General features: G+C 63.5%; 54 protein-coding genes and 1 pseudogene (2 of these 55 only partly in view). 37 read left to right on the plus strand and 18 right to left on the minus strand.

Features of this window, described 5'->3' with window-relative positions; translation table 11 throughout:
• On the plus strand, positions 1-45 hold the 3' end of the coding sequence (etfB, locus tag CK498_RS19000; protein WP_095622428.1) for an electron transfer flavoprotein subunit beta. 798 nt of this gene lie to the left of the window's left edge; 45 of the gene's 843 nt are visible here — the last part of the coding sequence; the start codon falls outside the window, past its left edge; the stop codon is at positions 43-45.
• Between the two features lie 77 nt (positions 46-122).
• Here etfB and CK498_RS19005 read toward each other — a convergent pair whose 3' ends face one another.
• From CK498_RS19005 to CK498_RS19015, 3 genes are all read right to left on the minus strand, one after another.
• Positions 123-1,697: a BCCT family transporter gene (locus tag CK498_RS19005; RefSeq protein WP_095622429.1), complete on the minus strand. Its 1,575-nt coding sequence runs from the start codon at positions 1,695-1,697 to the stop codon at positions 123-125.
• Positions 1,698-1,983: 286 nt separating this feature from the next.
• Positions 1,984-2,790, minus strand: coding sequence for an EAL domain-containing protein (locus CK498_RS19010; protein WP_095622430.1), 807 nt, complete (start codon positions 2,788-2,790; stop codon positions 1,984-1,986).
• A 64-nt stretch (positions 2,791-2,854) separates the two neighbouring features.
• Positions 2,855-3,778, minus strand: coding sequence for a DMT family transporter (locus CK498_RS19015; RefSeq protein WP_095622431.1), 924 nt, complete (start codon positions 3,776-3,778; stop codon positions 2,855-2,857).
• A gap of 330 nt (positions 3,779-4,108) precedes the next feature.
• On the opposite strand from CK498_RS19015, the gene CK498_RS19020 reads away from it, so the two are divergent.
• The 3 genes from CK498_RS19020 (at position 4,109) to CK498_RS19030 (ending at position 7,312) form a co-directional block, all read left to right on the plus strand.
• Complete coding sequence (locus CK498_RS19020) at positions 4,109-4,501, plus strand: DUF4168 domain-containing protein (RefSeq protein WP_095622432.1); 393 nt, start codon at positions 4,109-4,111, stop codon at positions 4,499-4,501.
• Positions 4,502-4,679: 178 nt separating this feature from the next.
• Positions 4,680-6,581 (plus strand): DUF294 nucleotidyltransferase-like domain-containing protein, encoded by a 1,902-nt coding sequence (locus tag CK498_RS19025; RefSeq protein ID WP_095622433.1) that lies wholly within the window; start codon positions 4,680-4,682, stop codon positions 6,579-6,581.
• 5 nt (positions 6,582-6,586) lie between these two features.
• Positions 6,587-7,312, plus strand: a complete 726-nt coding sequence (locus tag CK498_RS19030; RefSeq protein ID WP_095622434.1) for a 3'-5' exonuclease — start codon at positions 6,587-6,589, stop codon at positions 7,310-7,312.
• 60 nt (positions 7,313-7,372) lie between these two features.
• On the opposite strand, the gene CK498_RS19035 is transcribed toward CK498_RS19030, so the two are convergent.
• From CK498_RS19035 to CK498_RS19045, 3 genes are all read right to left on the minus strand, one after another.
• Positions 7,373-9,025, minus strand: coding sequence for a BCCT family transporter (locus CK498_RS19035; RefSeq protein WP_229359143.1), 1,653 nt, complete (start codon positions 9,023-9,025; stop codon positions 7,373-7,375).
• 248 nt (positions 9,026-9,273) lie between these two features.
• Positions 9,274-9,780 (minus strand): PRC-barrel domain-containing protein, encoded by a 507-nt coding sequence (locus CK498_RS19040; RefSeq protein WP_095622436.1) that lies wholly within the window; start codon positions 9,778-9,780, stop codon positions 9,274-9,276.
• A gap of 50 nt (positions 9,781-9,830) precedes the next feature.
• Positions 9,831-10,028 carry a CsbD family protein gene (locus tag CK498_RS19045; RefSeq protein ID WP_095622437.1) on the minus strand — a complete coding sequence of 66 codons (198 nt, stop codon included), beginning with the start codon at positions 10,026-10,028 and terminating at the stop codon, positions 9,831-9,833.
• A gap of 273 nt (positions 10,029-10,301) precedes the next feature.
• Here CK498_RS19045 and CK498_RS19050 point away from each other — a divergent pair, with 273 nt between their 5' ends.
• The 5 genes from CK498_RS19050 to CK498_RS19070 all read left to right on the plus strand — a co-directional run bounded on the left by CK498_RS19050 (position 10,302) and on the right by CK498_RS19070 (position 16,093).
• Positions 10,302-12,020 (plus strand): NADH-ubiquinone oxidoreductase-F iron-sulfur binding region domain-containing protein, encoded by a 1,719-nt coding sequence (locus CK498_RS19050; protein WP_176475841.1) that lies wholly within the window; start codon positions 10,302-10,304, stop codon positions 12,018-12,020.
• An 11-nt stretch (positions 12,021-12,031) separates the two neighbouring features.
• Positions 12,032-14,872 carry a formate dehydrogenase subunit alpha gene (gene fdhF, locus CK498_RS19055; RefSeq protein ID WP_176475842.1) on the plus strand — a complete coding sequence of 947 codons (2,841 nt, stop codon included), beginning with the start codon at positions 12,032-12,034 and terminating at the stop codon, positions 14,870-14,872.
• A 53-nt stretch (positions 14,873-14,925) separates the two neighbouring features.
• The gene (locus CK498_RS19060; RefSeq protein ID WP_095622439.1) at positions 14,926-15,159 is read left to right on the plus strand and encodes a hypothetical protein; all 234 of its coding nucleotides are present in this window, start codon (positions 14,926-14,928) and stop codon (positions 15,157-15,159) included.
• Positions 15,160-15,351: 192 nt separating this feature from the next.
• On the plus strand, positions 15,352-15,600 hold the full coding sequence (locus CK498_RS19065; protein WP_095622440.1) for a hypothetical protein: 249 nt from the start codon (positions 15,352-15,354) through the stop codon (positions 15,598-15,600).
• 127 nt (positions 15,601-15,727) lie between these two features.
• Positions 15,728-16,093, plus strand: coding sequence for a hypothetical protein (locus CK498_RS19070; RefSeq protein ID WP_095622441.1), 366 nt, complete (start codon positions 15,728-15,730; stop codon positions 16,091-16,093).
• A gap of 111 nt (positions 16,094-16,204) precedes the next feature.
• Here the strand turns inward: CK498_RS19070 and CK498_RS19075 are convergent, their stop codons facing one another.
• From CK498_RS19075 to CK498_RS19085, 3 genes are all read right to left on the minus strand, one after another.
• On the minus strand, positions 16,205-17,575 hold the full coding sequence (locus tag CK498_RS19075; protein ID WP_229359144.1) for a sigma-54-dependent transcriptional regulator: 1,371 nt from the start codon (positions 17,573-17,575) through the stop codon (positions 16,205-16,207).
• 13 nt (positions 17,576-17,588) lie between these two features.
• The gene (locus CK498_RS19080) at positions 17,589-19,052 is read right to left on the minus strand and encodes a sensor histidine kinase (protein ID WP_095622443.1); all 1,464 of its coding nucleotides are present in this window, start codon (positions 19,050-19,052) and stop codon (positions 17,589-17,591) included.
• 99 nt (positions 19,053-19,151) lie between these two features.
• Positions 19,152-20,438, minus strand: a complete 1,287-nt coding sequence (locus CK498_RS19085) for an aromatic ring-hydroxylating oxygenase subunit alpha (RefSeq protein ID WP_095622444.1) — start codon at positions 20,436-20,438, stop codon at positions 19,152-19,154.
• A 315-nt stretch (positions 20,439-20,753) separates the two neighbouring features.
• On the opposite strand from CK498_RS19085, the gene CK498_RS19090 reads away from it, so the two are divergent.
• Positions 20,754-21,860, plus strand: a complete 1,107-nt coding sequence (locus CK498_RS19090; RefSeq protein WP_095622445.1) for a hybrid-cluster NAD(P)-dependent oxidoreductase — start codon at positions 20,754-20,756, stop codon at positions 21,858-21,860.
• A 51-nt stretch (positions 21,861-21,911) separates the two neighbouring features.
• Here CK498_RS19090 and CK498_RS19095 read toward each other — a convergent pair whose 3' ends face one another.
• Positions 21,912-23,963, minus strand: a complete 2,052-nt coding sequence (locus CK498_RS19095; protein ID WP_095622446.1) for an NADH:flavin oxidoreductase — start codon at positions 23,961-23,963, stop codon at positions 21,912-21,914.
• A gap of 172 nt (positions 23,964-24,135) precedes the next feature.
• Between CK498_RS19095 and CK498_RS19100 the strand changes: the two genes are divergently transcribed.
• Together CK498_RS19100 and CK498_RS19105 are read left to right on the plus strand one after the other, a co-directional pair.
• Positions 24,136-24,966 (plus strand): pyrroline-5-carboxylate reductase family protein, encoded by an 831-nt coding sequence (locus CK498_RS19100; RefSeq protein ID WP_176475843.1) that lies wholly within the window; start codon positions 24,136-24,138, stop codon positions 24,964-24,966.
• Positions 24,963-25,067: pseudogene (locus CK498_RS19105) on the plus strand (electron transfer flavoprotein subunit beta/FixA family protein); the annotation flags it as partial. The gene CK498_RS19100 and the pseudogene CK498_RS19105, both read left to right, overlap by 4 nt.
• A gap of 66 nt (positions 25,068-25,133) precedes the next feature.
• Here the strand turns inward: CK498_RS19105 and CK498_RS19110 are convergent.
• The 3 genes from CK498_RS19110 to CK498_RS19120 are packed head-to-tail and all read right to left on the minus strand — an operon-like array spanning position 25,134 to position 27,433.
• Positions 25,134-26,003, minus strand: a complete 870-nt coding sequence (locus tag CK498_RS19110) for an amidohydrolase family protein (RefSeq protein ID WP_095622448.1) — start codon at positions 26,001-26,003, stop codon at positions 25,134-25,136.
• Between the two features lie 53 nt (positions 26,004-26,056).
• Positions 26,057-26,455, minus strand: a complete 399-nt coding sequence (locus CK498_RS19115; protein WP_095622449.1) for a RidA family protein — start codon at positions 26,453-26,455, stop codon at positions 26,057-26,059.
• Between the two features lie 15 nt (positions 26,456-26,470).
• Entirely contained in the window at positions 26,471-27,433 is a 963-nt protein-coding gene (locus CK498_RS19120) for a Bug family tripartite tricarboxylate transporter substrate binding protein (protein ID WP_095622450.1), read from the minus strand.
• A 371-nt stretch (positions 27,434-27,804) separates the two neighbouring features.
• Here CK498_RS19120 and CK498_RS19125 point away from each other — a divergent pair, with 371 nt between their 5' ends.
• Genes CK498_RS19125 through CK498_RS19160 form a run of 8 tightly spaced genes read left to right on the plus strand, consistent with a single transcriptional unit; the run spans position 27,805 to position 34,327 of the window.
• A complete protein-coding gene (locus tag CK498_RS19125) occupies positions 27,805-28,389 on the plus strand; it encodes a flavin reductase family protein (RefSeq protein ID WP_229359145.1) in 585 nt (194 codons plus the stop codon).
• Positions 28,386-29,225 carry an IclR family transcriptional regulator gene (locus CK498_RS19130; protein ID WP_095622452.1) on the plus strand — a complete coding sequence of 280 codons (840 nt, stop codon included), beginning with the start codon at positions 28,386-28,388 and terminating at the stop codon, positions 29,223-29,225. Before CK498_RS19125 ends, CK498_RS19130 begins: the two co-directional genes overlap by 4 nt.
• A gap of 26 nt (positions 29,226-29,251) precedes the next feature.
• Positions 29,252-29,938 (plus strand): fumarylacetoacetate hydrolase family protein, encoded by a 687-nt coding sequence (locus CK498_RS19135; protein WP_095622453.1) that lies wholly within the window; start codon positions 29,252-29,254, stop codon positions 29,936-29,938.
• Entirely contained in the window at positions 29,935-30,681 is a 747-nt protein-coding gene (locus tag CK498_RS19140) for a fumarylacetoacetate hydrolase family protein (protein WP_095622454.1), read from the plus strand. Before CK498_RS19135 ends, CK498_RS19140 begins: the two co-directional genes overlap by 4 nt.
• On the plus strand, positions 30,681-31,499 hold the full coding sequence (gene hpaH, locus CK498_RS19145) for a 2-oxo-hept-4-ene-1,7-dioate hydratase (protein WP_324615566.1): 819 nt from the start codon (positions 30,681-30,683) through the stop codon (positions 31,497-31,499). The genes CK498_RS19140 and hpaH overlap by 1 nt, the downstream gene beginning before the upstream one ends.
• 12 nt (positions 31,500-31,511) lie before the next feature.
• Positions 31,512-32,315 (plus strand): 4-hydroxy-2-oxoheptanedioate aldolase, encoded by an 804-nt coding sequence (hpaI, locus tag CK498_RS19150; RefSeq protein WP_095622456.1) that lies wholly within the window; start codon positions 31,512-31,514, stop codon positions 32,313-32,315.
• Positions 32,316-32,358: 43 nt separating this feature from the next.
• A complete protein-coding gene (locus CK498_RS19155; RefSeq protein WP_095622457.1) occupies positions 32,359-32,802 on the plus strand; it encodes a tripartite tricarboxylate transporter TctB family protein in 444 nt (147 codons plus the stop codon).
• A gap of 4 nt (positions 32,803-32,806) precedes the next feature.
• On the plus strand, positions 32,807-34,327 hold the full coding sequence (locus CK498_RS19160) for a tripartite tricarboxylate transporter permease (RefSeq protein WP_095622458.1): 1,521 nt from the start codon (positions 32,807-32,809) through the stop codon (positions 34,325-34,327).
• On the opposite strand, the gene CK498_RS19165 is transcribed toward CK498_RS19160, so the two are convergent.
• The 3 genes from CK498_RS19165 to CK498_RS19175 form a co-directional block, all read right to left on the minus strand.
• Positions 34,324-34,956 (minus strand): TetR/AcrR family transcriptional regulator, encoded by a 633-nt coding sequence (locus tag CK498_RS19165; protein ID WP_095622459.1) that lies wholly within the window; start codon positions 34,954-34,956, stop codon positions 34,324-34,326. The two genes, CK498_RS19160 and CK498_RS19165, sit on opposite strands and share 4 nt — an antisense overlap.
• An 89-nt stretch (positions 34,957-35,045) precedes the next feature.
• On the minus strand, positions 35,046-36,200 hold the full coding sequence (locus CK498_RS19170) for a PQQ-dependent sugar dehydrogenase (protein ID WP_217987808.1): 1,155 nt from the start codon (positions 36,198-36,200) through the stop codon (positions 35,046-35,048).
• A gap of 84 nt (positions 36,201-36,284) precedes the next feature.
• On the minus strand, positions 36,285-37,163 hold the full coding sequence (locus CK498_RS19175; protein WP_095622460.1) for an AEC family transporter: 879 nt from the start codon (positions 37,161-37,163) through the stop codon (positions 36,285-36,287).
• A 244-nt stretch (positions 37,164-37,407) separates the two neighbouring features.
• Here CK498_RS19175 and glyA point away from each other — a divergent pair, with 244 nt between their 5' ends.
• A complete protein-coding gene (gene glyA, locus CK498_RS19180) occupies positions 37,408-38,733 on the plus strand; it encodes a serine hydroxymethyltransferase (protein ID WP_095622461.1) in 1,326 nt (441 codons plus the stop codon).
• A gap of 65 nt (positions 38,734-38,798) precedes the next feature.
• Here glyA and CK498_RS19185 read toward each other — a convergent pair whose 3' ends face one another.
• The gene (locus tag CK498_RS19185; RefSeq protein ID WP_095622462.1) at positions 38,799-39,851 is read right to left on the minus strand and encodes a GlxA family transcriptional regulator; all 1,053 of its coding nucleotides are present in this window, start codon (positions 39,849-39,851) and stop codon (positions 38,799-38,801) included.
• Positions 39,852-40,041: 190 nt separating this feature from the next.
• Between CK498_RS19185 and dctP the strand changes: the two genes are divergently transcribed.
• From dctP to CK498_RS19230, 9 genes are all read left to right on the plus strand, one after another.
• Positions 40,042-41,064: a TRAP transporter substrate-binding protein DctP gene (dctP, locus tag CK498_RS19190; protein WP_095622463.1), complete on the plus strand. Its 1,023-nt coding sequence runs from the start codon at positions 40,042-40,044 to the stop codon at positions 41,062-41,064.
• 64 nt (positions 41,065-41,128) lie between these two features.
• Positions 41,129-41,638 (plus strand): TRAP transporter small permease, encoded by a 510-nt coding sequence (locus CK498_RS19195; RefSeq protein WP_095622464.1) that lies wholly within the window; start codon positions 41,129-41,131, stop codon positions 41,636-41,638.
• On the plus strand, positions 41,635-42,918 hold the full coding sequence (locus tag CK498_RS19200) for a TRAP transporter large permease (RefSeq protein ID WP_095622465.1): 1,284 nt from the start codon (positions 41,635-41,637) through the stop codon (positions 42,916-42,918). The genes CK498_RS19195 and CK498_RS19200 overlap by 4 nt, the downstream gene beginning before the upstream one ends.
• A gap of 209 nt (positions 42,919-43,127) precedes the next feature.
• Positions 43,128-44,378, plus strand: a complete 1,251-nt coding sequence (locus tag CK498_RS19205; RefSeq protein WP_095622466.1) for a sarcosine oxidase subunit beta family protein — start codon at positions 43,128-43,130, stop codon at positions 44,376-44,378.
• Positions 44,379-44,677: 299 nt separating this feature from the next.
• A complete protein-coding gene (locus CK498_RS19210) occupies positions 44,678-45,019 on the plus strand; it encodes a sarcosine oxidase subunit delta (protein WP_095622467.1) in 342 nt (113 codons plus the stop codon).
• Complete coding sequence (locus CK498_RS19215; protein WP_095622468.1) at positions 45,016-48,063, plus strand: sarcosine oxidase subunit alpha family protein; 3,048 nt, start codon at positions 45,016-45,018, stop codon at positions 48,061-48,063. The genes CK498_RS19210 and CK498_RS19215 overlap by 4 nt, the downstream gene beginning before the upstream one ends.
• Complete coding sequence (locus tag CK498_RS19220) at positions 48,056-48,709, plus strand: sarcosine oxidase subunit gamma (protein WP_095622469.1); 654 nt, start codon at positions 48,056-48,058, stop codon at positions 48,707-48,709. Before CK498_RS19215 ends, CK498_RS19220 begins: the two co-directional genes overlap by 8 nt.
• 321 nt (positions 48,710-49,030) lie before the next feature.
• Complete coding sequence (gene purU, locus CK498_RS19225; RefSeq protein ID WP_095622470.1) at positions 49,031-49,897, plus strand: formyltetrahydrofolate deformylase; 867 nt, start codon at positions 49,031-49,033, stop codon at positions 49,895-49,897.
• Positions 49,898-50,035: 138 nt separating this feature from the next.
• Positions 50,036-52,102, plus strand: coding sequence for a TonB-dependent siderophore receptor (locus tag CK498_RS19230; RefSeq protein WP_095622471.1), 2,067 nt, complete (start codon positions 50,036-50,038; stop codon positions 52,100-52,102).
• A 90-nt stretch (positions 52,103-52,192) separates the two neighbouring features.
• Here CK498_RS19230 and CK498_RS19235 read toward each other — a convergent pair whose 3' ends face one another.
• Positions 52,193-52,591 (minus strand): DUF6746 family protein, encoded by a 399-nt coding sequence (locus tag CK498_RS19235; RefSeq protein ID WP_229359146.1) that lies wholly within the window; start codon positions 52,589-52,591, stop codon positions 52,193-52,195.
• Between the two features lie 215 nt (positions 52,592-52,806).
• Here CK498_RS19235 and CK498_RS19240 point away from each other — a divergent pair, with 215 nt between their 5' ends.
• From CK498_RS19240 to CK498_RS19270, 7 genes are all read left to right on the plus strand, one after another.
• Positions 52,807-53,316: a sigma-70 family RNA polymerase sigma factor gene (locus CK498_RS19240; protein WP_095622472.1), complete on the plus strand. Its 510-nt coding sequence runs from the start codon at positions 52,807-52,809 to the stop codon at positions 53,314-53,316.
• A gap of 93 nt (positions 53,317-53,409) precedes the next feature.
• Positions 53,410-53,610 carry a FecR/PupR family sigma factor regulator gene (locus CK498_RS19245; RefSeq protein ID WP_095622473.1) on the plus strand — a complete coding sequence of 67 codons (201 nt, stop codon included), beginning with the start codon at positions 53,410-53,412 and terminating at the stop codon, positions 53,608-53,610.
• Positions 53,611-53,756: 146 nt separating this feature from the next.
• Entirely contained in the window at positions 53,757-53,987 is a 231-nt protein-coding gene (locus CK498_RS19250; protein WP_095622541.1) for an MbtH family protein, read from the plus strand.
• A 4-nt stretch (positions 53,988-53,991) separates the two neighbouring features.
• Positions 53,992-54,732: a thioesterase II family protein gene (locus CK498_RS19255; RefSeq protein WP_095622474.1), complete on the plus strand. Its 741-nt coding sequence runs from the start codon at positions 53,992-53,994 to the stop codon at positions 54,730-54,732.
• On the plus strand, positions 54,710-55,447 hold the full coding sequence (locus CK498_RS19260) for a 4'-phosphopantetheinyl transferase family protein (RefSeq protein WP_095622475.1): 738 nt from the start codon (positions 54,710-54,712) through the stop codon (positions 55,445-55,447). Before CK498_RS19255 ends, CK498_RS19260 begins: the two co-directional genes overlap by 23 nt.
• On the plus strand, positions 55,420-56,427 hold the full coding sequence (locus CK498_RS19265) for a TauD/TfdA family dioxygenase (protein ID WP_095622476.1): 1,008 nt from the start codon (positions 55,420-55,422) through the stop codon (positions 56,425-56,427). Before CK498_RS19260 ends, CK498_RS19265 begins: the two co-directional genes overlap by 28 nt.
• 39 nt (positions 56,428-56,466) lie before the next feature.
• A protein-coding gene (locus CK498_RS19270) for a non-ribosomal peptide synthetase (protein WP_095622477.1) crosses the window boundary here: on the plus strand, positions 56,467-56,570 show its start. The gene runs 9,787 nt beyond the window's last position; 104 of the gene's 9,891 nt are visible here — the first part of the coding sequence; it begins with the start codon at positions 56,467-56,469; its stop codon lies beyond the right edge, outside the window.

The following is a 56,570-nucleotide window of genomic DNA, read 5'->3' on the forward strand; positions in this document are numbered from 1 at the left end:
GAGGCGATCCTCAAGCTGCTGAATGAGGAGGGGGTGCTGCGCTGACGATATGAGCGCCCCCTCATAACGCATGAACCCCGGTCTAGGCCGGGGTTCATGCGTTACGGCATTTGGCGTTGCGGTCAGGCCAGCCGAGCACCCGCAGGCTCGCGCAGCTCCTCGCGAAGCCCCTTCACCAGGCAGAAGGCCATGCCCAGCAACACCAGAGTGAAGGGTAGTCCGGTGGCCACGGCGCCCGCCTGCAACGCGCCCAGTGCCGCGCTACCGCCGCCGTAGAGCAGGATGCCTGCAATCACGCCTTCCAGCACCGCCCAGAACACGCGCTGGCCGCGAGGGGCGTCGGTCTTGCCGCCGGCGGTGATGTTATCGATCACCAGCGAGCCGGAGTCCGACGAGGTGACGAAGAATATCAGCACCAGCAGGATCGCCAGGCTGGAGGTCACGGTGGTCAGCGGCAGGTGCTCGAGCATCTGGAACATCGCCAGCGAGACGTCGCTGATACCGTCGGCCAGGGCGCCGACGCCGGCGACCGACTGGCTCAGGGCGGTGCCGCCGAAGGCGCTCATCCACACCAGGGTGACCAGGGTCGGCACCAGCAGTACGGCAATCAGGAACTCGCGCACCGTACGCCCGCGGGAGACCCGGGCGATGAACATGCCGACGAAGGGCGACCAGGAGATCCACCAGGCCCAGTAGAAGACCGTCCAGCCGTGGTACCAGGTGGTGTCGTCGCGACCGATCCAGTTGGAAAGCGGTGCGATATGGCCGACGTAGGCGAGGGCGGTGCTCCACAGGTTGTTGACGAACAGCAGCACGCCGCCGGTGACGATCACGAAGACCAGCAGGGCCAGGGCGATCACCATGTTGATGTTGGAGAACAGCTTGACGCCGCCGTCGATGCCGCGCCACACCGAGAATAGCGCCACGGCGGTGACCACCACGATGATGGCAAGTTGGGTGCCGATGGTATTGGGTATATCGAACAGGTAGTTGAGACCGCCCGCCGCCTGGGAGGCACCGAAGCCCAGTGACGTGGCCAGGCCGAAGATGGTGGCCAGCACCGCGACGATGTCGATGATGTGGCCGAACCAGCCGCGCACCCGCTCGCCAAGGATCGGTGTGAAGGCCGAGCGCAGGGTAAGCGGCAGGCCGCGGTTGTAGGCGAAGAAGGCCAGCGACAGCCCCACCACGCCGTAGATCGCCCAGGGGTGCAGGCCCCAGTGGAACATGGTGGCGCCGATCGCCGCGCTGGCCCCGGCCGGGGTGTGTGCTTCGGCATTGAGCGGGGTGCCGTACCAGTCGGTGTAGTAGGCCACCGGCTCGGCCACGCTCCAGAACATCAGACCGATGCCCATGCCGGCGGCAAACAGCATGGCGAACCAGGAGGTGGTCGAGTACTCCGGCCGGGCCTGGCTGCCGCCCAGGCGAATGCGCCCCACTGGCATGGCAATCAGCGCCAGGCACAGCAGCACGAAGAGGTTGCCGGCGATCATGAACAGCCAATCGAAGTACTCGATCGACCAGCCGCGGGCGGCGGTGAGGTGGCTGTTGGCGGCGTCGGGATAGATCAGGGCGTAGAGGATGAAGGCCAGGATGGCGAGAGCCGAGAGGGGGAAGACGGGATTATGGAAATCCATCCCCAGCACCTGGGCATTGTCTTGCCCCGGTTTGAGGATCGGTGCATCGTCATGGTTCATGGGATTACCTCGGTGGTTATTATTGGTGTCTCTTGCTTGGTGCCGGTTGTGACGAAAGACCGGGTTAGCCATTGTTGTGCCCACGCGGCGGCGGCAGTGTCGTGAAAGCGACCTGCGGTTGTCTTGTTGGGTCTTGAGGTAGGAGGGATTGAGCATCTCGAAGCGCCCCTCGGGGCTGGTGATGCAGATGCTCACCAGGGCGGCCTCGAGGACCCGCTGGGTGTTGCGCTGGCGGTGGGGCAGCCATTACCGCCCGACTTGCTCGGGCTGGCGCTCCAGCGGCGGGTCAGCCTTGCGGCATGCCTGGTTGCTGCTGAGCCTCGCTGCGCAGGTCGAGAAGCATCTCACTCAAGGAGTGCTGACAGAGCGACTCCAGGGCTGGGCGCGCAAAGTAGAAGCCCTGCTGGCGATGAATGCCCTGACGGGCAAGCCATAGGGCCTCTTCGCGAGTCTCGACGCCCTCGGCGATCAGGCCGATGTCGAGCTCTTTGGCGAGGCCATGCACGGCGCGCAGGATCGCCTGTCGGCGACAGTCCTGGTCGCAGCCCATGACTAGCTCGCGGTCGATCTTGAGATTGTCGGGTCGCAGGTCGGTGAGCAGATCGAGGTTGGCGAAGCCGTTGCCGAAGTCGTCGATGGCGGTGGTGAAGCCCATGTCGCGATAGGCGTCGATGATGCCGCGCAGGTGCTGGCGGTCCTTGACCAGCTCGGTCTCGGTGATCTCGAAGACGATCCGATCCGTTGGCCAGCCGACCCGCTCCGAGACTTCCAGCGTGGCCTGGATGCAGGCGCTCGGTTCGTAGACCGCGTTGGGCAGGAAGTTGATCGACAGGCGTTCCTGCATGCCCAGGCGGCTGGCCAGTTCGATGGCCTTGACCCGGCACGCTTGATCAAAGCGGTACATCAGGTCGTCGGTGACCTTGGAAATGATGCTGTAGGCCGATTCTCCGCCGGGGCCGCGCACCAGCGCTTCGTAGGTGACGATGCGGGTGGACTCGATATCGACGATGGGCTGGAAGGCCATCGTGAAATCGAAGGGCAGAGGGATGTCGCAGCGACCGCACTGGCTGTCGACCCTGGCACAATGACCCATAAGCGTTTCCTGTTTTCTTGCCGATCTGACAATACGGTTAGACGACTATTATCTTATTATCGGCTCATCTGCCCGGGGCTTTAACCGCGCGGCGCTTTGCCTTGACCGCCATCACCACGCCGCCAAGCGCGATGGCCATGCCCAGCAGGGCAATCGGAGGCAGATGCTCGCCGAACAGCCACCAGGCCTGCAGCGCGGTGACCGGCGGTACCAGGTAGAACAGGCTTGCTACCCGCGATGCCTCGCCGCGCTCGATCAGCGCCATGAGCAGCAGGATGGCGGCAATCGACAGGATGCAGACCAGCCAGGCCAGGGTTAGCGCGAAGGTCGGCGACCAGTCGATCTGACGCGATTCGAATAGCAGCGCGCCTACGCCAAGCAGGACCCCGGCGGCCAGGTACTGCACCACGGTGCCCGAGAGTAGCGGCATTGTGGTGCAGAAGCGCTTTTGATAGAGGGTGCCGCAGGCAATTCCCAGCAGTGCCACCAGCACGGCGAGCAGTGCGGGCAGGCCGAAGCCCTGAAACAGCGCCGCTCCGGGGTCGAGCTTGCTGCCCAGCACCATGGCAATACCGACCAGGCCGAGGCTCAGACCCAGCCACTGCCAGCGCGACAATCGCTCATCGAGGAGTGGCCCGGCAAGCGCGGCAGTAAGCAACGGTTGCAAGCCCACCAGCAGTGAGGCAAGCCCTGCCGGCATGCCCAGGTAGATACCGTAGAAGACACCGCCCAGGTAGGCGCCGTGCACCAGCAAGCCGCTGACGGCGATATGCCCCCACAGGGCGATATCTCGCGGCCAGCTCCCTTTGAAGAAAAATACCAGTGGAACCAGCAGCGCCAGCGTCAGGGCGAAGCGCACGAACAGGAAGGTAAAGGGCTCGGCATAGGGTAGCCCGTACTTGGCCCCGATGAAGCCGGTGCTCCACAGCAGCACGAAGAGCACCGGCATCGCGGTGAGGGCCAAGTGGCGAGGACGTTGGGTGGGCATCGATGGGTTCCTTGTTCCCCAGGCGGACGACGAAGCGAGCGAAGAGATTACGCCTTGGCTGCGGTGGCGAAAAGCCGCGGCGGTGGCGGAGTGGCCTGAGTCCTTGCAGATAGGTGATAAGTTGTCGCATCACGTTGCCCGCTTATTGCCGAGACTCCCATGGGAGCGGGACTGGCAGGTTGGCAGTCTCTTGCTCGTCTTTGTATTGCGACTATTGTAACTTCTGTGGATATTTTCTGTTTCTTTCTGTTACTCGAAAAATATGAACCCTCTTGGTGCGGTGCCGTCACAGTGGGGCACATACTCAAGCAACACTCTGGAGGTATTGATATGCAACGGATGACTGCCCTGTTCTCTGCAGCACTGCTGACTGCTGGTTTGTTCTCTGCCCAAGCGGCCTTCGCCCAGGATCCCGCCCAAGATCCCGCAGCGGCGCCGGAGCAGCAGGCGGCACCCGCTCAGGATTTCTCCGACCAAGAGCTTCAGCAATTTGCTGATGCTTCTCAGGAAATCGCTATGATTTCTCAGGAGTACACCGAGCGTCTGCAGGGCGCCGAAGACGAGGCGACCCAGCAGGAAGTCCGCATGGAAGCCAATGACCGCATGGTCGAAGTCGTCGAAGACAGCGGTCTGGACGTCGATACCTTCAATGCGATCGGCCACACCATCCAGCAAGACCCGGAAATGATGCAGCGCGTTCAGGAAATGGCTGAACAGTCGTAAGCTGCACTCAGCGTCGACTCCCATCGACAGCATGAGCACCAAGGGCCGCTTCGAGCGGCCCTTGGCGTGTCTGGGCGACGTCTGGATGGCTCATGGCGACGCGAACTCCCACTGGCGGCTTTACAGCAAGGGCTGGGAACATCAGACTTCAGACAATCACGTCGGGCCAGGAGTAGACATGGACATCGAACTGCTGGAGATTCGCGAGCAGCTGGCCCGCTTTGCCCCCTTCGACGGCCTGAGTGATACGCATCTCGATCGCGTGGCCGGAGGTATCGAAGTCGCCTATTTCAAGGCCGGCAGCGATATCTTGCAGCTCGGCGATGCCATCGAGGACCTGTACTACATCCGCAGCGGCGCGGTGGAGATATTCTGGCGCAACGGCGAGCTCTATAACCGGCTCAGCGAAGGCGATATTTTTGGCCACTACAGCCTGCTGCGTAGCCGCAAGGTGCATTTTCCCGCCAAGGCCCTCGAAGACACCCTGATCTACTTCATCCCCGGTGAGGTTTTCCGCGAGCTGTGCGACCAAGATGAACACTTTGCCGATTTCGTCGAGTTTGGCCGTACGCGGCTCAAAGCGGCGGTAGAGGAGCAGCACAAGAGCAACGACATGATGATCACCCGGGTGCGCAAGCTGGTATCGCGCCGCCCGCTGATGATCGAGGAGAGCGCCAGCGTGCAGGAGCTGGCCCAGCGCATGAACGAGGAGAATGTCTCCTCGGCGCTGGTGTTGTCGACGGCGGAGGGCGACCCGCGTTACCAGTTCAACGACCCTGAAGGGCAAAGCTGGACCCTGAAGGGTATCGTCACCGATCAGGATCTGCGCAACCGCGTGCTGGCTGAAGGGCTGAGCGTGTCGACCCGGGTCGGCGAGATCGTCAGTTCACGGTTGATCAGCGTGCAGTCCGACAAATCGGTGCACGAAGCGATGCTGTCGATGCTGCGCAACAACGTGCATCACCTGCCGGTGCTCCACCGGCGCCGGCCGATGGGCGTGTTGCACCTCTCCGACATCATTCGCTACGAGACCCACAGCAGCCTCTATCTGGTCAGCAACATCTTCCATCAACCGGATGCCAAGGGCTTGGCGCGCCTCAAGCCCGATGTGCGCGAGGCTTTCGTGAGGATGGTCGAGGAGGGTGCCAACTCGCACATGGTTGGCTCGGCGCTGTCGACCATCGGGCGCAGTTTTACCCGCCGCCTGCTCGAACTCGCCGAAGAGGAGCTGGGGCCGCCGCCGGTGCCGTACTGCTTCATGGCGCTGGGCTCGATGGCGCGCAACGAGCAGAGTATCGTCACCGATCAGGACAACGCCCTGATTCTCGATGATCGCTTTGACCCGGCCCAGCATGACGACTACTTCGCGACCCTCGCCAAGCGCGTCAGCGATGGTCTCGACGCCTGCGGCTACACCTACTGCAAGGGTGATGTCATGGCCACCAACCGCCAGTGGCGTCAGCCGCTGGCGGTATGGAAGGGCTACTTCAGCGACTGGATCGACAACCCCAACCCGGAGCACCTGCTGCACAGCTCGATCTTCTTCGATCTCGATAGCGTGCATGGCGAAGAGGCCTTCGTCGAGCAGCTCCAGGACCTGGTGGCCCGCAAGGCGTCCGAGAGCCCGCTGTTTCTCGCTGCCATGGCGCGCAATGCCTTGGGCCGTACGCCGCCGCTGGGCTTCTTCCGCACCTTCGTGATGGAGAAGGACGGCAAGCAGAACAACACCATCAACATCAAGCGCCGCGGCACGGCGCCGATGGTCGACCTGATTCGGACGCACGCCTTGGCCTGCGGCTCGCGGGCACAGAACAGTTTCGAGCGTCTCGACGATATCGCCAAGACCCAACTGCTGCCGGCCGGCACCGGCGACAAGATCCGCTACGCCTTCGAGTTCCTGTCGATGGTGCGCATTCGCCACCAGGCCATCGATCTGCGCGAGGACCAGGAACCCGACAACAACATCGCCCCAAGCAACGTCTCTGACAGCGAGCGTCACCACCTCAAGGACGCCTTCCAGCTGCTCAGCAACGCGCAGAAGTTTCTCAAATTCCGCTACCCCATGCCGTCGCGGCGCTGATCGGCATGTTCTCGTTGCGTTCGCTGCTAAAGCCCTCGGCTACCAACTGGCCCGACTACCTGGCGCGGCGTGCCGGTGAGGCCCGCGACCCCTGCGTGGCCGACTTTTTCGCCTCCAGCCAGCTGGCGCCGGAAACGCCGATCGGTGAAGCGCCACTGGTGGCCATGGACATGGAGACCACCGGCCTCGATGAGCGGCGCCATGCCATTGTCAGTATCGGCCTGGTGCCCTTTAGCCTGGGCCGCATCCGCCTGGCCGAGCGCCGCTATTGGGTGGTGCGCCCGCCGCGGCCACTGTTGCGTCAATCGGTGACCTTTCACCACATCACTGATTCCGAGATCGTCGATGCGCCGGACCTCGACGAGATCATCGATGAGCTACTGGCGGCCCTGGCGGGGCGTCTGGTGGTAGTCCACTACCGGCATATCGAGCGGCCGTTCCTGGATGCGGCGATGCAGTCGCGGCGCGGCGAAAGTCTGCGCTTCCCGGTGATCGATACCATGTCGCTGGAAGCACGTATCTATCGTCAGTCGCTGTGGGCGCGTTTTCGCCGCTGGATGGGGCGCCCGCCGGTGTCGATTCGCCTACACAACAGCCGCGAGCGCTACGGTCTGCCGCCGTATCAGGGGCATCATGCGCTGATCGATGCGCTGGCCACCGCCGAGCTGCTGCAGGCACAGATTGCTGCCCGGCATCAGCCGGGCACGCCAATCGGCCAGCTCTGGAGCTGAATGTCAGGCATCAAAAAAGGCGGCCCGCGGGCCGCCTTTTTTCGCTGTGGCTGGATATGCTCAGCCGCGGGGTTCGCTCATCAGTCCCTTGACGATGGCGTAGCAAGCGACCAGCAGTACCAGGGTGAAGGGCAGGCCGGTGGAGATCACCGCTGCCTGCAGCGCCGCCAGGCCGCCGCCGAGCAGCAGCGCGATGGCGATAGCGCCCTCGATGATCGCCCAGAAGATACGCTGTGGCTTGGGCGCGTCCACCTTGCCCCCGGCGGTGATAGAGTCGATCACCAGCGAGCCGGAGTCCGACGAGGTGATGAAGAACACGATCACCAGCACGATAGCGATGAAGGAGGTGATCTCGGTCAGCGGCAGGCCTGCCAGCATCACGAACAGCGCATCCGCCTCGCCCTCGAAGGTCCCGGCGAGTAGCTGTTCGATGCCGGCGCTACCGAAGGAGGTCATCCACAGCACCGAGACCAGCGACGGCACCAGTAGCACGGCGATCAGGAATTCGCGCACGGTACGCCCGCGCGAGACCCGGGCAATGAACATGCCGACGAACGGTGACCAGGAGATCCACCAGGCCCAGTAGAAGGCGGTCCAGCCCTGGCTGAAGTTGGCATCTTCGCGGCCGAAGGGATTGGAGAGCGCCGGCAGGTTGGTCAGGTAACCCAGCAGGTTCTGGAAGAAGCCGGTAGCAATCATCAGCGTCGGGCCGACGATGATGACGAAGGCCAGCAGCAGGAAGGCCAGGCCCATGTTGAGCTGGGAGAGGCGCTGCACACCCTTGTCAACGCCGAGCAGGATGGAGCCCATGGCGATAACGGTAATGCCCATGATCAACAGCACCATGGTGGTGTTGGTGTTAGGAATACCGAACAGGTCGTTGAGGCCGTTGGTGGCCTGCTCGGCGCCCAGCCCCAGGGAAGTGGCCAGACCGAACAGGGTAGCGAACACCGCCAGAATATCGATCAAATGGCCCGGCCAGCCCCATACGCGCTCTCCCAGGATCGGGTAGAAGATCGAGCGCATGGTTAGCGGCAGGCCCTTGTTGAAGGAGAACAGCGCCAGCGCCAGCGCCACTACGGCGTAGATGCCCCAGGGGTGGAGGCCCCAGTGGAAGATGGTGGCGGCCATGCCCAGCGCCACGGCGCCGGCCTCGTCGCCTTCGGCGCCGCCCAGCGGAGCCCAGTCGGTGCGCGCGCCGTTCTCGGTAGCGACGCCCCCCAGTGCGGACTGGAAGTGGTCCATGGGTTCAGAGACGCCGAAGTACATCAGGCCGATGCCCATGCCGGCGGCAAATAGCATGGCAAACCAGCCCGCATAGCTGAAGTCCGGCGTTGCATCTTGCCCGCCGATACGCACCTTGCCGAGTGGCGTGAAAATCAACGTGATCGAGAGGAGAACGAAGATGTTGGCGGCCAGAAGGAAGAACCAGGCCATGTTGCTGGTTAGGAAGCCGAAGGTGGCGTTGAAGAGCGGCGCCACTTGCTCCTGCAGGGCCATGGTGATGATCACGAAGAACACCACCACGAGGGAGGAGATCCCGAACACCTTGCCGTGGAGGTCGACGTTGAAACCCATCGGCGACGCCTGGGTATTATCCTGACCGATCACATAGTCGGTATCGATCAGGTTGGCGGGGCCTTCTGGGGCGGGAATGCCTTCGGAGCCTTCTTGCCGCTCCTGGGAAGAGGGACCTTGAGAATTCTTTTCCACTGCGAAATCTCCCTTGTGCGTATGTTGTGATGGCTCACAGTTATTGTGACGCTTTACCAGTGAATTGCCAGGCAAGTGGCCCATAAGGTGCAGATGAATTCGACGCCAGGGCCATTATTGGGCGAGTCGCACAGCATCGCTATCACCGCAGCGACCTCGCCATGTCTGACCTCTATCACACAAAGTCAGGCCCGCCAAATGGCGGGCCTGTTGAACGGCGCCGAACAGCGGCGTCGATCAGGACGACATCAGTTATTGACGGTTTCGTCGACCGTGTCGCCGATGCTTTCGGCACCTTCGCGGGTGCGTTGCCAGGCGCTCTGGGCGCCCTCGCGAGTGGCTTCCCAGGCCTCGGCTGCGTTCTCGCGGGCCTGATCCCACCAGTCGCGATCGTATTCGGGCAGGTCGGCGAATTCGTCTGCGGTGGCATCGACATAGACGCGGTGCACGGTATCGCCGTCTTCGTCGGTCTCGGTTTCCAGGCGGTAGTGGTCGTTGTCGAGCACCACGTCGCGGCCGCCAAGACCCAGGGTGGCGCCGGTCTCGATGACGATGGCCTGAACGCTCATATCGTCGTCGAGCAGGATGTCCTCGACGTCACCGACGTTCTCGTCCGGATCGCTGTCCAGGTAGACATCGGCATCCATGATCGCATCGGCCGAGTAGAGGCCTTCGACCTCGGCCTGAGCGGTACCCGCCAGCGCCATACCGCCAGCGGCGAGAGAAATGCTGAGTGCGAGAGTGGTCTTGCGCATGCTGTGATCTCCTCGATAGTCCTTTCGTGGTGTCACTGTTTGGGTGCCGTTTACAGCTTGGCGGCCCAGTCGTTGGCGCGTTTTTCCGCTTCTTCCTTGGTGATGCCGTACTTGGTTTGCAGCTTGCCGATCATGCGATCCTTCTTGCCGGCGATCTGGTCGAGCTCGTCGTTGGTCAGCTCGCCCCAGCTCTCGCGGGCCTTGCCTTGAAATTCCTTCCAGCGTCCTTCTATCTGGTCCCAATTCATGGCGGCTCCTCCTTGTGGTTGCCATGATCCGTATCCACAGCGTGGTCTGTCCGCGGCCCTGACGTCGTTTTCAGGGAGGCGTTCGCCGTGTGTGGCGAACATAGCGTCTATGCTATGTGACAGACTGGCTGTGACAGCGCATCCTTTCTGTGACGTGCACCCTTAAAGATAATGTCGATTTATAGAACTTCAATGCAATGATAACAAATTGTTTCATTTCTGGCCGGTGCCATTGCCACGACGATGAGTGATTCAACGACAACGAGCACGCCCATGACCGAGACCCCCGTGACCCCCGTGCGCCGCTTCCGCGGCACGCCCCGCGGCCGCGAGCTGGCCCCCGAGGCGCTGACGGCGCTGCGCGAGCTGCTCGGCGACGAGCGCGAGGCCCCGTCGCTGCAGCGCCGCGACCTGCTGATCGAGCACCTGCACCTGATCCAGGATCACCACGGCCACTTGTCGATGGCCAACCTGCGCGCCCTGGCCGCCTATATGAACCTGCCGATGGCGGCGGTGTATGAGACCGCCACCTTCTATGCGCATTTCGATGTGGTCCACGACGACCAGACGCCGCCGCCAGCGGTGACCATCCGCGTCTGCGACTCGCTGTCCTGTCAGCTGGCCGGCGCTGCGGCGCTGCAGGGCGAGCTCGAGGCCGGCGTCGACCCGGCCCAGGTGCGGGTGCTGCGCGCGCCCTGCATGGGCCGCTGCGAGAGCGCGCCGGTAGTCGAGGTCGGCCACCGTCATGTACTGCACGCCAGCCGCGAGGCGGTGGAGGCGGTGGTCGATACCGGCCATTTGCATCCCGAGGCCATCGACTGGCAGCGGCTCGACGCCTACCGCGACGAGGGCGGCTACGCGCTACTCGATGCCTGTCGGCGCGGTGAAGTAAGCGTCGACAGCCTGATGCAGACCCTCGAGGCGGCCAACCTGCGCGGCCTGGGCGGGGCCGGCTTCCCGACCTTCAAGAAGTGGTACTTCGTGCGCCAGGAGCCGGGGCCGCGCTACTGCGCGATCAACGCCGACGAAGGCGAGCCCGGCACCTTCAAGGATCGCTATTACCTGGAGCGTGCCCCGCACCGCTTCCTCGAGGGCGCGCTGGTCAGCGCCTGGGCGGTGGAGGCCGAGGCGCTCTACATCTACCTGCGCGACGAATACCCCGGCCTGCACCGCGTGCTCCACGAGGCAATTGCCGAGCTCGAGGCCGCCGGCCTGGTCAGCCCCGGCTACGTGGTCATGCGGCGCGGCGCCGGCGCCTATATCTGCGGCGAGGAGTCGGCGATGATCGAGTCGCTGGAGGGCAAGCCCGGCAAGCCGCGCCACCGGCCGCCGTTCGTCGCCCAGCGTGGCCTGTTCGACCGCCCGACCCTGGTCAACAACGTCGAGACCGTCTACTGGATCCCACTGATCTGGCAGCGCGGTGCCGAGTGGTTCGCCGGCCATGGCCGCCACGGGCGCAGCGGCTTGCGGAGCTTCTCGCTGTCCGGGCGGGTCAAACGCCCAGGCGTGCACCTGGCTCCGGCGGGCATCACCCTGAATGAGCTGGTCGAGGAGTACGGCGGTGGCATGGCCGACGGCCATCGCCTCGCCGCCTACCTGCCGGGTGGCGCCTCCGGCGGCATCCTGCCGGCCAGCAAGGCGGACATCCCGCTGGACTTCGATACCCTGCAGGAGGCCGGCTGCTTTATCGGCTCGGCGGCGGTGATCGTGCTCTCGGACCGGGATGACCTGCGCGGCGCGGCCGCCAACCTGTTGGCGTTCTTCGCCGACGAGTCGTGCGGGCAGTGCACGCCGTGCCGGGTCGGCACCGAGAAGATGTTGACCCTGCTCGAGCGCGACGAGTGGCACACCGCCGACCTCGAGCGGCTGTCCCAGGTGATGATGGACGCCTCGATCTGCGGCCTTGGCCAGGCGGCGCCCAATCCGGTGCTGGGGCTGCTCAGAGACTTTCGCAGCGAGCTGGCTGCCCAGCACGTGATCGTCAAGGGCTAAGGGAGATGAGCATGAGCGAACAGAATTTCAGCCTGACGCTCGACGGCGTCGAGGTCATCGCCCATCCCGGCGAGACGCTGTGGCAGGTGGCCAAGCGCGCCGGGGAGACCATTCCCCACCTGTGCTACAAGGATGCCCACGGCTACCGTGCCGACGGCAACTGCCGTGCCTGCATGGTCGAGATTGACGGCGAGCGGGCGCTGGCGGCGAGCTGCCTGCGCCAGGCTGCCCCGGGCATGGTGGTCAACAGCGCCACCTCCGAGCGCGCGCGGATCTCCCGCGAAGCGGTCATGGAGCTGCTGATCGCCGACCAGCCCGAGCGTGAGCAGAGCCCCGACCGCGCCAGCCACTTCTGGGCCATGGCCGACCAGCTGGCCATCGATGCCACGGCGGTGCGCGAGTGGCTGCCGCCGCGCAGCGAGCGCGATGCGCCCACGGTGCATCACGTCGCCGCGCGGGACGCCGCCTTGCTGCATACCGCGGGCCATGACGCCAGCCACTCGGCGATGCACGTCAATCTCGACGCCTGCATCGAGTGCAACCTGTGCGTGCGTGCCTGTCGCGAGGTGCAGGTCAATGATGTGATCGGCCTGGCCCATCGCGGCGCGGCCTCGAAGATCGTCTTCGACTTCGACGACCCCATGGGCGAGAGCACCTGCGTGGCCTGCGGCGAATGCGTCCAGGCCTGCCCCACCGGTGCGCTGATGCCGGCCACGCTGATCGACGCCGAGGGCCGCGGCGACTCCCGGGTGGCCGACCGTCAGGTCGACTCGGTGTGCCCCTACTGCGGGGTGGGCTGCCAGCTCACCTACCACATCAAGGATGACGAGATCCTGTTCGTCGAGGGGCGCGACGGGCCCTCCAACCACAACCGGCTATGCGTCAAGGGGCGCTTCGGCTTCGACTACCCACGCCATGCGGCGCGGCTGACCACGCCGCTGATCCGCCGGTCCGGGGTGGCCAAGGGGCTCGACCCGGACTTTGACCCGGCCCAGCCACTGAGCCACTTCCGCGAGGCGAGCTGGGAGGAGGCGCTGGACGCTGCCGCCGGCGGCCTCACCGCGCTCAAGGCCGAGCGCGGGCCGGCGGCGCTGGCCGGGTTCGGCAGCGCCAAGTGCTCCAACGAGGAGGCCTGGCTGTTCCAGAAGCTGGTGCGTACCGGCTTCGGCTCCAACAACGTCGACCACTGCACCCGGCTGTGTCACGCCAGCTCGGTGGCGGCGCTGATGGAGTGCATCGGCTCCGGGGCGGTCACTGCCTCCTTCATGCAGGCTGAGCAGGCCGATGTGGTGATCCTCACTGGCTGCAACCCCACCGTGAACCACCCGGTGGCGGCGACCTTTTTCAAGCAGGCCGCCAAGCGCGGCACCAAGCTGATCGTCATCGACCCCCGCGGCCAGGCGCTGGGCGCCTACGCCCACCAGACCCTGCGCTTTACGCCGGGCAGTGACGTCTCGCTGTTCAATGCCATGCTCAACGTCATCGTCAGCGAGGGGCTCTACGACCAGGCCTATATCGACGCCCACACCGAGGGCTTCGAGGCGCTCAAGGCCCACGTCGCCGGGATGACCCCCGAGGCGATGGCGCCGGCCTGTGGCGTCAGCGCCGAGGAGATTCGCCAGGTGGCGCGGGAATACGCCACTGCCGAGCGGGCGATGATCTTCTGGGGCATGGGCATCTCCCAGCACACCCACGGCACCGACAACGCGCGCTGCCTGATCTCGCTGGCGCTGGCCTGCGGCCATACCGGTCGCCCAGGCACCGGCCTACACCCGCTGCGCGGCCAGAACAATGTCCAGGGCGCCTCCGACGCGGGCCTGATCCCGATGGTGATGCCCGACTACCAGCCGGTCTCCGACGCCCAGGTGCGCAGCGCCTTCGAGGAGCTGTGGAACACCGAGCTCGATCCCGAGCCCGGCCTCACCGTGGTCGAGATCATGGACGCCGTGCATGCCGGCACCATTCGTGGCATGTATATCCAGGGCGAGAATCCGGCCATGTCCGACCCCGACCTCGACCACGCGCGGGCGGCCCTGGCCAAGCTCGAGCACCTGGTGGTGCAGGACCTGTTCGTCACCGAGACCGCCCAGTTCGCCGACGTCATCCTGCCCGCTTCGGCGTGGCCGGAGAAGGACGGCAGCGTCACCAACACCAATCGCCAGGTGCAGATGGGCCGCGCCGCCATGCCGCTGCCCGGTGACGCCAAGCCCGACTGGTGGATCATCCAGGAGATCGCCCGGCGCTTCGGCCTGGCCTGGGACTACGCCCACCCCCGCGAGGTGTTCGCCGAGATGCAGCGCGGCATGCCGTCGCTGGACCACATCAGTTGGGAGCGCCTCGAGCGCGAGGACTCGGTGACCTACCCGTGCCCGGCGGACGATGCTCCGGGGGCCGACGTGGTGTTCAGTGACGCCTTCCCCACCGCCAGTGGCCGCGCTCGCTTCAGCGCTACCGTGCCGCTGCCGCCGGACGAACCCATCGACGGCGATTACCCCACGGTGCTGACCACCGGGCGCCAGCTGGAGCACTGGCACACCGGCTCGATGACGCGGCGTGCCAAGGTGCTCGACGATCTCGAGCCCGAGGCGGTGGCCAGCCTTTCGCCGGGTGAACTGCGCCGCCTGGGTCTGCAGCCCGGCGACGCCTTGACCATTACCACCCGGCGCGGCTCGATCACCCTAGGTGCCCGGGCCGATATGCTGATGCCGGACGGCATGGTGTTCGTGCCGTTCTGCTTCGCCGAGGCGGCGGCCAACGTGCTGACCAACCCGGCGCTGGACCCCTACGGCAAGATCCCTGAGTTCAAGTATGCCGCCTGCCGGCTGTCGGCCGCCGCGACGGCTCCGGCCTAGCGGCGGATGAATGTGGGGGATGGAGGCAAGATGGAGGAGAGGAGGGCCGTGTCATGATGATTGCCGAACTAATCGACGGAGATGACTTTCGCCAGCGGCTGGTGGCGCTGGGCGTGCAGCTCCCTGAGGGCGCTTGCCCCGAAACCTGCGCCCGGCTTGCCAGACGCATGCAGCGCGAGGTCGGGGTGCCGGGGTTGGAGGCGGAGATCGCCGCATTGATGCAGCAGCGTGAGATCATGCTGCCATCGGTGCGTCGAGCCATCGAAGATATCCTCCAGGCGCGCTAGCCTAGCCATTGCGACCCATGTGTCATTTTTCGCCACTCCTGGCCCGCCATACGGGTCAGGTGGTGGTGGTCTTGGTGTGTCCGTAATAATTATATCTATCTGTTTTTATGGTTTTTCTTGCTTTTTGTTGGCTAGGTGGTGCGGTTCCTGCTTGGTCTGTGGTGACACTCAAGCAATCGTCAGGAGGCAAGGATGAACAGAAGCACCAAGGCAAGCCGCAAATTCATGGCCGCCACCTCGATTGCCGCCATGTTACTGGGCAGCCTGGCACTGGCAGGCTGCGGAAATGACGACGATATGCCGCCGATGGAAGAGGATCCGGCAATGGACCAGCCCATGGATGAACAGCCTGGCATGGATGAGGGGATGGACGACCCCGCCATGGAGGACGACGGCATGACGGAAGAAGATCCAATGATGGAACAGGACGACGAGTTCTGATCGTTCACCCCATCCGTAGTTCGATTGCATGATGGCGGGGCACGGAGGCCTCGCTTGTCGACCGGCGACACGTTTGCCGGCAGGCCACACAGGGATGTGGCCACACTGGATCAGGAGGTTGTTTGCGATGATGTCCAAGGCTTTCTTGAAGAAGATCGGTGTTGTTGGCGTATCGTTGGGGCTTACCGCCAGTTCGCTGGCGATCGCCGATATGCATGATGACGGCGCGCCCGCCGATCCCGCAGGGACCTCGGATCCTGCCTCACCGGGCACCCAGGACCCGGCTACCCCGGGGACCGACCCCGCCGATAGCGAGCAGGGCAGCGCCGATCCGACCACCGGCGAACCGGGGACCGGCGACGAGCCTCGGGCTGGCATGCCGGAAGAAGAGGAAGCTGGCTTCGGTGATGGCGGCGAGGCCATGCCCGGCGAAGCGGACCCGCCCGCCGAGCACTCCGGCGAGCCGCTGCCAGAGGAAGAAGAGGTTAACTGATCGCAGCGACAATCGTCAGCCGTGCTGGCTGACGAGCCTCGATCTCACGCATCAACGGCGCCTCAGTAGGCGCCGTTGGTGTGTCTGCCCAGCAGGGTGGAATACAGGGGCTTAGCTGGCGTCGTCGTGGTCTTCCAGGCGCCGATAGAGGGTCTTGCGGGCGATGCCCAGGATGTCGGCAGTGCGCCGCTTGTTGCCGCCGGTTGCCTCCAGCACCTTCTGGATATAGCGCTTCTCGACGTCCTCGAGACTCGGCCAGCTGGCGCCCTGGGCGGCAGGCGTCACCTCGTTGCCGAGGGCGGTGCGCTGTTCATCGGCGTGGCCGCGTAGGCGTTCTGGCAGGTCGTCGTGGCACAGGATGCCGTCCTCGGCCAGGGTGACCGCGCGCATGATGGCGTTTTCCAGCTCGCGGACGTTGCCCGGGTAGGGGTAGTTGAGCAGGGCCTGGAGGGCCAACGGCTCGACCTGTTCGATGTGCTTGCCCTGCTGCTCGGCGTGCTTGTCGATTAATGCGGCGGTCAGCCGCTCGATATCGCCCTCGCGCTCGCGCAGTGGCGGAATGCGCAGCGAAAAGGTCTCGAGGCGATAGAACAGGTCGCTCCTGAAGTTGTCATCCTCGATCTCCTTTTCCAGATCGCGGTGGGTGGCCGCGATGATGCGCACATCGACCCGCTCCTCCTTCTCGGCACCTACCGCACGCACGGACCTCTCCTGCAGGGCGCGCAGCAGCTTGGCCTGCAGCGAGGGCGGCATCTCGCCGATCTCGTCGAGGAACAGGCTGCCGCCGTTGGCAGCGTGGAACAGCCCCTGGCGCGCCTCGTTGGCGCCGGTGAAGGCGCCTTTCACATGGCCGAAAAACTCGCTCTCCATCAGCTCCATGGGGATGCTGGCACAGTTGACGGCGATAAAAGGGGCGTCGTGGCGCGGGCTCTCGGCGTGGATGGCGCGGGCCAGCAGCTCCTTGCCGGTGCCGCTCTCGCCGAGGATCAGAATCGGCGCACTGCTCCTGGCCAGCCGCGCCGCGTCGTGAAACAGCGACTGCATCGCCTCGCTCTCGCCGACGATACCGTGGAAGTGCGGGCGTGCACCGCCGGCGCTCTCCAGGCGTGCCGCCAGGCGATGATTCTCGAGCACCCGGTAGACCGCATCGCGCACGCCTTCGAGATCCAGCGGCTTGGTCAGGAAGTCGTCGGCGCCGATCTTCAGCGCTTCCACCGCTTGCTCGATGGTGCCGAAGGCGGTGATCACGATGAAGCCAACCGTGCTGCCGTCGTGGCGCAGCCGCTCGAGCAGCTGCATGCCGCTGATGCCGGGCAGGCGCACGTCGCTGATGATCAGCTCGACGCTCTCGTGGCTGAGGGTGGCGATGGCATCCTCGGCGCTGGCGACCCCGAGGGTGGTATAGCCGGCATCCTGGAGCTCTTCCTCGAGCAGCTCGAGAATCGCCGGGTCGTCTTCGACGATGAGAATCGGCAGCGTCACGAAAGCCTCCATGTCATGCGGGTTGCGCTCCTTGCGTGGGTGTCGGGTCTTCGGCGAGGAAGGTCAGTTCGAACCCGGCGCCCCCCAGGGCGCTGTCGAAGACCCCCACGGTGCCGCCGTGGTCGTTGATGATACGGTGAACCATCGACAGGCCCAAGCCGCTGCCCTGGCCGACGGGTTTGGTGGTGAAGAACGGATCGAAGACGCGGTTCTTGTCGGCTTCGCCGATGCCCGGTCCGTCGTCCTCGACCTTGATATGCAGCTCGCCGTTGAGCGTTTCGGCGCTGACCCGGATATGTCCACCGGGATTGGCCTGCAGGGCGTTGTGCATCAGGTTGGTGAACACCTGCGTGAGCTGCTGGCCGTTGACAGTCAACTGAGGCGCCGGAGTGGGCAGGGCGACTTCTACATGGCTGCCGATGCGCTCGAGTTCATCCTCGAGCAGCTCGATCGCTGCGGCGATCAGCTCGTCGAGTTGGCAGCTCTCCTTCTCGACATTGTGCTGGCGGCCCAGCTCCATCAGTTGGCGCACGATCACCACGATGCGCTCGACCTCGCTGCGGATGCGGCCCAGCTTGGCGCGCTCGTCGTCGCCGATCACCTCGCGGCGCGCCAGTCGCTGGGCCTGGCCGTTGATCACCGTCAGCGGTGCGCCGATCTCGTGGGCGACGCCAGCGGCCAGCACGCCGAGTTCGGCGAGCTTCTTCGATTTGCGCAGGCGCTTCTCGAGCTCGATCTCCTTGCGCTGGCGGGCCTCGATATCGGCGTCCTTCTCGGCCATGGCGTCGAGCATGCCGTTGAGGGCCAGCGACAGCTTGCGATATTCGGCGGGGCCGTCGATCGCCGCGCGCTGGCTGCGGTCGCCTTTCTCGACCCGCTCCATGACCCCCAGCAGGCGATTGAGCGGTCTTTCGATATAGTGGCGAAAGCCCCACCAGATCATCAGCACGATACCCGCTGCGCCTACCGCGAAGACGACGACGGCAACGATGCTGATAAAGCCAGTATAGTTCTCGATGCCGGTATTGAGCCGGTTGACCTGCAGCACCCCACGGATCTCGCCGCCTGGCGTGGTCAGCGGCACCAGCGCCGAGTAGTAGTTCCAGCGCTCGTGTTGACGGTAGTCGCCGGTCGGTTCGCCGGCCTCGACCACGGCGCGGATGTCGTCGGCATCGAACAGCTCTTCGCCGAGCCCCAGGCCATAGATCTTCTCGCCCTGGGGGTCGAAGACGTAGGCGCCGTAGATGCGGTGGAAGGAGAACGCCGAGTGCAGCGACTCCTGCAGGGCGTCGGGGGTATCGCGCTCCAGGGCGTAGCCCAGCGAGGTGCCGATGGCGTGGCTGATGATCTGCACCTCGCTTTGCAGCTTGGTGCGCACGTTGTCTTCCAGTGACTTGATCGCCACCAGGCTGAATACCAGCAGGATCAGAAACAGCGGCACCAGAACCGTGACGATAATGATGTTGCGTAGGCGCATGCAGGCTTACCGCGACGTTCGGATCAGCGACTATCCCAACACGCCGCGGCGCGGAAATCCAGCCACCGACCGTTCAGCCGGTGGCCAAGGCAGCGAAGGTCAGCCCTTAACCACGTGCAGGTGGGGCGCAGTGTGGCCGAGGTTCTCCTGCAGGCGCTCGCTGTACCAGTCGATGAAGTCGATCACCCCGAACTCGTAGGTCGTCGAGTAGGGACCCGGCTGATAGGCCCGGGAGTTGATGCCACGCTGGTTCTCTTCGGCGAGGCGGCGATCCTGATCGTTGGTGGCGTCCCACACCTTGCGCAGCTGCTCGGGGTCGTAGTCGACGCCGGCCACGGCATCGGCATGCACCAGCCACTTGGTGGTCACCAGCGTCTGCTGCGGGCCGAGTGGCAGTACCCGGAATACCACGGCGTGGTCGCCCATGAAGTGGTTCCAGGAGTTGGGCAGGTGAAGGATGCGCAGCGAGCCCATATCGGGGCTCTGCAGGCGGCCCATCAGCTTGCGACAGCCCGGCTTGCCGTCCATGGTCATCGACACGGTGCCTTCTAGCAGCGGGGTGCGGGTCAGGCGGTTGCGCTTGCCGAAGCGCTTGAGCTGCCAGGGGACCCGGTCGGCGTCCCAGTCGGCCTGCTTGCGCGCCACCTGGGCCTTGTAGGCCGGGGTGGCCCGTGGGTCCTCGGTGTCATCGAACTCGAGCAGGGTGTTGAGCAGCTCGGGATGCGCGCCGTTGCAGTGGTAGCACTCGCGGTTGTTCTCGACCACCAGTTTCCAGTTGGCCTGCTCGACGATCGACGACTCCACCGCGACCTTGGTGTTGGCCATATCGTAGGGCTCGAGGTAGTGCTCGAGGGTGGCCAGGAAGTCGTCGATGGCCGGCGGCTGCTCGGCGAGGCTGACGAAGATGAAGCCTCCAGCGGTGCGGACCTGGATCGGCTTGAGGCCGTACTGGCCCAAGTCGAAGTGCTCGCCCATGTCGCTACCGGCGAACAGCAGTCGGCCATCGAGTTCGTAGGTCCACTGATGGTAGGGGCAGACCAGCTTGGCGACCTTGCCCTTGTCCTTGACGCATAGCCGCGAGCCGCGGTGGCGGCAGACGTTGTGGAAGCCGTGGATGGCGCCCTCGGCGCCGCGCACCAGGATCAGTGGATTGTCGCCGACCTCGAGGGTCATGAAATTGCCCTTGGCGGGTATTTCGCAGGACATGCCGGCAAACAGCCACTCCTTCTCGAAGATCTCCTGCATGTCCAGGGCGAACAGCCGGGCATCGTTGTAGAACGGCTGGGGCAGCGAGAACTGCGGGGTGCGCTGGGCGAGCATGGCGCTGGTGGCCTCGCGGGCGCCGGCCAACGGATCGTCGAGACGCTCGGGTGACATCGAGTCCATGAAAACGCTTCCTCTGTAACGGGGCCGCGGCAGCGGCGCGGGACGAATATGGTTGGGGTGTGACCGGCGCGATCGGGGATACTTGTTCGGCGAGTGTGGACCAGCCGCTCGACGGGCAGTTGTCTGGCGACGACAAGGCGTGATGCAGCGGCGACGCGTGGGGTAAGAATCCTGCCTGGGGCTGGGACAGGTGGGCATGTCGAAGTCGCAGACAGGCATGTGGCATGTCCGCACTGTGCGCAGAATTCGCAGCAACGGGTACCGCCATGTGAGAGTGGTGTCCATCCCATGACCGCAGCCCAGGCGAGTGTTTCCATGTCCATGAACTTCCTCAACCCGGTCACCACCCAGACCTGGACCAATGGCCGCCACCTGGTGCGCTGTGTCAAGGTGATCCAGGAGACCTGGGACGTACGCACTTTCTGCTTCATGGCCGAGCAGCCGGTGCTGTTCTTCTTCAAGCCTGGGCAGTTCGTGACCCTGGAGTTGGAGATCGACGGCGAGTCGGTGATGCGCTCCTATACCATCTCCAGTTCGCCCTCGATTCCCTACAGTTTCTCGATCAGCGTCAAGCGCCTCCCCGGCGGCAGGGTCTCCAACTGGCTCCACGACCACTTGCGTATCGGCGACGAGCTGGCGGTACATGGCCCGGTGGGCAACTTCAATGCCATCGACTACCCCGCTGACAAGATCCTGATGCTCTCTGGCGGGGTTGGCATCACGCCGCTGATGTCGATGGCGCGCTGGTTCTTCGACACCAACGCGGCGGTGGACCTGGAGTTCGTGCACTGCGCACGCACGCCGCGCGACATTCTCTTCCAGCGCGAGCTGGAGCATATCTTCACGCGAATTCCCGAGTTCAGGCTGCATATCGTCTGCGAGCGCAGTGACGATCTGGGCGAGACCTGGGCGGGTTTCCGCGGCTATCTCAGCCAGGCGATGCTCGAGCTGATGGCGCCGGACTTCATGGAGCGCGAAATCTTCTGCTGTGGCCCGCCCCCCTACATGAACGCGGTCAAGCGCATCCTGCGCGACAACGGCTTCGATATGGCCCACTACCATGAGGAGTCGTTCGGCGCCACGCCGCTGGCGGTGCAGGAGGACGTGCTGGAGCTGGTCGAGCAGGCCGAAGCCGAAGCCGAGGAGCTCGATACGGCGGACATGCTCAGCGTCGAGTTCTCCGCCACCGGCAAGAGCGTGCGCATCCAGCCCGGCGAGACGGTGCATGCCGCCGCGGCCAAACTTGGCCTGCACATTCCCAAGGCGTGCGGGATGGGCATCTGCGGTACCTGCCGCGTACCGCTGACCTCGGGGCAGGTCAACATGGAGCACAACGGCGGTATCACCGACGAGGACATCGCCGAGGGCTATATCCTCTCCTGCTGCAGCATGCCCACCGGGGATGTGGTGGTGGAGTACTGAGCTGAGGACCGTATTGTGAGCCCGTGCCGCAACGCGGCACGGGCTCTTGCGTTACAGGTCCTTGACCAGCCGCAGGGCATCGTAGATCGCCGCGTGGGTATTGCGTGACTCGACGGCGTCGCCGATGCGGAACAGCAGGAAGCTGCCATCCGGGTTTCGGTTGACGGCCTGGGGCCGGCCGGCGATCAGGTCGTCGTAATCTACCTCGCCGCCGTTGCGGGAGTGTGGCTTGAGCTCGAAGTAGATGTCGGCCATCGGCGTGATGCCGTAGTTGACCACCACCTGGTCGATGCGCCGCGCCTGGTTCAGGTCCAGCTGCCCTGGTGACGCATAGTCGCTGGTGATAGTGGCCAGCAGTTCGCCGCCATCGCGCTGCACGGACTTCAGCCGATAGGTGGGCGTGAAGGTGACGTTGGGGCGCTGCAGAGAGCGCATGTAGGGCACCAGGTTCATGGCCATGATCTCCGCCGAGAAGGTGCGGTCCGGCGTCATGATCTCGAGTTCGGCTCCAGTGGCGGCGATGATCTCCGCCGCCTGCATGGCGGCATGATCGCCGGCGTCATCGAACAGCAGCACGCGTTTGCCCGGTGCCACGTGGCCGGAGAGTATGTCCCAGGTGTTGACCACCAGCTCGCTGCCGACCGCTGGCTGGTCTTCCATGGGATAGCCGCCGGTGGCCACGATCACCACATCCGGCTTCTCGGCGAGCACCTCCTCGACCTCGGCCCAGACGTTGTAGCGGATCTCGACGCCGAGTGCCTCGCAGCGCTCCAGGCGCCAGTCGATGATGCCCAGCATCTCGCGGCGGCGCTCGCTCTGCGCCGTGAGGCGCACCTGGCCGCCAGCATCGCTGGCGGCTTCCAGCACCACCACCTGATGGCCCCGTTCGCCGGCGACACGGGCGGCCTCCAGGCCTGCGGGGCCGGAGCCGATGATCACCACCCGCCGCTGCTGCGCTGCTGTGGGGATGGTGTGGGGCATGGTGGTTTCGCGCCCGGTGGCGGCGTTGTGGATGCAGTAGGCGGCGCCGCCCTGGTAGATACGGTCGAGGCAGTAGTTGGCACCCACGCAGGGGCGGATCTCCTCCTCGCGCCCCTCCATGATCTTGCGCACGATGTGCGGGTCGGCCATATGGGCGCGGGTCATGCCGATCATGTCGACCTTGCCCGAGGCGATGGCATGGCGGGCGGTGGCCACGTCCTGGATCTTGGCACCATGAAAGGTGGGGAAGTCCACCTCGCGGCGGATTTCACCGGCGAAGTCGAGGTGCGGGGCGCTGGGCATGCCCTGGATGGGGATCACGTCGGTGAGCCCGGGGTCGGTGTCGATATGCCCGCGGACCACGTTGAGGAAGTCGACCAGGCCGCTCTCCTTCAGGCGCCGCGAAATCTGCATCCCGTCGCTGGCGGTCAGCCCCCCTTCCAGCATCTCGTCGCCGGTGTAGCGCACCCCGACGATGAATGCTTCGCCGACCCGCTGGCGAATGGCGCGCAGCACCTCGAAGGTAAAGCGCAGTCGGTTGTTGAGATCGCCACCGTAGGGGGCGTCCAGCGTATTGGTCAACGGCGACCAGAACTGATCCATCAGGTGGCCATAGGCCTGCAGTTCGATGCCATCCAGGCCCGCCGCGTGCATGCGCTCGGCGGCGTCGGCGTAGTCGCGGATCAGGCGCTCGATGTCCCACTCCTCGACCTGCTTGGGGAAGGCGCGGTGGGAGGCTTCGCGACGGTGCGAGGCGGATACCGCCGGTAGCCAGTCGCCCTTGTCCCAGCGGGTACGCCGTCCCAGATGCGTCAGCTGGATCATCACCGCGGTGCCGTGCTCGTGGCAGGCGTCGGTGAGCTCTTTCATCCACGGCACCACTTCGTCCTTGTAGGCCAGGATGTTGTTGAACACCGGCGGGCTATCCTTGGCCACTGCCGCCGACCCGGCGGTCATGGTCAGGCCGAGGCCGGCACGCGCCCGCTCGGCGTGATATTCACGATAAAGCGCCTTGGGCATGCCGTCTTCGGGGTAGGCAGGCTCGTGGGACGTCATCATCAGCCGGTTTTTCAAGGTCAAATGCTTGAGCTGAAAGGGCTGCAGCAGCGGATCGTTAGCCATGTTGGGGACTCCATCTTGTTGTGATCTTGACAAATCTAGCTGCGGGTGTACATCTTTGTCAATTTAATGTACATACATGTACATTTGCGGAGCATTTACCACATACAGCCCCTCATCACATGGCGGGGGCGCTGCGGGCAGCTGCCGGTGCGTGGCTAAAGGAGGTGGAGACATGTCGCAAGGTACGGTGATCGGCATCATCGGCGGGCAGGGGTGGATGGGGCGAGCGCTCGGGCTCGCCCTGCTGGAGCAGGGTGTCGTGTCTGCTGGTCAGTTAGTGATCTCGTCGCGCACCGGAAGCAGCAACGCCTACCGCGACTGGCCCGGCGTGCGCTGCACCGAGGACAACCGTGAGCTGGCCGAGCTGGCGGACGTCATCGTGCTTTCGGTGCGCCCGCAAGATCTCGCCGGTGTCGATATCGAGGTCGGCGACAAGTTGGTCGTTTCGCTGCTGGCAATGGCGTCCTTGCAGGAGGTCGCCGGCCAAGTGGGCAGCCGCCGGGTGGTGCGTGCGATGCCGAACGCGGCGGCGGAGATTCGTCGAGCCTATTTTCCGTGGTTTGCCTCGCCGCAGGTCAGCGCCGCCGACAAGCGGCTGGTGCAAGCGCTGCTGGAGAGCTGTGGCAGAGCCCGCGAGCTTCCCAGCGAGCGTGACCTCGATTACCTGACAGCCCTGAGTGGCGCGGGCCCTGCCTATCCGGCACTGCTGGCCCAGTCGATGCTGGAGCACGCCAGGCAGATGGGGATCGCCGACGATATTGCCCTCGAGGCCGTCATGCAGACCCTGGTGGGTGGCAGCCTGCTGCTGGAAAAGCTGGGAGCCGATCCCGGCGACATGGTGGAGCGGCTGATTGCCTATGACGGCACCACGGCCAAGGGGCTGACAGCGATGATGGAGGAGGGCATCGGCCAGGCGATTTCTCGTGGTCTCGAGGCGGCGCACTGGGTGGCAATGGGGCCTAGTAGGAGCGGTCAATCAAGCAACCGGGAGAGTCTGGAATGAAGATCCTCGTCGCGGTCAAACGCGTTATCGACTACAACGTCAAGATGGCCATGAACCCTTTCTGCGAGATCGCCGTGGAAGAAGCCGTACGGCTCAAGGAACTGTAAGGAAGATCGGGATCTTCCAGGTATGCTACGGCAGCATACCTGGGGGCATGATACGGTCTGCTATAGGCCAAAAAGCTCGGCCGGATTGTCGACTAGGATCTTTTGTCGCTCGGCAGTATCCGGTGCATAGCGGTAGAGTAACTCAAGCAGCTCGGCATCGTTGGGAGGCGGTGACATGGAAAGCGGGTGCGGCCAGTCGCTGGCCCATATTACTCGATCCGGGGCGGCATCAATGTAGGCACGAGCAATGGGCAGCACGTCATCCCAGGGATAGCCTTTGACGGAGATTTTCTCGCCTAATGACAGCATCACCCAGAAGTTGCCTCTCTTGAGTAGCTCAATGGTCTTTTTGACGCTGGGATCTTCCACGCCTAGGCTGGCATTGGCCCGACCGAAATGGTCAATGAGTACTGGAATGTCCAGGTCCTCGTAGAGATGTACGCTATTCTTTATCCCATCCTTCTCTGGTTGAATCTTCGCATACCAACCCAATTCTCGCAGGCGTTCTACCGCCAGCCGAAACTCATCGGATGACAAGCCTACCCCCAGCTCCTTGCGAAAGGTGAAGCGTGCCCCGCGTACGCCGGCGTTATGTAGATCTCCGAGATAGCTGTCATTGCGTTCCTTGAAGACGACGGCATTGGCACAGCCACGATAGTTGGGTCCGGCATGCTTGAGGGCATCCAATACGACGCTGTGGTCGGCGCCGTAGGTGGTCGCCTGGACAATGACTCCCCGCTCTATACCTAGTGCACGGTGCATTCTCAATGCCGCTTCGATGGTCGCGGAGGGCATCTTGAATGGGGCATCAGGTCTCGGTGGATACACATCGGGATCGCCGAATACATGAAACTGGGCATCGCAGCTATTTGCCGGTGGCGCTTCCTGGGCCGGGCGGGGATCCGGGGCGAAGGGGTAATACTTGGACATGGTGTCTCCTGCCATTGGCGGATCGACAAGGCCGCGGGGTGAGCGGCCGAGGTTCAGGCGCCGGCCGACTGACCGATCACCGCGAGAACGTCACATTGAACCAAGAAGTTTGATTCGACCGGATTCTGTAGGGCGTGCCGCGCCGGCCTGGTAGCTGGATCCGGGAACATCCTCAGCCATTCGGCATTCAGGGCATCCCGCTGTGAGCGGTCTTGCAACCAGATCGTCATTTTCAGAATGTCATCCGTACTACCACCGGCGGCCTCGAGGATGTTGCGCACATGCTGGAACATGAACTCACACTGTGCCTCGAGGTCCATACCCAGTTCGCCGGTGGCCGGGTCGGTACCATTGATCACGCCGCTGGCCACCAGGTCCCCGATCCGGCTGGCCGCCGGAATCGGGTTGCTGTGTTGGAAGCCGGTACTGTAGACGCTCGTGCGTCGAGACATGCAGGGTTCCTCCACTTAACGTTGGATATCGGCGCTGCGAATCACGGGATCCCAGCGGTCGTACTGCTCGTTGAGAAATGCCTCGAAATCTTCGATATCCATGGCGCGAGCTTCTGCGCCGGCAGCTTCGAATTTGGCAATCACCTCGGGATCGTTGAGGATTGTTTTCAGGGCCGCGTTGAGTTTCTGAGTGGCCTCTTCGGGAAAATCCGCCGGGCCGAACAGACCGGTAAATGTTTCCGTCACCGCTTCCGAGTAGCCAAGCTCCTCTAGGGTCGGCACATCAGGCAGAGAGGGCAGGCGTGACGGCGAGGAAACGGCCAGGGCATCCAGCTTTCCACTGGTGATGAACTGTTTCGCTACGGTGTACTGGTCAAAGTTGAAATCCACACGGCCGCCTAGAAGGTCGGTGGTGGCTGGTGCATTGCCGTTGTAGTGCACTGTGAGCCATTCGGTCTCCAGCAGACGTTGTAGCATTTCACTGATGAGATGGTTTTGGGTGCCGGCTCCAGGCGAGGCCATGGTGAGTTCACCAGGGGATTCCTTGGCTCTCTCGAACAACTCTTCAGCGCTATTCACCCCCAGGGCTGGGTTAGCCTGGAGTACGAGGGGAACGAATGATATGGAGCCAATGGGCGTAAAGTCCTCCTTCCAAAAGTAGTTGTCCTGTCGAAATAGCAGCGGACTGAATAGCACTGGGCCATTGGGTGCCACGAATAGCCTGTAGCCGTCGTTATCGGCGCTGATGACATGGGCAGCGGCAATCATACCGCCAGCGCCGGCGCGGTTCTCAACCACGAATGGCTGTCCGAGTTCCGCCTCGAGGCCATCGGCTACGATGCGGGCGGCTAAATCAACGTTACCTCCTGGGGGATAAGGCACTATCAGGTGTACAGGTTTTTCCGGCCAGGCTGCTTGGGCAGCACCAACTAAAGACAAGGAAAAGAGCAATGTGGTTAGCGATCTGAGCAGGCGCATTCTTGTTCTCTCTGATTATTGATGAGGTGTGTTGAAGGTGTGTGATTGAGACGGGTGTGCTTCCTGGATGTTGTAGCATTACTCTCCAAAATTTTTCACTCCACCATCAACCCAAAACTATCCAATACGTCCATATAGTGGACTTATGTGCCCGCATGATGCAGGTCCTTCCCGCCACGGTACGGCTATGGTTCAACAAGGCAATCATTTCGCATGAGGCATTAGTCCATATAGTGGACGTTTTCGTCAGCGTTAAGTTGACCTTCTGCAAGCGTCCCGATTAGCTTCCAGGTACTCCCCTTGGTTGGTCTAGCTGAAGAGTTATCATGAAAATAAACGCATCAGCCCTTTCACCGCAGGAATGCTATCGCTTGATCAGTGGCATCGTGGTGCCCAGGCCGATTGCATGGATGACCACCCAGTCCCCAAGTGGAGTGGTCAACCTGGCGCCGTTCAGTTGCTTTACCTTCGTCTCAAACAGCCCGCTGATGGTGGGTGTCAACATTGGCCGCAAGGGCGGCCGCGAGAAGGACACTGCTCGCAACATACGTGCCCTGGACCAGTTCGTGATCAATATCGCCGACTGGTCCATGGTAGAAGCCGTGCATGCCAGTGCGGTGGAGTACGAGGCTCATGAAAGCGAGGTGGAGAGGCTCGGCATTACAGTCACACCGTCTGATACGGTAACGCCGCCGCGCTTGGCCATGGCGCCGATCAGTCTGGAATGCCGCCTGCATAGCATCACCGCCTACGGCGACACCGGTGCCGAGTTCTTCGTTGGCCAGGTCGGCCGGGTGCATATCGCCGACAGTCTGTATCGGGACGGCCGCATCGACACCCGGGCACTGCAGCCGGTATGCCGCATCGCCGGTGCCAACTACGCCACCTTGGGTGAGATCCGCGAGCTCAAGCCTGTGGCGCAGACGCCAAAGGGCGTCATCGAGCCTCGCTCATGACCCGTCCCGATGATCCCCAGCTGCCGGAGGGTGGCAAGGATAAGCCCACTGGCGAGGTTGGCAAGACCTTGGGGGCGCGTAGCATCCGCCGTGCGGTGGCGATCCTGCGGATCCTGGCCACCGGCCAGGAGCACGGCGTGCGCATCACCGACATCGTTCAACAGACCGGCCTCAACCGTCCGACGGTACACCGTATTCTGCGTGTGCTGATCGAAGAGGAGGCGGTGGAACAGGATCCCAATACGCGCCGCTACATGGTTGGCCCGGAGGTCTCGCTGCTGGGACTGTCACGTACCGCCCGGGTGCCAGTGAAGGCGGTGGCCGAGCCCTATCTGCGGCACATCGCCGAGCAGTGCGGCGACAGTGTGTTCCTGACCATCCGCAGCGGCTTCGACTCGATCTGCGTGGACCGCAAGACTGGCCATTACCCGGTCAAGGTGCTGTCCATCGAGGTTGGGGCGCGGCGGCCGCTGGGGGTAAGCGTCTCCGGCCTGGTGCTGCTGGCGTTCGCCGACCCGGACGACAGCGAGGAAGTGATCCTCGGTAACGAGCAGCGCTTCACCAGTCACGGACTGGAGCTGGATGCGGTACGCCGCCGCATCATCGAAACCCGCTCCCTGGGCTATGCCTACAGCGAGGTGGGCGTGGTGCCTGGCACCCGAGCCCTGGCGATGCCTGTGTTCGATGCCGAGCACCAACTAGTGGCGTCGGTGGCGGTGTCGGCCATGGCCGATCGCCTCAGTCCGGAGCGACTCGCCACTCTAGTGCCGCTGATTCGCCACCAGACCGAACTGATCGCCAAGCGGTTGAGCGAAGTACAGAATCGCCGCCGCTAGGTGCCCCTATCGATTCAGGAGAAGCCATGACATCCGTGACCCTGCGCCCGGGAGGGCCCTTGCTCAGCGGTGCCGTTTACGGTTGCCTGCTCAACGTCCAGGAAGAGCTGGACCGATTGGGCGATGCCATCAACCAGGCGCCTTACCACGGCGCGCCCAGCGGCCCGGTGCTGTATGTGAAAACCGCCAATACCCAAATCGCTGCCGGCCAGCCGGTACCGATTCCCAGCGATGTGGAACAGGTGCGGGTGGGCGCTGCCCTGGGCGTGGTGATCAAGGACACCCTGACCCGCGCCGGTGTCGAACAGGCGCGCTCCGCCATCGCTGGCTACACCCTGGTCAACGATGTCACTGTGCCCCACGACAGCCTGTTCCGGCAGCCGCTCAAGCAGAAGTGCCGCGACGGCTTCTGCCCGATCGGCCCCGGCCTGGTGGACGCCGCCGACCTGCCGGATCCGGCCACGCTGACCGTGCGTGCCTTCGTCAATGGTGAGTGCCGCCATCAGTGGTGCCTGGACCAGCTGGTGCGCCCGGTGGCCACCCTGCTCGCCGACATTTCCGATTTCACCAGCCTTTACCCCGGCGACCTGATCATCGTCGGGGTGTCCCCGGACGCGCCGTTGGCTGGTGCCGGCGACACCGTGGCGGTGGAGATCGACGGCCTCGGCCGGCTCGAGAATCGGCTGGTATCCGAAGGGGAGGATGCCCGATGAAACGAGCACGTATCGCCTTTGAAGGCCGGGTTCAGCAGGCTTGGGAAGACAATGGCAGGGTGCGGCTGTCCGACGGTCGTCGCTTGGAGGAAACCGAGGTAGTGTGGCTGCCGCCGGTGATGCCGGGTACGATCCTGGCGCTGGGGCTCAACTATGCCGACCACGCCGCGGAAATCGCCTCCCAGGCGCCGGAAGAGCCCATGGTGTTCCTCAAGGGCGCCAATACCCTGGTGGGCCACCGGGCCTTCACACCGCGCCCCGACGACGCCACCAATATGCACTATGAGTGCGAGCTGGCCATCGTCATCGGCAAGTTGGCACGCAACGTAGCCCGAGCCGATGCCTACGATTACATCGCCGGTTACACGGTGGCCAACGATTATGCAGTACGCAATTACCTGGAAGGCATTTACCGGCCCAATTTCCGCATCAAGAGCCGCGACAACTGCACGCCCATCGGCCCTTGGCTGGTGGATGCCGCCGATATAGCCGACCCCATGAACCTGCGCTTGACCACTCGCGTCAACGGCGAGATCACCCAGGAAGGTTCCACCCGGGAGATGATCTTCGACGTGCCCTTCCTGATCGAATACTTCAGCGCTTTCATGACTTTGCAGCCTGGCGACCTGATCCTCACCGGCACTCCCAAGGGCACCGTCAACGTGATGCCCGGCGACGAGGTGATCACCGAAATCGAGGGCCTGGGGGCTCTGCACAACACCATTATCTCGAGGAAGCCCTGATGCCCGGAACAGCGATGCTCGATGATATCGCCATCCGCGACGCGGCCGAACGGCTCGATCGTGCGGAAACCGAACGCACCCAGATCGATCATTTGACCCTGCAATACCCGCAGTTGGGTTTCGTCGATGCCTACGCCATCCAGCGCCAGTGGGTGGACATGAAGGTGGCCCGCGGCCGCCGGATGAGAGGTCACAAGATCGGGCTGACCTCGCGGGCCATGCAACAGTCCGCGCGCATCGACGAGCCGGATTACGGCGTGCTGCTCGACGACATGTTCTTCGAGGATAATGCTGACATCCCCATGGACCGATTCATCGTACCGCGTTTGGAGGTAGAGCTGGCGTTCGTGCTGCAACAGGATCTGAGCGGCCCGGACTGCACCATGCTCGACGTGATGCGCGCCACCGAGTATGTGCTGCCAGCACTGGAGATCATCGACGCCCGAGTACGCCAGGTGGACCCGGCCTCTGGTACGCCGCGCAAGGTGTTCGACACCATCTCCGACAACGCCGCCAATGCCGGCGTGGTGCTGGGGGGACGCCCCATTCGCCCGTTCGACATCGACCTGCGCTGGAGCGCGGCGGTGTGCAGCCGCAATGGCCTGGTGGAGGAGACCGGTGTGGCCGCCGGGGTGCTCGGCCACCCGGCCAAGGGCATCGCCTGGCTGGCCAACAAGCTGGCGCCCCACGGCGTTACTCTGAAGGCTGGCGAGATCGTGCTGGCGGGGTCGTTTACCCGCCCGGTGTCGGCGTCTGCCGGCGATACCTTCCATGTGGACTATGGCCCGCTGGGAGCCCTGGGACTGCGCTTCGTCTGAGAGGAGAGGGTCATGGAACTTCCGGTCAATCGTTTCAAGCAGGCGCTGGCGAACGGCCGCAGCCAGATTGGCCTGTGGTGCGCCATGGCCGATGCCTACGGCACCGAGATCGGTGCTGCCGCCGATTTCGACTGGCTGCTGATCGACGCCGAGCATGGCCCCAACGATGTGCGCTCTATTCTGGCGCAACTGCAGGCGGTGGCGCCCTACGCCACTCATCCGGTGGTGCGACCGGTGAACGGTGACGCCGACACCCTCAAACCGCTACTCGACGCCGGCGTGCAGACCCTGTTGGTACCGATGGTAGAAAGCGCCGACCAAGCCCGCGCGATCGTCGCGGCGACCCGCTATCCGCCCCACGGTCGTCGCGGCGTGGGTGCCGGCCTGGCGCGGGCGTCGCGCTGGGGACGGGTGCCTGACTACGTGCACTGCTGCCACGAACAACTGTGCGTGTTGCTACAGGTGGAAAGCCGCACTGGGCTCGAGCATCTGGATGACATCGCCACCATAGACGGCGTCGACGGCGTGTTCATTGGCGCCGCCGACCTGGCCGCCGACCTGGGCTACCTGGGCCAGCCCGACCATCCGCAAGTGAACGCGGCGGTGCTGGATGCCTTCCAGCGTATCCAGGCGGCGGGTAAGCCCGCCGGTTCGCTCACCGTCAACGAGGCGCTGGCCCACGAGCATCTCGCTGCCGGTTGCCGGTTCCTCGCCGTGGGGGTCGATGCCGCCTTGTTGGCGCGCGCGACCGACGCACTGCTTCGACGCTTCAAGTACCCGGATCCACCGTCGCCTTGCCTGGTCGGCGGTTACTGACGCTACGCTCAACGCGCGTTTCGCGCCTTAAGGAGAATAATAAATGCCACGCTCCATCAACGGTTTTCAGGTCTGTACCGCCGCGTTGCTGGGCCTGCTTGGTCTCTACGTGATCGTCCAGGGTGGCAGCTACGAAATGGGTTCGCTGCGCCGCATGGGCCCCGGTTTCTTCCCGGTGATGGTCGGCTCGGTGCTGTTGCTGTTTGCCGCCCTTCTGGCAGTGGAGGTTCGCCATTCGGCGCCAGAGACGGGTGTCTGGATCCCACGCCCGATCCTCGCCATTGCAGCAGGCTTCGTGGCGTTCGCCGTGCTGCTGGAACGGGCCGGACTGGTGCCTGCTACCCTGGCGCTGGTGATCCTGGTATCGCTCGCCGATAAGCCGGTGCGTCCGGTGGCGGCGGTAGTCACGGCGCTTTCCCTGAGCGCGCTTGGTGTCCTGGTGTTCATTTACGGCCTTGGTATTCCGGTCGCTGCGTTCGAGTGGTGATCCGATGGATATCTTGAACAATCTGGCACTCGGCGCCGACATCGCATTCTCCCTGGAAGGCCTGCTGTTCTGTTTCGTTGGTGTTCTAGTCGGCACCTTCGTGGGTGTACTGCCTGGAATTGGGCCGCTTGCGGCGATTTCCCTGGCCTTGCCGATGACCTATTATCTCTCCCCGCCGATCGCCCTGATCATGCTTGCCGGGATCTTCTACGGCGCCCAGTACGGCGGCTCGATTGCGGCTATCCTGCTCAATCTTCCGGGTACTGCCTCGGCGGCGGTGACCTGTCTGGATGGCAACCAGCTGACCAAGCAAGGGCGCGCCGGCGTGGCCCTGTTCACCGCCGCCATCGCCTCCTTCAGCGGCGGTATCATCGCCATCTTCATGGTGCTCGGCTTCACGCCGATGATCGCTTCATTCGCCATGGGCTTCGGACCGGAGGACTACTTCTCCGTCATGCTGCTGGGCCTGGTGGCCGCTTCCACCCTATCGGTGGGATCGCCGCTCAAGGGCATGACCATGGTGATACTGGGCATTGCCTTGGGATTGGTGGGCATTGACGAAACCTCTGGCGCCGCGCGCTTCACTTTCGGTGCGCTGGCGTTGTCCGATGGTATCAGCCTGGTTGCCCTGGCCATGGGGCTGTTCGGTGTCGGCGAGATTCTCGCCAACCTGGGGCAGGAGAAGCGCGCGCCGCTGATCACCGGCAGCCTGACCTTCAAGTCGATGATACCCAGGCGCGAGGAGTGGCGCGGTCTATGGAAGAGCATTCTGCGTGGTTCCGGTATCGGCGCCTTCGTTGGTGCACTGCCAGGGTCTGGACCGGCCATCGCCGCCTTCATGTCCTACGCAGCGGAAAAGAAGCTGGCTAAGCATCCGGAGAAATTTGGCCGGGGCGAGCTGCGAGGCGTGGCGGCACCGGAATCCGCCAACAATGCGGCGGTGCAGGCAGCGTTCATCCCCACCCTGAGCCTGGGCATTCCCGGCGACGCGGTGATGGCGGTGCTACTCGGCGCCATGATCCTGCACGGCATTTCCCCAGGACCGATGCTGGTGACCAGCAATCCCGAAATGTTCTGGGGGCTGGTGGTGAGCTTCGGCGTTGGCAACATCATGCTGCTGATCCTCAACGTGCCGCTGATCCGCGTCTGGGTGCGGATGCTGTTGATTCCCTACCACGTGCTCTACCCGGCGATGCTGTTCTTCATCTGCATTGGCGTGTACTCGGTGCGTTCGAGCGTGTTCGATATCTACACCGCGCTGTTCTTCGGCATGATCGGCTACTTCCTGATTCGCCTGCGTTACCCGGCTGCGCCGCTATTGCTCGGTTTCATCCTCGGGCCAATGATGGAAGTGCATTTCCGCCGTGCGCTGCTGCTCTCGCGGGGCGATTATTGGACGTTCTTCGCCAGTGGGCCAAGCACCGTTTTCCTGGCGCTTTCCGCGCTGTTTCTGGTATTGACCACCTGGGCGGCGTTTCGCAAGGGGAGCGCTCGTGTTCCTACGCAAGGGGATGGAGCCGGTTAGTCGATGCCGCTCTCATACCCATGCCGGGCATGGAAGCGCTGTAGCTCCCGGGCCTCGGGCGCCTGGCCGGTGAAAATCTCGACATAGGCGGGGATGCGCTGCATGCGCACCTCGAGCGGCTCCTGGGTCTTCATCGAGATATAGCCGATCTGGGTCAGGTAGATGGTGCGCCCGCGTACGTTGGCCGCCAGCGGCTCGAAGCCGTAGCGTTCGAACATGCGAGTCAGTGCGTCGATACGCTCGGCGTCGGCAGCCTCGATTTCACGCTCCACTGGCGCCGACTGCAGCGCCCAGCTGCGCATGGCAAATTCCAGCGGGGAGTCGAACAGCTGGGGATTCAGCCAGCAGTCGAAGACATTGAGCATCGCCTCGGCGATATTCTCGGCGTAGGCCTCGGTCTGGCGCACCAGGCCCTGGGTATTCTTCTCTCGCCAGCGCGCGATCAGGGCATCGAGCAGCGCCTCGCGGTCCTTGAAGAACCAGTAGAAGCTGGTGCGCGAGAGTTGTAGGCGCTTGGCCAGGGGGAGGATGCGTACGCTATCGACGCCTGACTCGAGCAGCAGTTCGAATGCCGCATCGAGCCAGACGTCGCGTGAACCCTTGGCAGGGGGCGAAGCGGTGGATGGCATCGTGGCGGTCTCTGGAGGCGTCGAGGCGAAGTGTACACAGGTGTCATGTTCATGTACACATTGCCTCGACGCTGGTCGCCGCCGAACCTCTAGGCGTCCGGTTCGAGCCGGTAGAGGCCGCCATCCCCCGAGTCGGTGAGTAGATAGACGTAGCCGTCGCTGCCCTGATGCACCTCGCGGATACGGCCGATCTCGCCGTCGAGCACGATCTCGCGGTGGGCGACCTCACCATCCTCCATGACCAGCCGCTTGAGCTGCTCGCTGCGCAGCCCGCCGGCGAGCAGGTTGCCCTGCCAGGCGGCGAACGCCTCGCTGTCGACCTGGGCCAGCCCCGAAGGCGCGAAGCGGTCGGCGTAGATATAGCGGGCGTCCTGCATATCCGGGTGGGAGTCCTCGCCGATTGGCTCGCGGGTGCCGTAGTCGACGCCGCGGCTCACCGTCGGCCAGCCGTAGTTCTCGCCGGCTTCGATCAGGTTGAGCTCGTCGCCACCCAGCGGGCCGTGTTCGCTGGCCCAGATGGCGCCGTTGGCATCCACCGCGAAGCCCTGGATATTGCGATTGCCGATGGAGTAGATCTCGTCCAGCGCCGAATCATCGTCGACGAAGGGATTGTCGTCGGGCACGCCGCCGGTCTCGGTCAGGCGCAGGACGCTGCCGGCGTGGTCGCCAGCGTCCTGGGAGCGCTCGGGCTCGACGCCGCGGTCGCCGACGGTCATCAGCAGGCTACCGTCGGGCAGCCAGGCCAGCCGCGAGCCATAGTGACGGCCGGGCTGGGAGTAGCGGTCCTGCTCGAACAGCTCCTCGACATCGACCAGCGCCTCGCCGTCCAGGCGTGCCCGGGCCAGGGCGCTGACGGTGCCGCCATCGCCGGGCTTGGAGTAGCTGAAGTAGAGCCTCTCCTCGCCGTCGGCGTAGGCGTGGTGCAGGGTCACGTCGAGCAGGCCGCCCTGGCCGTTGACGGCCACCTCCGGCACGCCCTCGAGATGGGTGATCTCGCCACCGTCGATCATCGCCATGCGCCCGGCGCGCTCGGTGACCAGGAAGCGCCCGTCGGGCAGCTCGGCGATGCCCCAGGGGTGCTCCAGGCCGCCGGCCAGCTGCACGATGCGCAGCACCGCCTCTTCGCTGTCGATACCCTCGGCGACCACCTCCTCGGCCTGGGCGCTGCTCAATCCCAGCAGGCCGCCGGCGACCAGCGCCGTGCCCAGCATGGCGCCCTGCGATGTCTTGCCCAACTTGCTCATGATCTCGCTCCCTGTGTCGAACTCACTGACATGGATGGGTGACCTTCACCCTAGCAGAGACCTCGGCGGGGGCGATTTTCTCCACTACATCATGATCGCCAGCAGGATCGGCAGGTAGATGAACGACAGCAGCGTGGAGCAGAACACCAGCCCGGCGACGTACTTCGGCTCGCGGCCGGAGCGCTGGGCGAACAGGTAGTTGAATACTGCCACCGGCATGCTCATCTGTAGTACCAGGATGCTGTGGGCCAGGGGCGGCAGGCCGATCACGCTGCCGACACCCCAGGCCAGCAGCGCCGCGGCCAGGGTGCGGACCACGCTGAAGCCGATCCCCGAGGAGAGGTTGCGGGCCTGGATGCTGGCCAGCGACACGCCCAGGGTGATCAGCATCAGCGGCACCGTGAAGCCCGAGATCAAGTCCACGGTGTTGTCCAGCCAGCGCGGCAGGGCGGTGTCGGTGAGCAGTAGCGCCAAGGCGATGCCGATGGCGTAGACGGTGGGGGTGCGGGCCAGGGTGCGCAGCGGCCGGCCACTCCTGCTGTGCATGGCGGTGCCGAAGGTGAACTGCACCAGCGAGACGGTGACCATCGAGGCGATGGCGAAGGCGAAGCCGCTGCTGCCAAAGGCATATAGCGCCACCGCCAGGCCCATGTTGCCGGTATTCGGGTACATCATCGGCGATAGCAGTACCCGCCAGTCCTTGCGTAGTAGCGGCGCCACGGCGAAGGTCAAAAGGCCCATGGCGACGATCACCAGCAGGGTACCGAGCATGGTGCTGCCGAAGCTGCCGGCATCGATTTCGGCACCGCTCAGCGAGGCCAGGATCAGCGCCGGGGTACCGATATTGAAGACCAGCTTGGTGACGAACTCCACCGGGTAGGCGTGACCCAGGCGAATCCAGGTGAAGCCCAGGCTGGCGCCCACGAAAACCGGCGCCATCACGGCAAAGAGTTCGACGAACATGCGCTGTCCTTGGTTGTGCTGCCGGGCATACGGCGCCATTGGCAGCGACGAAGGTCTAAGGTGAGGGGGTATTGTCGTCGATTCATGCTGCGCTGCAAAGGCTGGGCCGATGTCGCAACCCGACAGCTCTGTCGCAAACGCATCGCGTCGTGACGTCGCCAAGCATCTTGGCCGGCGGGGCGGGGGATACCATCGCCGCAAGTGAAATCAATCACCGCTCATCACCGTGCTTCTGGAGGCCCTGATGCCACATCGCGACGGCTTTGCCTATACCGACACCCTGGCGGCATTCGACGCCCCGCTGGCCGCGGCCATCGCCGACGAGACGGCGCGCCAGGAGGCGCATGTCGAACTGATCGCCTCCGAGAACTATGCCAGCGTGCACGTCATGCAGGCCCAGGGCACGCAGCTGACCAACAAGTATGCCGAGGGCTATCCCGGCAAGCGCTACTACGGCGGCTGCGAGCACGTCGACGTGGTCGAGTCGCTGGCCATCGAGCGCGCCTGCGATCTGTTCAGCGCCGACTACGCCAACGTCCAGCCGCACTCCGGGGCCCAGGCCAATGCCGCCGCCTTCATGGCGCTGATCCGCCCCGGCGATACCGTACTGGGCATGAGCCTGGCCCACGGCGGCCACCTGACCCACGGCGCCGCGCCCAACTTCTCCGGCAAGCACTATCACGCCGTGCAGTACGGCCTCGATCCGGCCACCGGCGAGATCGACTACGCCGAGGTCGAGCGGCTGGCCCATGAGCACCGCCCCAAGCTGATCGTGGCCGGCTTCTCGGCCTACTCGCGGGTGGTCGATTGGCGGCGTTTCCGCGCCATCGCCGATGCCGTTGGTGCCTGGCTGCTGGTCGATATGGCCCACGTGGCGGGGCTGGTCGCCGCCGGCCTCTACCCCAGCCCGCTGCCCCATGCCCACGTGGTCACCACCACCACCCACAAGACCCTGCGTGGCCCCCGCGGTGGCCTGATCCTCTCCGCCAGTGGCGATGCCGACCTCTACAAGAAGCTCAACGGCGCGGTGTTCCCCGGCCAGCAGGGCGGGCCGCTGATGCACGTCATCGCCGCCAAGGCGGTGGCCTTCAAGGAGGCCATGAGCCAGGCATTCGTGCAGTACCAGCAGCGCGTGATCGACAACGCCCGGGCCATGGCCGGCGTGTTCATGGCCCGCGGCTTTGACGTGGTCTCCGGCGGCACCGACGACCACTTGTTCCTGGTCTCGCTGATCGAGCAGGGCGTTACCGGCAAGGACGCCGATGCCGCCCTGGGGCGTGCCCATATCACCGTCAACAAGAACGCCGTACCCAACGACCCGCAGAGCCCCTTCGTCACTTCCGGACTGCGTATCGGCACCCCGGCGGTAACCACCCGCGGCTTCAGCGTCGACGACTGCGAGGCCTTGGCCGGCTGGATCTGTGACATCCTCGACGCGCTGGCCGAGGGTATCGACACTACCGACGTCGAGGCCGAGGTACGCACCCAGGTCGAGGTGCTGTGTGCCCGCTACCCCGTCTATGCTGATAGCCGACACGCCGATGTCGAGCGGCCTGGCGCCATCGCCTGAGCTAGGCGCGGGCTATATTCCATCAGGAAACTTGCGATAGTAGCGTCTCTGGATGCTCGAGCAGGCTAGCCTTGAAGATTGTGCTCTTGGCTAGCCTGTCTCTTTCGAAAGCGACCAGGTGGAATATCGAATAGCTGGTGGAAGCTACGTCGGAAGTGGGAAATACTGATAAACCCAGTGGCTACGGCGATTTCGGTGATGGATTTGTTTGTCTGTTGTAGTAAGCGGCGAGCATGAGTCAAGCGAAGTTCGAGATAGTAGCGTGACGGGCAGGCATCTACATGGCGTTGGAATAGGCGCTCCAACTGTCGCCGGGAAATATCGATGCAGTTGGCGATTTCGTGGATGGAGAGCGGTTCTTCTATATTATTTTGCATGAGTTCTAGCGCAATTTTTAATGGCTGAGGCAGGGTCGGGTCATGGTCGATGCTGATGACGGATATGTCGGCTATTTCTTGTCGCTTGTCGCAACTGAGGATCTCCTCAATGGCGTTGGTGAACTCTTCTCCGCAATCACGCCGTACCACCTGCAGCATCATGTCCAGTGAGCTGTTGGCTCCCGCACAAGTCAATCGCTCTCTATCCAGGACATGGTGATGCTTGGAGATAGCGACCTCGGGGAACATCTCTCGGAGGGCGGTGCGCCCGTCGGGATGATAGGCACATTCGTACCCATGTAGCAGCCCAGCTTCGGCAAGGAACCAGGCACCGTTCCACAAGCCACCTAGCGTGACTCCCACCTTGCTGGCAGCTTTGAGTTTATTGCGTATATCTTGGGCTTGCTGCAGTTGAACGCGCAACCCGCCGCAGATGATCAACATATCTAGCTGTCTTTCATCGAGTTCCTCGAGTTGGCAGCTGACGGGCGTCTCGATATTTAAGTCGCTCAATACGTACTTCCCTGAAATGCTAGCCACTATCACCTCGTAAGGTGTAGAGGGACGCATCAGGTTGGCAGTTACCAAGGCATCCACTGCGCCGGTGAAGGCCATCATGGAAAAGTGCTCCAGCAGTACGAAAGCAACCTTGCGCGTCTGGGGCGGCCCGATGGGGTGAGAGCCGGAAGGTAAGTAAGCCCTGTTCTTGTTCTTGAGCAAGCTTTCGAAATGAGCGGCCATGTGAGGATGGGCTCCTGATGTTGGGCCTCTGGCCGGGACTGTCCCGGGTAGACCAAAATCCAAGATACGCAAAGTGCTACCGAAATCAAAGCCGTCGCTCTGCGGCATGAAGGTGTCGCATGCGGTCCGCTGCTGAATGGGGGGCGCGGGGAGAATGAAATTCTCCTCCTCATTCGAAGGTTGTGAATCGATGAAAGACAACAAAATCAATAAATTAAAAATTTTCTTGCCGCTGCTGGGCTTCGCCTTGGTAGCATCCGATGCTCAGGCGAGCGAGATCACACTGAATTTCCATAGCGGTCTGGCGCAGTCTCGCCCCGAGGCGGAGCATATCGAGGAGTTTGCACGACTGGTAGAGGAAAAATCTGCAGGCGAACTGAAGATCGACGTCTATCATGCTGGTGCACTGGGGCTCAAGGAAGCGGATATCCTGCGTACTCTGCAGCGCGGTATGGTGGATATGGCATTGCTGTATGGTGAGTATTATACACGTGATGCTCCCGCTCTCTCGGCGGTGTATGCCCAAGGTGCGATCACCGAACCCGAGCAACACCTCGACATCCTGCCCGTCATCAAGGAGCTGTATGATGATGGTTTCGCGCAATGGGATATTCACACCGTAGGTGGTGTGGTAGCACCAGTATTCGACGTAGGATTGCACTGCAAGAGCCCCGTCAACACCTTGGAAGACCTGCAGGATAAGAAGGTGAGAGTTTGGTCTAGGCACCTGGTCGAAACCTTCGATGAGCTGGGTATTGCCGCCCAGGTGATTCCCCAGAACGACATGTACATGGCCCTACAGACCGGTGTCGTGGACTGCGCCTACTATCTCTCTACCGTCGCCAAGACGATTTCTCTACAGGAAGTCACCGAGTACGAGGCCTATCTACATCCATGGGCCGCGGCGCCCTGGATATTCGGCATCAGTGAGCGGGCTTTGGGACGACTCAATGAGAATCAGCGCCAAGCGCTGGAAGAGGCCGGCCAGGAAGTCTGGGATATCACTCGTGAGCTGGCCGTGAGTCCAGAGCGAGAGGCCGAGGCACGAGCAGAACGTGAAGAGCTGGGTATCACCGTACTCGAGCCATTCTCCGCTGAGGATGTCGAGACCTTTGTAACAGCAGCCTGGAACAACTGGCAGAGCCTGGCGGAGAACGCCGGAGAGGATGGCCTGCGCTACTACGAAACAGTGACCGAAGCACTCTCCGAGTGAGGTCTATCCATCGGGAGCCAGCAGCTGGCTCCCGAATTTTTTTCATTTCAGGGTGGACTAATCGATGCTGAAGACAATGAGCGCCATCGTCGAGCGATCGGCTCATGGCGCCTTTCTGCTGGGCGTACTCAGCGGCATTACGATGACCGGGCTGATCTTCGTCAGTACGCTGATGCGCTATATCGGCGGCCGGCCAGTACGCTTTTCTGACGAATTGGCCGGCTTGTTGTTCCTTTCCATGACCTTCCTTTGCCTGCCCTATGTGCTGGATAGGGGGCGCCATATCCGTATAGAGATCGTGCGAAGAATGGTGCCTGAGCCGGCGGCCAGCATCCTGGATGCGATCGGCACGCTTACCTTGGTGACCTTCTGTGTGGTGTTTGCCTATGAGGCATCGAGTTTCATGGAATTTTCCCACTCCATTCGATCCCGAACGGATATCAGTGGCATCCTGCTATGGCCCTGGATGACGCTCATGCCTGTTTCCATGCTGCTGTGTGTACTGGTGCAACTTCGTCATGGTATACGCCAGCCACCTAGCGACAACGTTTCTCCTGGGGAGGTGGGGCCATGAGCTGGTTACTGCTTGGCGGCGGGCTTGCCGTACTGCTGACTAGCGGGGCAATCCTGGGTGCAGCGCTGGGCTTGGTTGGCATGGCGCTGCTGCATTTTCAAGCCAATGGTGCTACCCCTTTGGCGATCACCGCCTCTTGGAATATGCTGACGGACTTTACCTTGAGTGCTGTGCCGCTGTTTATTTTCCTTGGGGAAATTCTTCTGGCGAGTGGTATATCCAAGCGTGTCTATAATGGTCTTACACCACTCTTTGCGCGCGTACCAGGGCAGCTTTTGCATACCAATATTGCGGTATGTACGCTGTTCGGTGCCGTTAGCGGCTCCAGCACCTCGACTGCCGCCGCCATCGGCTCGGTAGGTTATCCCGAGCTGAGGTCGCGCGGCTATGACCCGGGCATGGTGGTCGGCAGCCTGGCGGCGGGCGGCACCCTGGGACTATTGATACCACCGAGCCTGGCGCTGATCATCTACGGGGCCACCCAGAACGTGTCCATCGGCACCTTGTTCATCGCGGGCATGCTGCCTGGACTGATGATTGCTTGCGCCTTTTCGATATGGATCATAGTGCGTACCAAGTTTGGCGGGCCGGTTGCGCCGGAGTCAGAGGGGCGAATGGACTGGTTAGCAGTGGCCCGCGGGCTTAAGGAAATCTGGCCGCTGCCAATATTGATCTTCTTTGTTTTAGGAACCATTTACTTAGGTATAGCGACACCTACAGAGTCCGCCGCTCTGGGGGTTGTTGCTAGTATTGTGCTAGGCATGACATGGGGAAATCTCAACCTACCTAAACTGTGGCAGGCATTTAAAAATGCCTCCCTCATGTTCGCTGCAATTGGCATGATCTTGCTCGGTACGGTGATTCTATCCCAGGCCGTCAGTCTGCTGGGTATCCCTCGGTCTGCGGTAGACGCTATCAGTGGTTTTGGCCTGGGCCCCTACGGCATTCTGCTGTTAATTGTCATCGTCTATATCGTGCTTGGTTGTTTCTTCGATGGTATTTCACTGCTGTTGATGACGCTGCCTATCACATTCCCCATGATTATTGGCCTTGGGTTTGATCCCATCTGGTTTGGCATCGTCGTTACCTTGTTGGTTGAGATAGGAATGATAACGCCTCCCATGGGGCTGAATCTTTTCGTCTTGACGTCCATTTCCAAAAACGAAGTCGACCTCACCACCGCCGCCAAGGCTTCCTTGCCCTATTGGCTGATACTGCTTGGGGCGGTGGGGCTATTCACACTGTTTCCTGAGCTAATCCTCTGGGTCACACGCTGGTAGCGCGCCAGATAGATTCATGCTGCTCATGTTGCCATGGGGTTTTTGCAGGGCAGGCCGCGTCTCTTTAGGCCTGCCTGTCGCAAATGCGACCTGGCATGACGCTGGCGAGTAGTTCGCCGCAGCGCACGGCTCTTACCATCGTCGGCAGTGATGATGTCGTTCACCACCTTGAAACTGCGCCCGGCGCAGCCATCCCGCAGGAGTCGTCCATGCAACGCTATTCCGGCTTCGGCCTGGTCAAGCACGCGCTGAGCCACCATGAGCACTGGGAGCGCCAGTGGCGCAACCCGACGCCCAAGAAGCAGTACGACGTGATCATCGTCGGCGGCGGCGGCCACGGCCTGGCCACCGCCTACTACCTGGCCAAGGAGCACGGCATCACCAATGTCGCCGTGGTCGAGAAGGGCTGGCTGGGCGGCGGCAACACCGCGCGCAACACCACCATCGTGCGCTCCAACTACCTGTGGGACGAGGCGGCGGCGCTCTACGAACACTCCATGAAGCTGTGGGAAGGGCTCTCCCAGGACATCAACTACAATGTGATGTTCTCCCAGCGCGGCGTGCTCAACCTCGGCCACACCCTGCAGGACATGCGTGACATCCAGCGCCGGGTCAACGCCAACCGCCTCAACGGCATCGACAGTGAAGTGCTCGACGCCGACGGCGTACAGCAGATCGTGCCGATCCTCGACTGCTCCAAGCGCGCGCGCTATCCGGTGATGGGCGCCTCCTGGCAGCCGCGGGCCGGGGTGGCGCGCCATGATGCGGTGGCCTGGGGCTACGCCCGCGCCGCCGATGCGCTGGGCGTCGACCTGCTGCAGAACACCGAGGTGACCGGCTTCAAGATCCGCGACGGCCAGGTCTACGGCGTGCACACCAACCGCGGCGATATCGAGGCCAAGACCATCGGCTGCGTCACCGCCGGCAACTCCGGGGTACTGGCCAAGATGGCCGGCTTCCGGCTGCCGCTGGAGTCGCATCCGCTGCAGGCGCTGGTCTCCGAGCCGCTCAAGCCGATCCTCGACACCGTGGTGATGTCCAACCACGTCCACGGCTATATCAGCCAGTCGGACAAGGGCGACCTGGTGATCGGTGCCGGCATCGACGGCTACAACGGCTACGGCCAGCGCGGCAGCTTCCCCACCGTGGAGCACACCCTGCAGGCCATCGTCGAGATGTTCCCGATCTTCTCGCGGGTGCGCATGAACCGCCAGTGGGGCGGCATCGTCGACACCTGCCCGGACGCCTGTCCGATCTTGTCGAAGACGCCGGTCAAGGGCCTGTTCTTCAACTGCGGCTGGGGCACCGGCGGTTTCAAGGCGACGCCTGGCTCGGGGCATGTGTTCGCCGCCAGCCTGGCCAAGGGCGAGATGCACCCCATCGCCGCGCCGTTCTCCATCGACCGCTTCCATACCGGAGCGCTGGTGGACGAACACGGCGCTGCTGGCGTGGCGCACTAATCGAGCCGGCATAGAGATGATTGCAGTTGCCTCTGAGCGAGGAACGCCGGGGACAGGCCGAAGAGGAGGTTTGCGCCATGGATGGCGCAAGGTAGCGCCCAGGGACGGGTTTACAGCGCCTCCTTGCAGGCCTGTCGACGGATCAGTTCCGAGCGCTGCAGCAAGTTGCGACAGCTCTGTGAGCCCTCGGAGATGGATGGACGGCGTGCTCGTGCATCCCTTCGCGAGGTGGCGGTCTCGAGCCAGAAGACAATGACAGATGCGGCGCAGTGTCGATGCGCGGCTTCAGGAGAACCACCATGTTTCAGATCTACTGCCCCTACTGCGAGGAGCTCCGTGAAGAAGAGGAGTTCCACCCCAAGGGCCAGGCGCATATCGTCCGTCCTGCCGACCCCGAGGCCTGCTCCGATGAAGAGTGGGGCGACTACCTGTTTTTCCGCGACAACCCGCGCGGCATCCACCACGAAATGTGGGTGCACGCCGTCGGCTGTCGCAAGTTCTTCAACGTCACCCGGCACACCGTGAGCTACGCGATCCTCGAGACCTACAAGATCGGCGAGCAGCCCAGCGTCACCGCTGAGCCTTCGGCCGGCGAAGCGGCCGCCTCCACTGCTGATGTCCGCCAAGGAGTCCGTGCATGAACCAGCAAGTACAGCGCCTCGCCCAGGGCGGGCGCATCGATCGCAGCCGGCCACTCGGTTTCACCTTCAACGGCCAGACCTACCAGGGCTACCACGGCGATACTCTGGCCTCGGCACTGCTCGCCAACGGCGTCGATATCGTCAATCGTAGCTTCAAGTACTCGCGGCCGCGGGGCATCGTCGCCGCCGGCGCTGAGGAGCCCAATGCCGTGGTCCAGTTGGGCGCCAGCGAGGCCGCCCAGGTGCCCAACGTGCGCGCCACCCAGCAGGCGCTCTACGACGGCCTGGTGGCGCGTAGCACCAACGGCTGGCCCAGCGTGCAGAAGGACCTGATGGGGCTAGTCGGCAAGGTCGGCGGCAAGTTCATGCCGCCGGGCTTCTACTACAAGACCTTCATGGCCCCGGCCTCGATGTGGATGACCTACGAAAAGTACATCCGCAAGAGCGCCGGGCTGGGGCGCAGCCCCGCCGAGGCCGACCCAGATATCTACGACCACCTCAACCGCCACTGCGAGGTGCTGGTGATCGGTGCCGGCCCGGCGGGCCTCGCTGCCGCCCTGGCCGCGGCGCGTAGCGGCGTGCGCGTGATCCTCGCCGACGAGCAGGAAGAGATGGGCGGCTCGCTGCTGGATAGCCGCGAGAGCCTGGACGGCAAGCCCGCCGCTGAGTGGGCGGCCGAGGTGCTGGATGAGCTGAGTGGGTTGGCCAATGTCACCCTGCTGCCGCGCACCACCGCCAACGGCTATCACGACCACAACTTCGTCACCCTCCACGAGCGGCGCACCGAGCACCTTGCCGACAGTGCGCCGCGTACCGCCCAGGGCGCACGCCAGAGCCGGGCACGCATGCATCGGGTGCGTGCCGGGCAGGTGATCCTGGCCACCGGCGCCCACGAGCGGCCGCTGGTGTATGCCGGCAACGACGTGCCGGGCAATCTGGTGGCCGGCGCCGTCTCGACCTATATCCGCCGCTACGGCGTGGTGCCGGGCAACAAGCTGGTGCTCTCCGTCAGCAACGACTACGCCTACCGTGCGGCCCTCGACTGGCACGACGCCGGTCGCGAGGTCGTGGCCATCGTCGACGCCCGCGAGGCGCCGGACGGTGACCTGGTCGGCGCGGCCCGCGAGCGCGGCATTCGGGTGATCACCGGCAGCGCGGTGATCGAGGCCAAGGGCGCGAACCGCGTCTCGGCGGCGCGGGTGGCCAAGATCGATATCGACGGCTTTCGCGTTGCCGGCCCGGCCGAGACCCTGGCCTGCGACTGCGTGGCCAGCTCCGGCGGCTACAGCCCGGTGATCCACCTCGCCTCCCACACCGGCGCGCGGCCGACCTGGAATGACGACATTCTCGGCTTCGTACCGACCCTGGTCGACGGCGTTCTGGCCAGTGGCGCGGCCCACGGCATCTATGCCCTGGGCGAAGTGCTGGCCGATGGCGTGGCGGTAGGCTCGCGGGCCGCCGCGGCGACCCGCGGCGAGGCCGCCGAGATAGCGCTGCCGGCTTGCCAGGCGATCAGCGAGTCGCCGGCCTGTGCGCTCTACCAGGTGCCCCATGAGAAGCCCACGTTGCGCGCGCCCAAGCAATTCGTCGATCTGCAGAACGACGTCACCGCCGCGGCCATCGAGCTCGCCACCCGCGAGGGCTTCGAGTCCATCGAGCACGTCAAGCGCTATACCGCCATGGGCTTCGGCACCGACCAGGGCAAGCTCGGCAATATCAACGGCATGGCCATTGCGGCGCGCTGCCTCGAGCGCACCATCCCCGAGGTGGGCACCACGGTGTTCCGGCCCAACTACACCCCGGTGACCTTCGGCGCCATCGTCGGTCGCCACTGCGGCGCGCTGTTCGACCCGGAGCGCTATACCGCGCTGCACCAGTGGCACGTGGAGAATGGCGCCGAGTTCGAGGACGTCGGCCAGTGGAAGCGCCCCTGGTACTATCCCCGCAAGCAGGGCGGCAAGCAGGAGAGCATGCACGAGGCGGTGGCCCGCGAGTGTCGTGCGGTGCGCGAAGGGGTGGGTATCCTCGACGCCTCGACGCTGGGCAAGATCGATATTCAGGGCCCGGATGCCCGGGAGTTCCTGGCGCGCATCTACACCAACAAGTGGGAGAAGCTGGCGGTCGGCAAGTGCCGCTACGGCCTGATGTGCAAGGACGATGGCATGGTCACCGACGACGGCGTGACCAGCTGCCTGGCCGACAATCACTTCGTGATGACCACCACCACCGGCGGCGCCGCGGCGATCCTCGAGTGGCTGGAGTTGTGGCACCAGACCGAGTGGCCGGAGCTCGACGTCACCTTTACCTCGGTGACCGACCACTGGGCGACCATGACCGTCACCGGGCCCAAGTCGCGGGCGCTGCTCGCCGAGCTCACCGACGATATCGACCTGGACCGCGACAGCTTCAAGTTCATGGACTGGCGCGAGGGCACGGTGGCCGGGGTGCCGGCGCGGGTCTTCCGCATCTCCTTTACCGGCGAGCTGACCTTCGAGATCAACGTTCAGGCCCACTACGCCATGCACGTCTGGAAGGCGCTGTTCGAGCACGGCAAGAAGTACGACCTGACGCCCTACGGCACCGAGACCATGCACGTGCTGCGCGCTGAGAAGGGCTTCATCATCGTCGGCCAGGACACCGACGGCTCGGTGACCCCGGAAGACCTCGGCATGCAGTGGTGCGTGGGCTACGACAAGCCGTTCTCGTGGATCGGCAAGCGCGCTCTGACGCGCAGCGACACCGCCCGCAGCGACCGCAAGCAGCTGGTCGGCCTACGGCCCAAGGATCCCAAGGTGGTGCTGGAGGAGGGGGCGCAGATCGTCTTCGATCCCAACCACGCCATCCCCATGCCGATGGTCGGCCATGTCACCTCGAGCTACTACAGCCCGACCCTCGACAGCGGCTTTGCGCTGGCGGTGGTCAAGGGTGGCCAGCAGCGCATGGGCGAAAGCGTCTACCTGCCAATGGCCGACGGCAGCGTCCATGAAGCCGAGATCACCAGCACGATCTTCATCGATCCCAAGGGAGAGCGTCAGCATGTCTGATTCAGCGCTGAGCCGAGTGAACCTGTTTGATTCCCGCGCCGACCACGCCAGCGTGGCAGTCGAGTCGCCGCTGGCCTATTCCCTGCAGCGCAGCGGCGCGCCGGCCCCCAGCGCCGCCAGCCGGGTCGTTCTGCGCGAGCAGGCCTTCCTTGGCCACCTGATCCTGCGCGGCGGCGCCATCGTGCTCGACGAAGCACTGCGCGAGGTGCTGGATACCGGCTTGCCGGGCCGCCCCAATACCCTGAGCTGGGACGCCAGCGGCGAGCGCTCGATCCAGTGGCTGTCGCCGGACGAGTGGTTGCTGATCGTCCCCGGCGGCGAAGCCTTCGCGGTGGAGCGGCGCCTGCGCGAGCGTCTCGCTGACGCTAGCTTCGCCATCGTCGACGTCAGCGGTGGCCAGACGCTGCTGACGCTGGAGGGCGAGGCGGTGCCCGAGCTGTTGATGAAGTCGGTGGTCTACGACGTCGACCCGAGCCACTTCGCGGTGGGCAAGGGGGTGAACACGGTGTTCGCCAAGGCCACCGCCATCGTGCGCCGTAGCGGCGAGACGCGCTGGGAGCTGGTGGTGCGTAGAAGCTTCGCCGACTACTGCTACCGCTGGCTGCTGGATGCCGGCGAGGAGTATGCCATCGGCGTCGAGCGGTAACAGCCAACGCGAAGGTCTTGATTGCCCAGGGTGATCGCCGCTGCCTCTTAAGCGAAGGACGCCGGGGGCAGGTCGAAGAGGAGCGCCGCAGCCTCGTAAGCGAGGGACGCCGGGGACAGGTCGAAGAGGAGGTTTGCGCCATGGATGGCGCAAGGTAGCGCCCAGGGAAGGGTTCACAGCGCCTCCTCGTAGGCCTGTCGACGGATCAGTCCCGAGCGGTGCTGCCTACCTGCAATAGCCTTGCTTGATGGTCAATATTAAGCGACAACCGGCATGCTCAAGCAAACCGTCTACGGAAGGGATGCCCATCAAGGAGCCCCAATGAATCACTCTTCAGATACCTGGATCCTCGCCGCCCAGTGCCCCAGCCGCCTGGGCACCGTGGACGTGGTCACCCGCTTTCTCAAGGAGCAGCGCTGCTATATCACCGAGCAGCAGTCCTTCGATGATCGCCTCAGCGAGCGCTTCTTCATTCGTACCGCCTTCTTCCCCGAGGCAGCAGGGTTCGACGCCGATGCCTTCCAGGCCGACTTCGCCGCCCGCGCCGCCGAGTTCGACATGACCTTCGAGCTGGCCTCGCCGGGCCAGCTCACGCCGGTGGTGATCATGGTCTCCAAGGCCGACCACTGCCTCAACGACCTGCTCTATCGCTACCGCACCGGCCAGTTGCCGATCGAGATTCGCGCGGTGGTCTCCAACCACCCGGACCTCGAGCCGCTGGCCGCCTGGCACGACCTGCCCTACTACCATCTCCCCATCACCCCGGAGACCAAGCCCGAGCAGGAGGCCCAGGTGTGGCAGGTGATCGAGGAGAGCGGCGCCGAGCTGGTCATCCTGGCGCGCTACATGCAGGTACTCTCCAGCGAGATGAGCGAGAAGCTGGCGGGCAAGGCGATCAATATCCACCACTCGCTGCTGCCCGGCTTCAAGGGCGCCAAGCCTTACCACCAGGCCCATGCCAAGGGCGTCAAGCTGGTCGGTGCCACCGCCCACTACATCAACGACGACCTCGACGAAGGGCCGATCATCACCCAGGGTGTGGAGCCGGTGACCCACGCCGACACCCCCGAGGACCTGGTCGCCAAGGGCCGCGACATCGAGTGCCTGACCCTGGCCCGGGCGGTGGCCTACCACCTCGAGCGCCGGGTGTTTCTTAACGACAAGCGCACGGTGGTGTTCGCGCGCTGAGGGTGCTTTCGGGGGAGCGGCGAGCGAGGCGCGCAGCGAAGGTTTATTGCTAAGCTAAACGATAATTCTTACAATTTAGCTTCGCTGGCGCTATTGCCGGCATCATCCGTCGCTCCGCTCCCATAACGAGACGCTCCCATGTCCCATAATCCCTACTGCCCTGCGCCAGCTCCCCTGAGCGTGGCGATTCGGCGTGCTGCCGCGCTGTCGCTATCTGGCTTGCTGGCCACTACGTCCCTGGGCCTCCAGGCCCAAGACGATATCGAGACCCAAGACACCATGGTGGTGACGGGCACCGCCTTGAAGGTGGCGACGCCGCTGGTCGAGACGCCGCGTCCGGTCTCCATCGTCGAGCGTGATGAGCTCGAAGAGCGCAACGTGCAGCAGCTCGACGAGACCTTCCGCTACCGCTCCGGCGTTTTGTCAGGCCATTACGGCTCGGATAACAACACCGACTGGTTCAAGGTCCGCGGCTTCGATCAGGCAACCTATCAGGATGGTCTGCGGATTTACCGCGAGGGATTTTATCAATGGTTGCCAGAGCCCTATGGGCTGGATCGTATCGAACTCTTCAAAGGGCCCTCGTCGATTCTCTACGGCGAGGCACCGTCCGGTGGCCTGATCAATGCCGTCAGCAAGCGGCCAACTGCCGAGCAGCGGGGCGAGATCAACATCCAGGCAGGCAACAGGAATCATCGTCAGGTGGGTATCGATACCTCGGGCCCGCTCACCGCAGCTGGCGATGTGCGCTATCGCTTCGTCGGTCTATACAAGGAGCGTGACGGCGACCTGAATGATACCGAGAACGAGCGCTACTACTTTGCGCCCAGTCTTGAGTGGGATATCTCCGACGACACCCGGTTGACCGTGCTTGCCAGCGTCCAGAAAGATGACGGAATTCCCGTCAATCCCTTCAAGCTGGCCTATGGCACGGTTCAGGATACGCCGTTTGGCAGGGTGGATCCTCAGACCAACTACGGAGCCCCCGGTTACGACAAGGACGAGCGTACCCAGGCGGCGGTTGGATACGAGTTCGAGCATGCCTTCAACGACACGTGGAGATTCGAGCAGAATTTCCGCTATAGCCATCTCGACCTGGATCTGCGCAGTACCTATATGATGATGGGAACCGGTGATGGCCAGACGGCATTTCGCGGTCATCTGCAGCGCGACGGCGAGATCGATAGCATCACCGTCGACAACCGCATGGTCGGCAAATGGTATAGCGACCGCACGGAAAACACGCTATTACTCGGGGTGGACTACCAGGACCTGACACTGGATGGCAGGGAATTCGACAACTACTTCTACGACAGTGTCGATATCTTCAATCCCCAGGGAGGCATTGCACCAGTACCCAGCGATCAGTTGACTCGTCGCAAGATCGACAAGGAGCAGCTGGGGCTCTATGCACAGAACCAGTTGCGTATCGACGACCGCTGGGTACTGCTTGGCGCCGTTCGCCACGACACTGCCGATGTACGCAACGAGTCCGAACTCGATAACAACACGGTGGATGAAACCCAGTCCGCGACCTCCTGGTCCGGTGGCGTCATGTACCTTGGCGATAACGGCCTGAATCCCTACATCAGCTATACGGAATCCTTCCGCCCGGCAGCGCAGACCAACCCCGATGGTGCCATCTTCGAGGAAATCGAAGGTGAACAGTGGGAGTTGGGCGTCAAGTACGCGCCGTTCAATTGGGACGGTTATGTGACAGCGGCGATCTTCGATATCAAGGAGTCGAACTCCTTTGCCACGGCTCCCGGTGGTTACCAGACGCAGGAGGGCGAGCGCACCTCACGTGGATTCGAACTCGAGGGGGTAGGTTATCTCACGGACGCACTCAGGCTGACCGCGGCCTATACCTACACCGATGCGCGTGATGCCGACGACAATCGGGCGGCACTGATCCCCCGGCATATGGCCTCTGCCTGGCTGAACTATGACTTCCAGGGAACGGCCCTGGATGGCTTGAATGTCGGGGTGGGGGTCCGCCACGCAGGTGAGACAGTGGATGGCGATATCACCGTAGCCGACTACACGGTGGGAGATGCCATGGCGAGTTACGACTTCAACCGCAACTGGACCGCCCAGCTCAACGTCAACAACATCACTGACGAAACGTATGTCGCCAGTTGCGATTTCTGGTGCTATTACGGTGAGTCGCGCAGCGTCATCGGCAGCTTGAGCTATCGCTGGTAGGCACGAAAAAGACAGGATCTTGGCCGTCCCTGGCCAAGCATCCTGTCAACAGTAAGCCACGTCCGAGTTCGCGAGACCTCGAACGCTGAGTCAGTCGATGATCTTGCGCGACTCGGCCAAATAAACCTCGCCGTGCTGTCTTACGCCTTCCACGTCCTGGGTTTCCGAGGCGATATGCACCTCCTCCAGCGTGTCGGCCAGGGCTGCCAAGTCGGCGTTGATCTTCTCCAGCGCGTTTTCCAGGGTATAGGTCAGTTCATGCACCTGGCCCATCTCCTGGGGGCTCAGCTCACCCTCCAGCAGCGCCTCTAGCTTGCGGTTGTATTCAGATAAGTTGGCGACGGCCTGCTCCAGGGTCTCTGCGGGCTTACCCGAGAAGTGCTCAACGCGTTCGTCGGCTAGCGCCAATCCAGGCATGGCCAGGGCCAGCCACACTGCCAGGCAGGGTAGGCCGCCAAGCGGAAGCCATGCTGTGCGTGTCTTGATCATGAGTGAACTCCCTTGCAGTTGCGTATGATTATCAAACGCGAATGAGAGGATATCACTCGCGCTGACACCCGGCAAGCCAGCCGCTAACAGGCGCTGCGTCGATCCTGTGCGTTTGGACAAGGATGCTAGAACGACAAGAGAAAGCTGGTAATGAAAATGATAAAAATTCGTATTAGTATGCTTGGCGTTGTGTGTCAACTGGCAGGAGGCCGGGTATGCGACAGTCCAAGCCGTTGAGTCAGGTCGAAGAGATCTTCGTAAAAGACAGAATAAGAATATTCAATTCGGTACTTAAAATATTGTCCAATCGCGAACTGGCAGAAGATGTCGTGCACGATGCCTATCTCAAGGTCAGGGAGGCAGGGGCGACCCTTGCCATCACGCAGCCATCGGCCTATGCCTTTCGGGTGGCACGCTGCCTGGCCATCGATCGCTATCGGCGTCGTGCGCTTGAAACCGGCCTCTTTGCCGGTGAGAGTGAGGAGGGGCAGGGCGTCTCCTACACGACACCGGAGAGAATAGAAATAGGCCGGGAGGAGTTGCGGCTGGTGTCGAAGGCCATGGAGGCTTTGCCAAGCAGGACACGCCGGGCCTTCGAACTTTATCGGATGGGCGGCTATACCCAGCGTGAGGTGGCTGAGCAGCTAGGGGTTTCGACCACGCTGGTCAACTTCATGATACGCGATGCATTAAGCCACTGCCGCAGTGCGCTACTCAACGATTGATACGCAGGTCGACTCACAGTTGCTTTTTGTTACTATTCGAGTGACTGGCTAGATCCATGAGGCTTGCGATACATCCCGCAGGGCAAGACGACAATGAACAACGAAAACGGCAATGATGCCGAGTGGCAGGCAGCCCTCGACTGGTTGATGCGCATGCACGATGGTGAACTCGACGATGCCGGGCATCGGGAGCTACATGCCTGGTTGGCGGCGTCGCCGACACACCGTGACGCCTTCCGCGAGGCCGAGCGCCTCTGGACGCTGACCGGGCTGCTACCCCCCAAAGACAAGTAACGTTCTCATCTCTCTTCTACGTTCTCTTCCCTCCTTTCGTCTATGAGCCAGCGCTTGGCTTAAATTCTTTCGCCCCTCGTTCGTCATGGTAAATGAGAAGCAATAGCATGCTTCGAAAAGACCCATGCACCGACGAGGTAAGCGTCATGACGAGTTGTTTCGATCGCGAAGACGGGGTGTTCCGCGTCCTGGTCAACCACGAAGAGCAGTACTCCCTGTGGCCCGAGTGGAAGGCGATTCCCGCCGGCTGGAAAGATACCGGCATACTCGGCGACAAGCAGACCTGCCTCGACTACGTGGAAAAGACCTGGACCGACATGCGGCCGCTCTCGCTGCGCAAGTGGATGGAGCAACAAGCCACGGCTGAAGCGGAGTAGGCAGATGCATCCCCGACGGATGAAGCTGCTCTGCCTGCCCTGCGCCGGGGCTAGCGCCACCATGTACCTGCGCTGGAAGCGCCACTTGCCGGCGTGGATCGAGGTTCACCCTATCGAACTGCCGGGGCGGGGCGAGCGCCTGGGCGAGCCGTTCATCAAGGATTTCGAGACCCTGGTGGTGCGCCTGTGCGAGGAGCAGGCGACGCGCATGCGCGGCGACTTTGCCCTGTTCGGGCACAGCATGGGCGCGCTGCTGGCCCACGGCATGGCGCTGCGCCTGCGCGATGTGGGGCGCCCCCAGCCGCGGATGCTGTTCGCCTCGGGGAGCCCGGCGCCCTCGATGCGCGATCCGCAGCGCTTCGCCGGGCTCGACAACGACGAGGCCCTGGTCGCCGACCTGCATCAGCAGGGCGGCACCCCCGAGGAGGTATTCGCAAGTCCCGAGCTGCTGCGCCTCACCCTCGACGTGCTGGCGGCGGACTACCGCCTGTGCCGCGGTTTCCGCTATCGCGGCAGGCCACCGCTCGACTATCCGCTGCAGGTCTTCGCCGGACGTGATGACGACATCGAAAGCGAACGCCTGGAGGCATGGCGACGTGAGGCGGGCGGGGCCTTCTCTCTGGACTGGTTCGAGGGCGGGCACTTCTTCCTGCGTCAGCAGGAGCCGCAAGTGCTGGCGGCCATCGAGCGCTCGCTGAGTTCACGGCTAGCGGAGGTGCCCCATGCAGCGCCTGCCGTTGGCTGAATCGGTGCCCACGGAGCTGGAGGTCTGGCAGTTGCTGCTGGATACCGGCAGGGAGCCGGCACCAGATGCCTGGCGGCTGCTCAGCCACGAGGAGCAGGCGAGGGCCAGGCGCTTTCGCCACCTGGCGGATCGTGTGCGTGCCGTCGCCACCCGTGCGGCACTGCGGCGGCTGCTGGCGGAGCGAATCGGCGTGGCGGCCGACGAGCTAGCGTTCAGCGAGAACGCCCACGGCAAGCCGCTACTGGCTGGTGTCGAGGGGCCGGCGTTCAACGTCTCGCATGCCGGCAACGTTGCCCTCATTGCACTGGCGCCCAGCGGTGCGGTGGGGGTCGACATCGAGCGGCAGCATAACGACGCCGAGCTCGAAGCGCTGTACGACCTGCTTCTATCGCCGAGCGAGCGGGCCGAGCACAGCGGTGGCCAAGCGGTCCTGCCCCTGATCGAGCGCTGGGTCGTGAAGGAGGCAACGCTCAAGGCCTTGGGCGTGGGGATCGCCGAGCATCTACCGGCGCTGTCGGTCTTCCTCTCGTCTGGCCAGCGCAACGCCTACCGGCTCGATTACCGCTTGGCCGCCCCACCCCTGGAAGCCTGGGCGATCAGCGCGCCGGCAGGCTATACCGCCGCGCTGGCCTGTGCCGACAGGACGGCGAGCGAACCCTTCAGCACACACTCTTTAGGAGGCCAGCCATGCACAGCAATGGCACAACACCAGTGAAACACGCCGCGGAAGCATTCGAGCGCAAGGCGCCTGTGGGGTCGGAGCTGCCCACTCTGATCTCCCCGGCGTACGAGAACCAACCGTTATTGGAAGCCTTCGGCGAACTGCGTGCCGATATCGAGGCGCTGGTGACACGGTTTGGCGGGGTGCTGCTGCGTGGCTTCCAGGTGCCCTCGGTCGACGCTTTTCAGCAGTTTGCCGCCGCCTTTGGGCATCCACTGCTTAGCTATGAGTTCGCATCGACGCCACGCTCAGCCGTTTCGTCAGGCATCTATACCTCCACCGAATATCCCGCCCACCAGCATATCCCGCTGCACAACGAGCAGGCCTACACCCGCGAGTGGCCGATGAAGATCTGGTTCCACTGCGTCACCGCGTCGCCGGAGGGCGGCGAAACGCCGATTGCCGACAGCCGCGCCATCTACCGCCGCATGCCTGCCGAGATCCGCGAGCGCTTCGAGCCCGGCATTCTCTATGTGCGCAACTACGGCGACTTCGATATGCCCTGGCAGCAGGTCTTCAACACGGAAGAGCGCAGCGAAGTGGAGGCATTCTGCCGTCGCGCAGGTATTCGCTGTGAATGGAAGCCGGATGGCGACCTGCGTACCACCCAACTGTGCCAGAGCATGGAAACCCATCCCGTCACCGGTGAGCGGGTGTGGTTCAACCAGGGCCACCTGTTTCACGTCTCCAACCTGCAGCCGGAAGTGCGTGAATCGCTGGAAGAGCTGCTCGACCCCGAAGACATGCCGCGCAACGTCTTCTTCGCCGACGGCAGCCCCATCGACGACGCCATCTTCGATGAGATTCGCGGCGTATTGGACGCAGAGACCGTGATCTTCCCCTGGCAGGCGGGCGATGTGCTGATGCTCGACAACATGCTGGTCGCCCACGCACGCACACCTTTCAAGGGGCCGCGCAAGGTCGTGGTGGCCATGGCGGAAGGCCACGGCAACCTCGCCAACACCACCTTTTGATACGTCATCCCCGGGCCTGAATATCCAGTAGGTACGCATATGAACGCAGCACACCCCGCCGCACCCAGCACCGATCACCCCCGTGACTTCGTCGAGCACCTGTCAAGGCTGGCCAGCGAGCGGCCCACCGACAGTGCCTTGAT

This window comes from Halomonas salipaludis (genome assembly GCF_002286975.1).
Classification (GTDB): domain Bacteria; phylum Pseudomonadota; class Gammaproteobacteria; order Pseudomonadales; family Halomonadaceae; genus Franzmannia; species Franzmannia salipaludis.

Coding starts and splice junctions, on each gene's coding strand:
- CK498_RS19005 (WP_095622429.1), bottom strand. CDS start 1,697: ATGAACCATGACGATGCACCGATCCTCAAACCGGGGCAAGACAATGCC.
- dctP (WP_095622463.1), top strand. CDS start 40,042: ATGAAAGACAACAAAATCAATAAATTAAAAATTTTCTTGCCGCTGCTG.
- CK498_RS19250 (WP_095622541.1), top strand. CDS start 53,757: ATGACGAGTTGTTTCGATCGCGAAGACGGGGTGTTCCGCGTCCTGGTC.
- glyA (WP_095622461.1), top strand. CDS start 37,408: ATGCCACATCGCGACGGCTTTGCCTATACCGACACCCTGGCGGCATTC.
- CK498_RS19170 (WP_217987808.1), bottom strand. CDS start 36,200: ATGAGCAAGTTGGGCAAGACATCGCAGGGCGCCATGCTGGGCACGGCG.
- CK498_RS19265 (WP_095622476.1), top strand. CDS start 55,420: ATGCACAGCAATGGCACAACACCAGTGAAACACGCCGCGGAAGCATTC.
- CK498_RS19040 (WP_095622436.1), bottom strand. CDS start 9,780: ATGCGCAAGACCACTCTCGCACTCAGCATTTCTCTCGCCGCTGGCGGT.
- CK498_RS19070 (WP_095622441.1), top strand. CDS start 15,728: ATGATGTCCAAGGCTTTCTTGAAGAAGATCGGTGTTGTTGGCGTATCG.
- CK498_RS19120 (WP_095622450.1), bottom strand. CDS start 27,433: ATGCGCCTGCTCAGATCGCTAACCACATTGCTCTTTTCCTTGTCTTTA.
- CK498_RS19095 (WP_095622446.1), bottom strand. CDS start 23,963: ATGGCTAACGATCCGCTGCTGCAGCCCTTTCAGCTCAAGCATTTGACC.
- CK498_RS19045 (WP_095622437.1), bottom strand. CDS start 10,028: ATGAATTGGGACCAGATAGAAGGACGCTGGAAGGAATTTCAAGGCAAG.
- CK498_RS19130 (WP_095622452.1), top strand. CDS start 28,386: ATGACCCGTCCCGATGATCCCCAGCTGCCGGAGGGTGGCAAGGATAAG.
- CK498_RS19155 (WP_095622457.1), top strand. CDS start 32,359: ATGCCACGCTCCATCAACGGTTTTCAGGTCTGTACCGCCGCGTTGCTG.
- CK498_RS19135 (WP_095622453.1), top strand. CDS start 29,252: ATGACATCCGTGACCCTGCGCCCGGGAGGGCCCTTGCTCAGCGGTGCC.
- CK498_RS19060 (WP_095622439.1), top strand. CDS start 14,926: ATGATGATTGCCGAACTAATCGACGGAGATGACTTTCGCCAGCGGCTG.
- CK498_RS19235 (WP_229359146.1), bottom strand. CDS start 52,591: ATGATCAAGACACGCACAGCATGGCTTCCGCTTGGCGGCCTACCCTGC.
- CK498_RS19210 (WP_095622467.1), top strand. CDS start 44,678: ATGTTTCAGATCTACTGCCCCTACTGCGAGGAGCTCCGTGAAGAAGAG.
- CK498_RS19245 (WP_095622473.1), top strand. CDS start 53,410: ATGAACAACGAAAACGGCAATGATGCCGAGTGGCAGGCAGCCCTCGAC.
- CK498_RS19160 (WP_095622458.1), top strand. CDS start 32,807: ATGGATATCTTGAACAATCTGGCACTCGGCGCCGACATCGCATTCTCC.
- CK498_RS19115 (WP_095622449.1), bottom strand. CDS start 26,455: ATGTCTCGACGCACGAGCGTCTACAGTACCGGCTTCCAACACAGCAAC.
- CK498_RS19100 (WP_176475843.1), top strand. CDS start 24,136: ATGTCGCAAGGTACGGTGATCGGCATCATCGGCGGGCAGGGGTGGATG.
- CK498_RS19220 (WP_095622469.1), top strand. CDS start 48,056: ATGTCTGATTCAGCGCTGAGCCGAGTGAACCTGTTTGATTCCCGCGCC.
- CK498_RS19110 (WP_095622448.1), bottom strand. CDS start 26,003: ATGTCCAAGTATTACCCCTTCGCCCCGGATCCCCGCCCGGCCCAGGAA.
- CK498_RS19140 (WP_095622454.1), top strand. CDS start 29,935: ATGAAACGAGCACGTATCGCCTTTGAAGGCCGGGTTCAGCAGGCTTGG.
- CK498_RS19195 (WP_095622464.1), top strand. CDS start 41,129: ATGCTGAAGACAATGAGCGCCATCGTCGAGCGATCGGCTCATGGCGCC.
- CK498_RS19080 (WP_095622443.1), bottom strand. CDS start 19,052: ATGCGCCTACGCAACATCATTATCGTCACGGTTCTGGTGCCGCTGTTT.
- CK498_RS19240 (WP_095622472.1), top strand. CDS start 52,807: ATGCGACAGTCCAAGCCGTTGAGTCAGGTCGAAGAGATCTTCGTAAAA.
- CK498_RS19200 (WP_095622465.1), top strand. CDS start 41,635: ATGAGCTGGTTACTGCTTGGCGGCGGGCTTGCCGTACTGCTGACTAGC.
- hpaI (WP_095622456.1), top strand. CDS start 31,512: ATGGAACTTCCGGTCAATCGTTTCAAGCAGGCGCTGGCGAACGGCCGC.
- CK498_RS19010 (WP_095622430.1), bottom strand. CDS start 2,790: ATGGGTCATTGTGCCAGGGTCGACAGCCAGTGCGGTCGCTGCGACATC.
- CK498_RS19025 (WP_095622433.1), top strand. CDS start 4,680: ATGGACATCGAACTGCTGGAGATTCGCGAGCAGCTGGCCCGCTTTGCC.
- CK498_RS19020 (WP_095622432.1), top strand. CDS start 4,109: ATGCAACGGATGACTGCCCTGTTCTCTGCAGCACTGCTGACTGCTGGT.
- CK498_RS19260 (WP_095622475.1), top strand. CDS start 54,710: ATGCAGCGCCTGCCGTTGGCTGAATCGGTGCCCACGGAGCTGGAGGTC.
- CK498_RS19230 (WP_095622471.1), top strand. CDS start 50,036: ATGTCCCATAATCCCTACTGCCCTGCGCCAGCTCCCCTGAGCGTGGCG.
- CK498_RS19205 (WP_095622466.1), top strand. CDS start 43,128: ATGCAACGCTATTCCGGCTTCGGCCTGGTCAAGCACGCGCTGAGCCAC.
- CK498_RS19165 (WP_095622459.1), bottom strand. CDS start 34,956: ATGCCATCCACCGCTTCGCCCCCTGCCAAGGGTTCACGCGACGTCTGG.
- CK498_RS19175 (WP_095622460.1), bottom strand. CDS start 37,163: ATGTTCGTCGAACTCTTTGCCGTGATGGCGCCGGTTTTCGTGGGCGCC.
- CK498_RS19015 (WP_095622431.1), bottom strand. CDS start 3,778: ATGCCCACCCAACGTCCTCGCCACTTGGCCCTCACCGCGATGCCGGTG.
- CK498_RS19050 (WP_176475841.1), top strand. CDS start 10,302: ATGACCGAGACCCCCGTGACCCCCGTGCGCCGCTTCCGCGGCACGCCC.
- fdhF (WP_176475842.1), top strand. CDS start 12,032: ATGAGCGAACAGAATTTCAGCCTGACGCTCGACGGCGTCGAGGTCATC.
- CK498_RS19090 (WP_095622445.1), top strand. CDS start 20,754: ATGTCCATGAACTTCCTCAACCCGGTCACCACCCAGACCTGGACCAAT.
- CK498_RS19030 (WP_095622434.1), top strand. CDS start 6,587: ATGTTCTCGTTGCGTTCGCTGCTAAAGCCCTCGGCTACCAACTGGCCC.
- CK498_RS19065 (WP_095622440.1), top strand. CDS start 15,352: ATGAACAGAAGCACCAAGGCAAGCCGCAAATTCATGGCCGCCACCTCG.
- hpaH (WP_324615566.1), top strand. CDS start 30,681: ATGCCCGGAACAGCGATGCTCGATGATATCGCCATCCGCGACGCGGCC.
- CK498_RS19185 (WP_095622462.1), bottom strand. CDS start 39,851: ATGGCCGCTCATTTCGAAAGCTTGCTCAAGAACAAGAACAGGGCTTAC.
- CK498_RS19255 (WP_095622474.1), top strand. CDS start 53,992: ATGCATCCCCGACGGATGAAGCTGCTCTGCCTGCCCTGCGCCGGGGCT.
- CK498_RS19085 (WP_095622444.1), bottom strand. CDS start 20,438: ATGGACTCGATGTCACCCGAGCGTCTCGACGATCCGTTGGCCGGCGCC.
- purU (WP_095622470.1), top strand. CDS start 49,031: ATGAATCACTCTTCAGATACCTGGATCCTCGCCGCCCAGTGCCCCAGC.
- CK498_RS19215 (WP_095622468.1), top strand. CDS start 45,016: ATGAACCAGCAAGTACAGCGCCTCGCCCAGGGCGGGCGCATCGATCGC.